Source organism: Streptomyces sp. NPDC007917, from assembly GCF_042959105.1.
Classification (GTDB): Bacteria; Actinomycetota; Actinomycetes; order Streptomycetales; family Streptomycetaceae; genus Streptomyces.
In genome coordinates this window covers 1-54,851 of the sequence record NZ_JBIBKK010000037.1, presented here as the reverse complement: position 1 = coordinate 54,851, position 54,851 = coordinate 1, and the positions used below count along the sequence as shown (strand labels likewise).

Annotated in this window: 55 protein-coding genes and 1 tRNA gene (1 of these 56 running past the window's edge); 20 read left to right on the top strand and 36 right to left on the bottom strand. The window is 71.3% G+C overall.

Going from position 1 to position 54,851, the window contains the following annotated elements; all coding sequences use genetic code 11:
• On the bottom strand, positions 1–2,434 hold the 5' portion of the coding sequence (locus ACFZDL_RS42675; RefSeq protein WP_353595804.1) for a SpoIIE family protein phosphatase. The gene continues 674 nt to the left of window position 1, outside the view; only the first 2,434 of its 3,108 coding nucleotides appear in the window; its start codon is at positions 2,432–2,434; the stop codon falls past the left edge of the window.
• A gap of 262 nt (positions 2,435–2,696) precedes the next feature.
• Between ACFZDL_RS42675 and ACFZDL_RS42670 the strand changes: the two genes are divergently transcribed.
• From ACFZDL_RS42670 to ACFZDL_RS42660, 3 genes are all read left to right on the top strand, one after another.
• A complete protein-coding gene (locus ACFZDL_RS42670) occupies positions 2,697–3,377 on the top strand; it encodes a FadR/GntR family transcriptional regulator (protein WP_353595803.1) in 681 nt (226 codons plus the stop codon).
• Positions 3,378–3,642: 265 nt separating this feature from the next.
• A complete protein-coding gene (locus ACFZDL_RS42665; protein ID WP_353595802.1) occupies positions 3,643–5,475 on the top strand; it encodes a cellulose synthase catalytic subunit in 1,833 nt (610 codons plus the stop codon).
• A 3-nt stretch (positions 5,476–5,478) separates the two neighbouring features.
• On the top strand, positions 5,479–7,440 hold the full coding sequence (locus tag ACFZDL_RS42660; RefSeq protein WP_353595801.1) for a kelch motif-containing protein: 1,962 nt from the start codon (positions 5,479–5,481) through the stop codon (positions 7,438–7,440).
• A 27-nt stretch (positions 7,441–7,467) separates the two neighbouring features.
• On the opposite strand, the gene ACFZDL_RS42655 is transcribed toward ACFZDL_RS42660, so the two are convergent.
• The 4 genes from ACFZDL_RS42655 to ACFZDL_RS42640 all read right to left on the bottom strand — a co-directional run bounded on the left by ACFZDL_RS42655 (position 7,468) and on the right by ACFZDL_RS42640 (position 10,531).
• Positions 7,468–8,514: a glycoside hydrolase family 6 protein gene (locus tag ACFZDL_RS42655; RefSeq protein WP_353595800.1), complete on the bottom strand. Its 1,047-nt coding sequence runs from the start codon at positions 8,512–8,514 to the stop codon at positions 7,468–7,470.
• A gap of 177 nt (positions 8,515–8,691) precedes the next feature.
• On the bottom strand, positions 8,692–9,351 hold the full coding sequence (locus tag ACFZDL_RS42650) for a sortase domain-bontaining protein (RefSeq protein WP_353595799.1): 660 nt from the start codon (positions 9,349–9,351) through the stop codon (positions 8,692–8,694).
• Between the two features lie 5 nt (positions 9,352–9,356).
• The gene (locus ACFZDL_RS42645) at positions 9,357–9,650 is read right to left on the bottom strand and encodes a hypothetical protein (protein ID WP_353595798.1); all 294 of its coding nucleotides are present in this window, start codon (positions 9,648–9,650) and stop codon (positions 9,357–9,359) included.
• 101 nt (positions 9,651–9,751) lie between these two features.
• The gene (locus ACFZDL_RS42640; RefSeq protein ID WP_353595797.1) at positions 9,752–10,531 is read right to left on the bottom strand and encodes an HAD-IIA family hydrolase; all 780 of its coding nucleotides are present in this window, start codon (positions 10,529–10,531) and stop codon (positions 9,752–9,754) included.
• A gap of 255 nt (positions 10,532–10,786) precedes the next feature.
• Between ACFZDL_RS42640 and ACFZDL_RS42635 the strand changes: the two genes are divergently transcribed.
• Positions 10,787–10,951, top strand: a complete 165-nt coding sequence (locus ACFZDL_RS42635; RefSeq protein ID WP_353595796.1) for an antitoxin — start codon at positions 10,787–10,789, stop codon at positions 10,949–10,951.
• A gap of 13 nt (positions 10,952–10,964) precedes the next feature.
• Here the strand turns inward: ACFZDL_RS42635 and ACFZDL_RS42630 are convergent, their stop codons facing one another.
• Positions 10,965–12,014 carry a hypothetical protein gene (locus tag ACFZDL_RS42630; RefSeq protein ID WP_353595795.1) on the bottom strand — a complete coding sequence of 350 codons (1,050 nt, stop codon included), beginning with the start codon at positions 12,012–12,014 and terminating at the stop codon, positions 10,965–10,967.
• A gap of 163 nt (positions 12,015–12,177) precedes the next feature.
• On the bottom strand, positions 12,178–13,320 hold the full coding sequence (locus tag ACFZDL_RS42625) for an ROK family transcriptional regulator (protein WP_353595851.1): 1,143 nt from the start codon (positions 13,318–13,320) through the stop codon (positions 12,178–12,180).
• Between the two features lie 67 nt (positions 13,321–13,387).
• Between ACFZDL_RS42625 and ACFZDL_RS42620 the strand changes: the two genes are divergently transcribed.
• Entirely contained in the window at positions 13,388–14,500 is a 1,113-nt protein-coding gene (locus ACFZDL_RS42620) for a Gfo/Idh/MocA family oxidoreductase (RefSeq protein WP_353595794.1), read from the top strand.
• Here ACFZDL_RS42620 and ACFZDL_RS42615 read toward each other — a convergent pair.
• The 5 genes from ACFZDL_RS42615 to ACFZDL_RS42595 form a co-directional block, all read right to left on the bottom strand.
• Positions 14,487–15,344 (bottom strand): fumarylacetoacetate hydrolase family protein, encoded by an 858-nt coding sequence (locus ACFZDL_RS42615; RefSeq protein WP_353595793.1) that lies wholly within the window; start codon positions 15,342–15,344, stop codon positions 14,487–14,489. The two genes, ACFZDL_RS42620 and ACFZDL_RS42615, sit on opposite strands and share 14 nt — an antisense overlap.
• Before the next feature lie 80 nt (positions 15,345–15,424).
• Positions 15,425–16,147, bottom strand: coding sequence for a YidC/Oxa1 family membrane protein insertase (locus ACFZDL_RS42610; protein ID WP_353595792.1), 723 nt, complete (start codon positions 16,145–16,147; stop codon positions 15,425–15,427).
• 119 nt (positions 16,148–16,266) lie between these two features.
• Positions 16,267–16,575 carry a DUF6412 domain-containing protein gene (locus ACFZDL_RS42605; protein WP_353595791.1) on the bottom strand — a complete coding sequence of 103 codons (309 nt, stop codon included), beginning with the start codon at positions 16,573–16,575 and terminating at the stop codon, positions 16,267–16,269.
• Positions 16,576–16,661: 86 nt separating this feature from the next.
• Positions 16,662–17,480, bottom strand: coding sequence for a class E sortase (locus ACFZDL_RS42600; protein WP_353595790.1), 819 nt, complete (start codon positions 17,478–17,480; stop codon positions 16,662–16,664).
• 75 nt (positions 17,481–17,555) lie between these two features.
• A complete protein-coding gene (locus ACFZDL_RS42595; protein ID WP_353595789.1) occupies positions 17,556–18,875 on the bottom strand; it encodes a DUF445 domain-containing protein in 1,320 nt (439 codons plus the stop codon).
• A 300-nt stretch (positions 18,876–19,175) separates the two neighbouring features.
• Between ACFZDL_RS42595 and ACFZDL_RS42590 the strand changes: the two genes are divergently transcribed.
• The gene (locus ACFZDL_RS42590; RefSeq protein WP_353595788.1) at positions 19,176–20,483 is read left to right on the top strand and encodes an SGNH/GDSL hydrolase family protein; all 1,308 of its coding nucleotides are present in this window, start codon (positions 19,176–19,178) and stop codon (positions 20,481–20,483) included.
• An 80-nt stretch (positions 20,484–20,563) separates the two neighbouring features.
• Here the strand turns inward: ACFZDL_RS42590 and ACFZDL_RS42585 are convergent, their stop codons facing one another.
• The 4 genes from ACFZDL_RS42585 to ACFZDL_RS42570 all read right to left on the bottom strand — a co-directional run bounded on the left by ACFZDL_RS42585 (position 20,564) and on the right by ACFZDL_RS42570 (position 24,115).
• On the bottom strand, positions 20,564–21,217 hold the full coding sequence (locus ACFZDL_RS42585; protein ID WP_353595850.1) for a DUF1707 domain-containing protein: 654 nt from the start codon (positions 21,215–21,217) through the stop codon (positions 20,564–20,566).
• A gap of 97 nt (positions 21,218–21,314) precedes the next feature.
• Positions 21,315–22,424: an ATP-binding cassette domain-containing protein gene (locus ACFZDL_RS42580; protein ID WP_391194050.1), complete on the bottom strand. Its 1,110-nt coding sequence runs from the start codon at positions 22,422–22,424 to the stop codon at positions 21,315–21,317.
• Between the two features lie 16 nt (positions 22,425–22,440).
• A complete protein-coding gene (locus ACFZDL_RS42575; protein WP_391194048.1) occupies positions 22,441–23,322 on the bottom strand; it encodes an ABC-2 family transporter protein in 882 nt (293 codons plus the stop codon).
• On the bottom strand, positions 23,315–24,115 hold the full coding sequence (locus ACFZDL_RS42570; protein WP_353595847.1) for an ABC-2 family transporter protein: 801 nt from the start codon (positions 24,113–24,115) through the stop codon (positions 23,315–23,317). Before ACFZDL_RS42570 ends, ACFZDL_RS42575 begins: the two co-directional genes overlap by 8 nt.
• Before the next feature lie 318 nt (positions 24,116–24,433).
• Between ACFZDL_RS42570 and ACFZDL_RS42565 the strand changes: the two genes are divergently transcribed.
• A complete protein-coding gene (locus ACFZDL_RS42565) occupies positions 24,434–26,743 on the top strand; it encodes a transglycosylase domain-containing protein (protein ID WP_353595787.1) in 2,310 nt (769 codons plus the stop codon).
• Positions 26,744–26,883: 140 nt separating this feature from the next.
• On the opposite strand, the gene ACFZDL_RS42560 is transcribed toward ACFZDL_RS42565, so the two are convergent.
• Both ACFZDL_RS42560 and ACFZDL_RS42555 read right to left on the bottom strand, forming a co-directional pair.
• Entirely contained in the window at positions 26,884–27,225 is a 342-nt protein-coding gene (locus ACFZDL_RS42560) for a co-chaperone GroES (RefSeq protein WP_065959991.1), read from the bottom strand.
• 86 nt (positions 27,226–27,311) lie between these two features.
• A complete protein-coding gene (locus ACFZDL_RS42555; protein WP_353595786.1) occupies positions 27,312–27,632 on the bottom strand; it encodes a DUF3618 domain-containing protein in 321 nt (106 codons plus the stop codon).
• 151 nt (positions 27,633–27,783) lie between these two features.
• Here ACFZDL_RS42555 and bcp point away from each other — a divergent pair, with 151 nt between their 5' ends.
• Together bcp and ACFZDL_RS42545 are read left to right on the top strand one after the other, a co-directional pair.
• Complete coding sequence (gene bcp, locus ACFZDL_RS42550; RefSeq protein WP_353595785.1) at positions 27,784–28,251, top strand: thioredoxin-dependent thiol peroxidase; 468 nt, start codon at positions 27,784–27,786, stop codon at positions 28,249–28,251.
• A 141-nt stretch (positions 28,252–28,392) separates the two neighbouring features.
• Positions 28,393–29,208, top strand: coding sequence for an alpha/beta hydrolase (locus ACFZDL_RS42545; protein ID WP_353595784.1), 816 nt, complete (start codon positions 28,393–28,395; stop codon positions 29,206–29,208).
• 25 nt (positions 29,209–29,233) lie between these two features.
• Here ACFZDL_RS42545 and ACFZDL_RS42540 read toward each other — a convergent pair whose 3' ends face one another.
• Entirely contained in the window at positions 29,234–29,902 is a 669-nt protein-coding gene (locus ACFZDL_RS42540) for a TetR/AcrR family transcriptional regulator (protein WP_353595783.1), read from the bottom strand.
• Between the two features lie 93 nt (positions 29,903–29,995).
• Between ACFZDL_RS42540 and ACFZDL_RS42535 the strand changes: the two genes are divergently transcribed.
• The 5 genes from ACFZDL_RS42535 to ACFZDL_RS42515 all read left to right on the top strand — a co-directional run bounded on the left by ACFZDL_RS42535 (position 29,996) and on the right by ACFZDL_RS42515 (position 33,334).
• Entirely contained in the window at positions 29,996–30,877 is an 882-nt protein-coding gene (locus tag ACFZDL_RS42535) for an ABC transporter ATP-binding protein (RefSeq protein WP_353595782.1), read from the top strand.
• Entirely contained in the window at positions 30,861–31,625 is a 765-nt protein-coding gene (locus ACFZDL_RS42530) for an ABC transporter permease (protein ID WP_353595781.1), read from the top strand. The genes ACFZDL_RS42535 and ACFZDL_RS42530 overlap by 17 nt, the downstream gene beginning before the upstream one ends.
• 126 nt (positions 31,626–31,751) lie before the next feature.
• Positions 31,752–32,378 (top strand): HNH endonuclease, encoded by a 627-nt coding sequence (locus ACFZDL_RS42525; RefSeq protein WP_353595780.1) that lies wholly within the window; start codon positions 31,752–31,754, stop codon positions 32,376–32,378.
• Between the two features lie 68 nt (positions 32,379–32,446).
• Positions 32,447–33,247, top strand: a complete 801-nt coding sequence (locus tag ACFZDL_RS42520; protein ID WP_353595779.1) for an HNH endonuclease signature motif containing protein — start codon at positions 32,447–32,449, stop codon at positions 33,245–33,247.
• A gap of 12 nt (positions 33,248–33,259) precedes the next feature.
• Positions 33,260–33,334, top strand: a tRNA-Leu gene (locus tag ACFZDL_RS42515).
• Between the two features lie 46 nt (positions 33,335–33,380).
• On the opposite strand, the gene rdgB is transcribed toward ACFZDL_RS42515, so the two are convergent.
• From rdgB to ACFZDL_RS42495, 4 genes are all read right to left on the bottom strand, one after another.
• Positions 33,381–33,983: an RdgB/HAM1 family non-canonical purine NTP pyrophosphatase gene (gene rdgB, locus ACFZDL_RS42510; protein ID WP_353595778.1), complete on the bottom strand. Its 603-nt coding sequence runs from the start codon at positions 33,981–33,983 to the stop codon at positions 33,381–33,383.
• Positions 33,984–34,007: 24 nt separating this feature from the next.
• Positions 34,008–34,436, bottom strand: a complete 429-nt coding sequence (locus ACFZDL_RS42505) for a hypothetical protein (RefSeq protein WP_353595777.1) — start codon at positions 34,434–34,436, stop codon at positions 34,008–34,010.
• A gap of 165 nt (positions 34,437–34,601) precedes the next feature.
• Positions 34,602–35,333 (bottom strand): ribonuclease PH, encoded by a 732-nt coding sequence (gene rph, locus ACFZDL_RS42500; protein ID WP_353595776.1) that lies wholly within the window; start codon positions 35,331–35,333, stop codon positions 34,602–34,604.
• Between the two features lie 95 nt (positions 35,334–35,428).
• Positions 35,429–35,668 carry a PTS glucose/sucrose transporter subunit IIB gene (locus ACFZDL_RS42495; protein WP_353595775.1) on the bottom strand — a complete coding sequence of 80 codons (240 nt, stop codon included), beginning with the start codon at positions 35,666–35,668 and terminating at the stop codon, positions 35,429–35,431.
• A 234-nt stretch (positions 35,669–35,902) separates the two neighbouring features.
• On the opposite strand from ACFZDL_RS42495, the gene ACFZDL_RS42490 reads away from it, so the two are divergent.
• Positions 35,903–37,153: a PTS transporter subunit EIIC gene (locus tag ACFZDL_RS42490; protein ID WP_353595774.1), complete on the top strand. Its 1,251-nt coding sequence runs from the start codon at positions 35,903–35,905 to the stop codon at positions 37,151–37,153.
• A gap of 82 nt (positions 37,154–37,235) precedes the next feature.
• On the opposite strand, the gene ACFZDL_RS42485 is transcribed toward ACFZDL_RS42490, so the two are convergent.
• From ACFZDL_RS42485 to clpS, 8 genes are all read right to left on the bottom strand, one after another.
• Positions 37,236–37,988, bottom strand: a complete 753-nt coding sequence (locus ACFZDL_RS42485) for an MBL fold metallo-hydrolase (protein ID WP_311727311.1) — start codon at positions 37,986–37,988, stop codon at positions 37,236–37,238.
• A 229-nt stretch (positions 37,989–38,217) separates the two neighbouring features.
• Positions 38,218–39,168 carry a cysteine synthase gene (locus ACFZDL_RS42480; RefSeq protein ID WP_353595773.1) on the bottom strand — a complete coding sequence of 317 codons (951 nt, stop codon included), beginning with the start codon at positions 39,166–39,168 and terminating at the stop codon, positions 38,218–38,220.
• On the bottom strand, positions 39,168–39,446 hold the full coding sequence (locus tag ACFZDL_RS42475) for a MoaD/ThiS family protein (RefSeq protein WP_353595772.1): 279 nt from the start codon (positions 39,444–39,446) through the stop codon (positions 39,168–39,170). The genes ACFZDL_RS42480 and ACFZDL_RS42475 overlap by 1 nt, the downstream gene beginning before the upstream one ends.
• A 107-nt stretch (positions 39,447–39,553) precedes the next feature.
• A complete protein-coding gene (locus ACFZDL_RS42470) occupies positions 39,554–39,667 on the bottom strand; it encodes a putative leader peptide (RefSeq protein ID WP_353595771.1) in 114 nt (37 codons plus the stop codon).
• A gap of 121 nt (positions 39,668–39,788) precedes the next feature.
• Positions 39,789–40,214: a M67 family metallopeptidase gene (locus ACFZDL_RS42465; protein WP_353595770.1), complete on the bottom strand. Its 426-nt coding sequence runs from the start codon at positions 40,212–40,214 to the stop codon at positions 39,789–39,791.
• Between the two features lie 80 nt (positions 40,215–40,294).
• Positions 40,295–41,752, bottom strand: coding sequence for an amino acid permease (locus tag ACFZDL_RS42460; RefSeq protein WP_353595769.1), 1,458 nt, complete (start codon positions 41,750–41,752; stop codon positions 40,295–40,297).
• Between the two features lie 197 nt (positions 41,753–41,949).
• The gene (locus ACFZDL_RS42455) at positions 41,950–42,597 is read right to left on the bottom strand and encodes a DUF2017 domain-containing protein (protein WP_353595768.1); all 648 of its coding nucleotides are present in this window, start codon (positions 42,595–42,597) and stop codon (positions 41,950–41,952) included.
• Entirely contained in the window at positions 42,597–42,899 is a 303-nt protein-coding gene (gene clpS / locus ACFZDL_RS42450; protein WP_353595767.1) for an ATP-dependent Clp protease adapter ClpS, read from the bottom strand. The genes ACFZDL_RS42455 and clpS overlap by 1 nt, the downstream gene beginning before the upstream one ends.
• Positions 42,900–42,990: 91 nt before the next feature.
• Here clpS and ACFZDL_RS42445 point away from each other — a divergent pair, with 91 nt between their 5' ends.
• Together ACFZDL_RS42445 and ACFZDL_RS42440 are read left to right on the top strand one after the other, a co-directional pair.
• A complete protein-coding gene (locus tag ACFZDL_RS42445) occupies positions 42,991–44,325 on the top strand; it encodes a nicotinate phosphoribosyltransferase (protein WP_353595766.1) in 1,335 nt (444 codons plus the stop codon).
• A 472-nt stretch (positions 44,326–44,797) separates the two neighbouring features.
• Positions 44,798–45,382, top strand: a complete 585-nt coding sequence (locus ACFZDL_RS42440; RefSeq protein WP_089512382.1) for a nicotinamidase — start codon at positions 44,798–44,800, stop codon at positions 45,380–45,382.
• 102 nt (positions 45,383–45,484) lie between these two features.
• On the opposite strand, the gene ACFZDL_RS42435 is transcribed toward ACFZDL_RS42440, so the two are convergent.
• Together ACFZDL_RS42435 and ACFZDL_RS42430 are read right to left on the bottom strand one after the other, a co-directional pair.
• A complete protein-coding gene (locus ACFZDL_RS42435; protein WP_089512381.1) occupies positions 45,485–45,796 on the bottom strand; it encodes a hypothetical protein in 312 nt (103 codons plus the stop codon).
• A 132-nt stretch (positions 45,797–45,928) separates the two neighbouring features.
• The gene (locus tag ACFZDL_RS42430; protein ID WP_353595765.1) at positions 45,929–48,322 is read right to left on the bottom strand and encodes an immune inhibitor A domain-containing protein; all 2,394 of its coding nucleotides are present in this window, start codon (positions 48,320–48,322) and stop codon (positions 45,929–45,931) included.
• A 329-nt stretch (positions 48,323–48,651) separates the two neighbouring features.
• Between ACFZDL_RS42430 and ACFZDL_RS42425 the strand changes: the two genes are divergently transcribed.
• Positions 48,652–48,975 carry a hypothetical protein gene (locus ACFZDL_RS42425; RefSeq protein WP_353595764.1) on the top strand — a complete coding sequence of 108 codons (324 nt, stop codon included), beginning with the start codon at positions 48,652–48,654 and terminating at the stop codon, positions 48,973–48,975.
• Positions 48,976–49,035: 60 nt separating this feature from the next.
• Here the strand turns inward: ACFZDL_RS42425 and ACFZDL_RS42420 are convergent, their stop codons facing one another.
• The 3 genes from ACFZDL_RS42420 to ACFZDL_RS42410 form a co-directional block, all read right to left on the bottom strand.
• The gene (locus tag ACFZDL_RS42420) at positions 49,036–49,536 is read right to left on the bottom strand and encodes an RDD family protein (RefSeq protein WP_353595763.1); all 501 of its coding nucleotides are present in this window, start codon (positions 49,534–49,536) and stop codon (positions 49,036–49,038) included.
• A 93-nt stretch (positions 49,537–49,629) separates the two neighbouring features.
• Positions 49,630–50,319: an RDD family protein gene (locus ACFZDL_RS42415; RefSeq protein WP_353595762.1), complete on the bottom strand. Its 690-nt coding sequence runs from the start codon at positions 50,317–50,319 to the stop codon at positions 49,630–49,632.
• A 133-nt stretch (positions 50,320–50,452) separates the two neighbouring features.
• Positions 50,453–52,441 carry an RDD family protein gene (locus ACFZDL_RS42410; protein WP_353595761.1) on the bottom strand — a complete coding sequence of 663 codons (1,989 nt, stop codon included), beginning with the start codon at positions 52,439–52,441 and terminating at the stop codon, positions 50,453–50,455.
• Positions 52,442–52,752: 311 nt separating this feature from the next.
• Here ACFZDL_RS42410 and ACFZDL_RS42405 point away from each other — a divergent pair, with 311 nt between their 5' ends.
• Together ACFZDL_RS42405 and ACFZDL_RS42400 are read left to right on the top strand one after the other, a co-directional pair.
• A complete protein-coding gene (locus tag ACFZDL_RS42405) occupies positions 52,753–53,685 on the top strand; it encodes a helix-turn-helix transcriptional regulator (RefSeq protein ID WP_353595760.1) in 933 nt (310 codons plus the stop codon).
• Between the two features lies 1 nt (position 53,686).
• Positions 53,687–54,736: an NAD(P)-dependent alcohol dehydrogenase gene (locus ACFZDL_RS42400; protein ID WP_353595759.1), complete on the top strand. Its 1,050-nt coding sequence runs from the start codon at positions 53,687–53,689 to the stop codon at positions 54,734–54,736.
• The last annotated feature ends 115 nt before the right edge of the window (positions 54,737–54,851 follow it).

Below are 54,851 nucleotides of genomic sequence, written 5' to 3'. Positions count from 1 at the left end.
TGGCGGACTCGACCAGCCCGTCGGTGTACAGCACCATCACGCTGTCGCCCGGCAGCCGCAGCTCGACGGTGGAGAACGGGGGCTCGGCGGCGCCCAGGGGCGGATCGGGCGGCAGGTCCAGGCTGTCCACGGTTCCGTCGGGACGCACGATGAAGGGCGGGGGGTGGCCGGCGCGCGCGAGCGAGCACCCGCCCGTGACCGGGTCGTACACGGCGTACAGGCAGGTGGCGTAGGAGTCGTCGCCCAGGTCGCTCACGACGTCGTTCAGATGGGCGAGGACCTCCTCGGGGGGCAGTTCGAGGTCGGCGAGCGTGTGCACGGCGGTGCGCAGCCGGCCCATGGTGGCGGCCTCGGTCAGCCCATGGCCCATCACATCGCCGATGACCAGGGCCACCCGCTCCGCGGACAGCGGGATCACGTCGTACCAGTCGCCGCCCACGTCGGTGCCGCTGCTGGCGGGCAGATAGCGGACGGCGGCGGTGAAGGCCGCGGACGGGGGCAGGGCCCGGGGCAGCAGTCCGCGCTGCAGCGCCTGGGCGCGGGCGTGTTCGGCGTCGTAGAGCCGTGCGCGGGCCAGGGCCTGGGCGACCATGCCGCTGAGCGCGGTGAGCAGGGTGCGCTCATCGCCGCTGAGGCGGCGGGGCCGGTCGAAGGAGACCGTGCAGCAGCCGATCGGGGTGCCCGAGACGATCAGCGGCAGCAGGGCCCATGCGTTCTTCTGCGCGATCGCGGGGTTTCCGGCCAGGTCGGGGAAGAGCTCGGCGTACTCCGCGGCCGAGGAGATGAAGCGCGGAAGGCGCGAGCTGATCAGGTCATTGACCGGTTGGTAGCCGTTCAGTACCGGAACCCCGTCGATGATGTGCAGGAATTTCTGCGGATATCCGACCGATCCGACCACATGGAGCCGGTCGCCCTCGATCGCCTGGATCAGCAGGCCCGAGGCGCCGAACGGCGGCAGGATGTGCGCGGCGACGACATCGACGACATCGCGCGTGGTCACCGCCTCGGCGAGGGCGCTCGTCAGCTCGCTGATCCGCGCCGCCTGCTCGGCGGCGGCGCGCTCCGCGGCCTCGCGCCGGGCGGCGCGGGTCCGCCGGTCGGTGACATCGGTGAAGTAGGCCGTCAGTCCGTCGGGGACCGGGACCAGCCGGATGTGGTACCAGCGCTCGTCGGTGGGCCACTGGATGTCGAAACCCTCCGGCCTGCCGTCGGCGGCGGCCTGCCGGCAGCGGCCCTCCAGGCCGGGGACCGTGCCCGCGGGACCGTCCCACAGCCGCCGGCCGAGTACCTCCCCGGCGGGGCCGACCAGGCGCTCGGCCTCGACGTTGAGGAAGGTGATCCGCCACTCCCGGTTCACCGCCAGGAACCCGTCGCTCATGTACCGCAGCGCCCGGCCGACCGACTCCCGCGCGATCCGGCTCTCCGTGGTGTCCCAGACCCGGCCGATCATGCGGATGGGTTCGCCGCTCTCGTCCAGCTCCAGGTGGGCGCGGCTGTGGACCCAGCCGGTGGTTCCGTCGGGGCGGCAGACCCGGTACTCGGCCTCGTAGATGCCGCGGGTCCGCAGCGACTCCTCGGTCGCGGCCATCACGCGCGGCACGTCCTCGGGGTGGACCAGGTTGATCCAGCTCTCGATCCGGTGCCGATAGTCCTCGGGTATCCCGAGGAGGGTGAGCCCCGCCTGGTCCCAGACCATGTCGCCGGTGCGGATCCCCCACTCCCAGGAGCCGATCCTGACCGCCTTCCGCGCCAGCCGGAAGTCGGATCCGCCCGGATACTCCTGCCACTGTTCCTGCCACCAGGGGTAGCGCTCGGTGTCCAGCGGAGCGGACCGGGCCAGGCGCTCCGCCACCCAGTCGGCCACCGCCGCCAGGAAGCTCCGCTGTCCGGCGGTCGGCTCGCCGGGGCCGGTGACGACGGACAGCGCCCCCAGCCGTGCCTCGGGGCCGGACAGCGGAACCGAGGCGATCATGGCGTCCCGGGGCAGCCGCCCGCGCGACACCCGGCCCGCGGCCCCGGGGGCGGGGACAGGGTCATCGGGGGCGGGGCTCTCGGGGGCGGGGGCGCCGGGGGCGGGGTCATCCGGGGCGGGGCGACCAGGGGCGGCCGCGGGCATCCAGACGTACCCGCCGTCCCGCACGGCGCGGACCGGGGCGAGCGAGGCATCGTCCTCCCGGATCTCCTCCCATTCCCGGAAGACGGGCCGGGGCAGTCCGGTGGCGAGCACCAGGCGCAGCGCGCAGCTCCCCGCGGGCCCGCAGGACCAGTGCACCACTCCCGCCAGGCCGCCGAGCTCCGCCACCGCCTGGTCCAGGGCGTGCTGCACCACCTCGCGGTCCGTGAACCCCGCATCCACCGCGGAGAGCAGCGCGAGCCGTTCCTCGCCCCGGCTCCGGGGTCGCTCCGTCGCCTTCGCCGCCTGCCACTCCTTCATCGAGACCTCACTCGGTGGCGAGGAGACCGGCTCCCGCGCCACGCGCGTCCCCAAGAGAACATAAATGTCCTACATCTGCCAATAGCGGACGTATGCCCCATTTGAACATGCTCGGGCGGCTTACGGAAGCGCCCCCCGGGTGAGGCATCGGCGGCGGGGCGGCCAGGACGGCTCCGCAAGGGCGCCCGCCGCCGCCCGCCCGGCCGCCCGCCCCGCTAAGCTGATCCGATCGGAGGTGGCTGTGACGGCGCACAATCGCGGCATGGCGAGCGACATTCAGGAGCGCATCAAGCGTCTGATCGTCGACCAGCGGCTGCCGTCCGGTGCCCCGCTGCCGACCGAGACCGAGCTGATGGAGCTGCTGGGCGTCAGCCGCAACTCCGTGCGCGAAGCCCTCAAGGGGCTGCAGGCCATGGGCATCGTGGAGATCCGCCACGGCTTCGGCACCTATGTCGGCCCCATGTCGATGGGCCCGATGATCGAGGGGCTGATCTTCCGCACCGTCGCCGGCCACTACCGCGGCGAGGACAGCCTGCTGCAGCTGCTGGAGCTGCGCGAAGCGGTGGAGACCGGGCTGATCGCACGGCTGGCCGGGCGCATACCCCAGGCGGATCTGGCCGAGCTGGACGCCCTGGTCGAGCGGATGGAGGCGGAGGCCGCCGAGGGCGCCGTGGGCGCCGACACCGACCGGGCCTTCCACGCCGCCCTCCACCGCGGCCTGGACAATCTGCTGCTCAGCGAGATGCTGGAGGCGTTCTGGGACGCCTTCCACCGGGTGCGCACCGATCTGGTGGATCTGCACACCGACCCCAAGATCACCTGCCGGCAGCACCGGGAGATCCTGGAGGCGGTCCGCACCGGCGATGTCGTACGGGCCGAGGCCGCCGTCCGCGATCACTTCGGCAACATCCGGGAGCGGCTGCGCTCCCCGCACCAGGAATGATCCGGCCCTCCGCGCCCCGGTCGACCTGATCCCCCTTCCTGCCCCGCTTCCCGCCCCTCTTCCCACTCCGCGGCCGATTCACCCCTCCCCGCCGGAAAGGTCCGGTTCTCGCTGTTGCGCATCGCGGGCCTGCCGTTCCATGTCCGCATGGTCGGTTGTCTCCACTAATGTGCCCGTACGGCCGAGAGGGGGCCGTTTCGGGGGAGAGCACACGACGAACGGGCTTCGGCACGCGGCCGGCTTGCGCGTGCGGGGGGAATGACTCATGACGTCGACGCCGAGAACGACAAGCGCGCGCCTCCCGTGGCAGCACTGGGGCGAACCGCCCCGGCACCGGAGCGAACCGCCCCGGCACCGGCCGCCGCTGCCGAAGTACGACTACGAGCACTACAGCCGGCTCGCCGGCCCGCTCAGCCGACCGGACGCCCAAGGGGCCGGACATTCGGCCAAACCGTACCGGGTGCGCTACCGCGGGCTGCTGGCCGAGGAGCCGCACCGGGTCCGCGCCGCGCTGCTGCTCGGCGCCGCTCCCCTGCTCTCGCTGGGGCTGCTGCTGTGGCTGATGCAGCCCGCCCACTGGACCAGGCGGGAGGGCGTCGGCCCCGCCATGGCCGCCATGGACACCGTGATGCTGGTCTCCATCGGGCTGATCGAGCTGTTCCGCACGCTCAACGTGCTGTCCAACGCGCACGCCACCCTCGTCGCCCGCGACCCGGTCCCGGTGGTGCCCGAGACCGGCACCAAGGTCGCCTTCCTCACCTCCTTCGTGCCCGGCAAGGAGCCGCTGGAGATGGTGACCAGAACCCTTGAGGCGGCGGTGCGCGTGCGCCACCGCGGAACGCTGCACGTCTGGCTCCTCGACGAGGGCGACGACCCGGCGGTCAAGGCGGTCTGCGCGCGCCTGGGCGTGCGCCACTTCACCCGCAAGGGCGTCGAGAAGTGGAACCGGCCCAAGGGCCCGCACCGCGCCAGAACCAAGCACGGCAACTACAACGCCTGGCTGGACGCCCACGGCGACCGTTACGACTACTTCGCCTCCGTCGACACCGACCACGTCCCGCTCCCCAACTACCTGGAGCGGATGCTCGGCTACTTCCGCGACCCCGACATCGCCTTCGTGGTCGGCCCGCAGGTCTACGGCAACTACGACGCGGCCGTCACCAAGGCCGCCGAGAGCCAGCAGTTCCTCTTCCACGCCCTCATCCAGCGCGCGGGGAACGCCTATGGCGGCCCCATGTTCGTCGGCACCAACAACGCCGTGCGGATCAGCGCCCTCAAGGGCATCGGCGGGCTGTACGACTCGATCACCGAGGACATGGCCACCGGCTTCGAGCTGCACCGCCACCGCAACCCCGCCACCGGCCGCACCTGGCGCTCCGTCTACACCCCCGACGTGCTCGCGGTCGGCGAGGGCCCGGGCGCCTGGACCGACTTCTTCACCCAGCAGCTGCGCTGGTCCCGGGGCACCTACGAGACGCTGCTCAAACAGTTCTGGAAGGCGCCGCTCACCCTGCCGCCGGGCAAGCTCCTCAACTACACGCTGATGGTGATCTTCTATCCGTCCTCGGCGCTCAACTGGATTCTCGCCGCCCTCAGCTGCACGCTCTTCCTCGGCTTCGGCGCCTCGGGACTCCAGATCGACCCCGCCATCTGGATGATGCTCTACGGCAACGCCTCGGCCCTGCAGATCGGTCTGTACGTCTGGAACCGCCGGCACAACGTCTCCCCGCACGAACCGGAGGGCTCCGGCGGCGTGGCCGGCATGGTGATGTCCGCCCTCGCCGCGCCGATCTACGCCCGTTCGCTGATGGACGCCGTACTGCGCCGCAAGAGCAGGTTCGTGGTGACGCCCAAGGGCGACTCGGCGAGCCCCGACACGCTCTTCGGCACCTTCCGGATTCACCTTTTCTTCCTGGCGGTCTTCGGCGGGTCGCTCGCCTCTTCCTTCTATTTCGACCACAGTCATCCAGCGATGACCGTTTGGGCATCACTTGCCCTGACTGTCACAGCCGCGCCGATCATCGCCTGGCGGTGGACCCTCCGCCAGGAGAAACGGACCGGGAAACAGACCGCCGGAGCATCCCTTGGGGGACGATAAGACGTGAAGTACCGACCGAGTCGCCGCACCCGCCGCTTCGGGATCGGTGCGGCGGCTGTGCTCGTGCTGGCCGGCATGAACGGACCGGCCCTCTACCGCTTCAGCTCGGACAAGTACCACCACTACAAGATCAACCAGCCGGAGTACAAGGCCAGGAACGGCCACTGGGACGTGGTGAACGTCCCCGAGGAGTACCGGATCAACACGATCCACGCCGCCCTGCTGCACACCGGCAAGGTGCTGCTGGTCGCCGGCTCCGGGAACAACGCGAAGAACTTCGCCGCCAAGTCCTTCCGGAGCGTCCTGTGGGACCCGGAGAGGAACACCTTCAAGAACGTCCCCACCCCCCAGGACCTGTTCTGCGCCGGACACAGCCAGCTGCCGGACGGAAAACTCCTGGTGGCGGGCGGCACCCAGCGGTACGAGAAGCTCAAGGGCGATATCGAGAAGGCCGGCGGGCTGATGTTCGTCCACAACGAGGACCCGGACAAGCCCAGGACGTTCCCCGCGGGCACCCGCTTCACCGGCAAGGAGAACGGCAAGGTCTTCGAGTCCAAGGACCCGGTCCTGGTCCCGCGCGCCAAGAAGACCAAGAACCGCAAGACCGGCAAGGTCACCGTGACCGCCAGCACCGCGCGGGTCTATGTGGAGGCGCTGCGCAAGGGGAAGCGGTACCAGACCGGGACCCAGGACAACTACCGGATCGAGGGGCTCGAGGGCAAGGACCGGCGGAACTTCTACGGCATCGCGCAGAAGCTGTCCTTCGACAAGAAGGACTTCCAGGGCATCAAGGCCGCCTACGAGTTCGACCCGGTCGCCGAGCGCTATGTCCCCGTCGACCCGATGCACGAGGCCCGCTGGTACCCGACCCTGACCACCCTCCAGGACGGCCGGGTGCTGTCGGTCTCAGGCCTGGACGAGATCGGCCAGGTCGTGCCGGGGAAGAACGAGACCTACGACCCCCGGACCAAGAAGTGGAAGTACCTGCCCAAGAGGCGGTTCTTCCCCACGTACCCGGCGCTCTTCCTCACCGACGGCGGCAGGATCTTCTTCACCGGCTCCAACGCCGGATACGGCCCCGACGACGTGGGCCGCACCCCCGGCATCTGGGATCTGAAGACCAATGTGTTCAAGACCGTGCCCGGGATGAGCGACCCGGACATCCTGGAGACGTCGATGTCCGTGCTGCTGCCCCCGGCCCAGGAGCAGCGGTACATGGTGCTCGGCGGCGGCGGGGTCGGCGAGGACCCCAGGTCCACCGCGAAGACCCGGATCGTCGATCTGCACGCGGCACAGCCGCGCTTCCGCGACGGGCCGAAGCTGTACTCCAGGGTCCGCTACCCCAGCAGCGTCATCCTCCCGGACGACACCCTGCTGACCACCAACGGCTCGGGCGACTACCGGGGCCGCGACGGCAGCAATGTGCTGCGGGCCGAGCTCTACGACCCCAGGACCAACACCACGCGCGGTGTGGCCGACCCGCTGGTGGGCCGCAACTACCACTCCGGGGCGCTGCTGCTGCCCGACGGCCGGGTGATGACCTTCGGCTCCGACTCGCTGTTCGGCGACTCCGCCAACACCAAACCGGGGAAGTTCCAGCAGCAGATCGACCTGTACACCCCGCCCTATCTGTTCCGCGACGCGCGGCCCACGGTGCTCGACACCGCGCCGCGGACCGTCAAGCACGGGGCGAAGGCCACCTTCAGGACCCCGCACGCGCCGACGATCAAGCGGGTGAGGCTGATCCGCCCGGGCTCCTTCACGCATGTGACCAATGTCGAACAGCGGTCGATCGCGCTGGACTTCGTCGCCGGCCGCAACAGCGTCACCGCCCGGATCCCGAGGGACCCGTCGCTGGTCCCGCCGGGGTGGTACATGCTCACGGTGGTGGACGAGGAGGGGACCCCGTCGAAGGCGGTGTGGGTGGAGGTGCCGCCCGCGAAGGCGCGCTCCTCCAAGCGCTGACGGGTCCTCCCCGCCCCGGCCACCCGGCTATTCGGCGTTACGGGCGAGGTCGAGCGCGTACCGCGGCCACCACTGGCCGGCCTTGGGGCCGCCCTTGCAGGTGCCGTCCGACTCGCCCGGACGTTTGATCCACAGATAGGCGGCGACCGCCCTGTCGCCCGTGCGCACCGTCGGCGTCTCGCCCAGCGCCCGCCCCTTGGGGTTGCACCAGGCCTCGGAGTCCTCCTTGCCCGGCACCGGACCGTTCCCGTTACGGCTGGTGTCGATCACGAAGGGCTTGCCGCCGACCAGGGCGGAGAGCTTCTTGCCGTATGCCTTGTTGTCCTCGGTGGTCTGGTAATTGGCGATGTTGAGCGCGAAGCCGTCGGCCTTCCTCAGCCCCGCGCGCCGCAGCGGCTCGGCCATCCGGCGCGGGTCCTTGATCCAGTGCGGATTCCCGGCGTCCAGATAGACCTTGGTGCGGGGCAGCCCCTTGAGCTTGTCCACCGCCCCGGTCAGCAGGTCGTAACGCTCCTCCAGGAACCGCTTGGGCGTGCAGCCGTCCACCGCGTGGGGCAGCGCGTCCGGCTCCAGGATGACCGTGGCGGCCCGGTCGCCGATGCCCCTGACCGCCTTGTCCAGCCAGGCGCGGTACGTGTCGCCGTCGGCGGCGCCGCCCTTGGAATACTGCCCGCAGTCGCGGTGCGGGATGTTGTAGAAGACCAGCAGGGCGTCGCGCTCCTCCTCGGCGGCCGCCTCGGTGAACCCTCGGGCCTGGCCCTCCGGATCGTCCACCCCCAGCCACTCCGCGACCGGCTGCGCGGCGATCCGCTCTATCAGCTTCGCCTCCTCGCCCTCCCCCTTCCTGCGGTACGCGGCGACCTGCCGCGCCGCGCTGCCGTCCGGATTCACCCAGTACGGCACGACATTCCTGGGCCGCTGGGCGGGCTTGGCGGCCGCGATCGACTCCTCCTCGCTGTCGGAGGCCGACGAGCCGAAGCAGCCGCAGAGCGTCACGAGCGACAGCAGCGCCGCCCACATCGCCACCCCTACGCGGACAGCCCCGCGCCGACGGCCGGTGTGACTCCCGTACATCCACTCCCCCTTGGCTGCACGCTCCGGAGGGCGCTCCTCGGGCCCCCGGGTAGGACAAGACCGGTCGAATTCATGCTTACACACCACACCGACCCCCAAATGGTTTTCCACAGCCCTTTGTGTGACTTCGCCCGTCCGGTGTGGTGCGGGCCCCGAACCGCGCCGGGGCGCGCACGCCTACCGCACCCCCGTCAGATACGCGGACACCACCACGCGCGCGCCGTGCGCCGCGTGCGCCGCGTGCGCCCCGCTCGCCCCGTTCGGTCCGTTCTCTGGGTCTCTCGCGACCAGCCGCAGCTCCGCCCGGCCCCGGGCCCGCGCCCCGTACACCCACCGCGCGTCGAACCGCCCGGCCGTGACCAGCTCCACGCCCTCGACCGTGAACTCGGCCACCGTCCCGTCCGCCCGGATCACCCGCACCGCGTCGCCGCGTCTGACCCCGCCGAGGCGGTGGACGACGCCGGCGTCGGCGGGCCCGATCAGCACCGCCGTACCCGAGGCCCCCGGCCGCGCCCCCACGCCGTACCAGCCCCCGCCCCGGCCCACGCCTCGGCCCCAGCCCCGGTCCCGGCCCCGGTCCCCGCCGGTGATCCGCGCCGCGATCCCCGCCGACTCCACGACGACGCGCCGCGCCCGCACGGGCGGCAGCGGTTCCCTGGAGGGCGGCAGCGGATGCGCGGGCGGCCGCCCCACGGCCGCCACGTCGCCCGTCACCGGCACCGCGCCGCCGGGGCCCTCCGCGGTGTCATGGCCCCACAGCCACAGCCCGAGCAGCAGCGCCGCCCAGGCCACCCCCGCGACCGGCCGGCCGACCCGGCCGAAGCCCTTCCCGTACACCGCCGTCAGCCCGACGCCGTTCCGACCGGGCGCCGGCGGCGGTGCACCGCGAGCCCGGCGACGGCCAGCGCCGTGCCCCCGGAGAGCCCCAAGCCGTACGCCTCGGCCCCGCCGATGGCGTGGCGCGCCGCGCCGTCGGCGGGCACGGTGCGCGGGTGGGCGTGGTGGACGTGGTGGACGTGGCGGGGCGGGCGCGCGGGGACGTTGTCCTCCTGGTCCGCGACGGCGGGCCCGGCGATGGCCATGACCACCGCCGCCACACCGACGGCCATACGGAACGTGAGGGCGAGCGAACGCATGGTGAACCTCCTGACACCACCGAGGCTCACGCGCGCCGCCGGGAGCCGCATCCGCTGCGGCCCCCGGCTGCTCCGTACGGGTCAGACGGATGCCGCCGGCGTCAGACCCGCTCGACCAGGTCCGCGATGGAGTTCACGACCGTGGACGGCCGGAAGGGGTGCCGGTCGATCTCCTCGACCTGGGTGACCCCGGTGAGCACCAGGAAGGTCTCCATGCCCGCCTCGAGACCGGCCAGCACATCGGTGTCCATCCGGTCGCCGATCATCGCGCTGGTCTCGGAGTGCGCCCCGATGGCGTTCAGCCCGGCGCGCATCATCAGCGGGTTCGGCTTGCCGACGAAGTACGGCTCGGCCCCCGTCGCCTTGGTGATCAGCGCGGCCACGGAGCCGGTCGCGGGCAGCGCGCCCTCCGCGGAGGGCCCGGTCTCGTCGGGGTTGGTGGCGATGAAGCGGGCGCCGTTGTCGATCAGGCGGATGGCCTTGGTGAGCGCCTCGAAGCTGTAGGTACGGGTCTCGCCGAGCACCACGTAGTCCGGCTCGACGTCGGTGAGGACATAGCCGATGTCGTGCAGGGCCGTGGTCAGCCCCGCCTCGCCGATGACGTACGCCGTGCCGCCGGGCCGCTGGTCGTCCAGGAACTGGGCGGTGGCCAGCGCCGAGGTCCAGATGTTGGCGACCGGCACGTCGAGGCCTATCCGGGACAGCCGGGCGTGCAGATCGCGCGGGGTGTAGATGGAGTTGTTGGTGAGGACGAGGAAGGGCTTGCCGGACTCGCGCAGCCGCTTGATGAAGGCGTCGGCCCCGGGCACCGGGATGCCCTCGTGCATCAGCACCCCGTCCATGTCGGTGAGCCAGGACTCGATCGGCTTGCGCTCTGCCATTGCGGACTCTCCTGCCGTGCACCAATAGCGCCTGAGTGGGGACACCGGCCGCGCCCCCGCGGGTGGGCCGGATGCTCAAGCGTAGTCAGCCGGGCCGCGAACTGGACCGCCCAGGTCCCCTCTGACCTCGGCAGACGGGCCTTGGGCTGCCCCGCGGCGGGCGCTTTGGCGCGACAGAGCCGGGCGGTCGGCCGATCCTGGTGAGGGAGGCCGCGTCTACAAGGCCGCTTCCGCTCCCCCGCGAAGGAGATTCAGATGGGCATCAAGGACAAGCTCAAGGACGCGATCAACAAGGGTCAGGACCGGGCGCGGCAGGCCGCGCGCAAGGGCGGCAAGGGCACCGCCGACCAGCCCCGGAGCAGCGCGGAGAAGCTGGACGAAGAGCTCCGCCGCCGTGGCGAGCCGCCCAGAGGCCAGTAGCGGCAGACGGTTCTCATCCCCTCGGACGACGGGACCTGGCCACCAGCGCGCCGCCGACGACGATGAGCGCGCCACTGGTCACGGCGAGTCCGAGGAGTACGGCGCCCCGGCCCGTCGCGGCGAGTTCCGGCGGCAGATGGTCGCGACTGCTGCCCTCGCCGCGGGGGCCGGGGGTGGAGTCGGTGCGCGCGGGCGTCTCCTTCCCGGGGCCGCCGGTGCGCCCGCCCGCGCCGGTCCCCTGGTCGGCGCGGTGCCCTGGCTCGGGTTCGGCGGAGGGCCCGTCGGTGCGGGGCCCGTCGGTGCCGGGCCCACCCGTGGGGGACGCCTCGGTGGCGGACCTGCCGGCGCCGGGCCGCTCACCCGCGCGTGGCCCGCTGGTGCCGGTCCCGCTGGTGCCGGCCCCGCTCTTGTGGGGCTCCCCCGTCTCCCTCGTACCGGCCCCGCTCTCCTGCGCACCCGCCTTCGCCGCGCCCTCGACGCGGAAGTCGTAGTCGCCGGACTGGCCGACCCAGTCCCCGTCGTCCGCGCGGCGCTCCATGGTGATGACGTTCGCGGTGACGGGGCCGGTCGGCGCGGAGCCGGTGAAGCGGGACCGCACCTGTGCCGTCACGCTCCCGCGCGCGGGCACCGTGAAGCCCTGGAACGGGTCGTCGAAGACCCCGATGTTCTCGTCCTCGTCGGTGGTCTCGAAGGAGACGGGCCGCCATCTGCCGGCGTAAGGGTCAAGGAACTCCATCCGGATGTGGTCGGGCCGCAGGGCGTGCGCGCGGTCGACGAGGATCGCGATGGGGTGGATGGCGCGGCACTCGACGCGTGTGGTGTTGCGCAGCTCCAGGTGCCAGGTGCGCCAGCCGCCGCCCCGCGCGTACCGGGCCGGGCCGCCGTACAGCCGGGCGTCGATCGGGAAGCGGGGGCTCTCCCGCCGTCCGCAGGAGGGCGCGGACGCCGAGGGCGACGCCGCCGCGGACTGCGCGGCTGCGCACCACACCGCCGGCACCAGCAGCGCGAGCACGGCGGCGGACTGGGCGGCTGCGCGGACGGCGAGGATGGCGGGCAAGCGCATGGGCGACCTCTGCTGCGGTGGTTTCCCGGGTGCCCTGCTGTCTTCCACCCCCGGCGCCCGACACGCGGCCGACCGGGCCGATTGCCTCCGACTGGCGGTCAACAACCCCTCGTTCGGCCCATCAGCCCATCAGCCGCATTCAGCCCATCAGCCCACCGCTCCCTCACCCCACCGCGAACAGCGGCGCCAGCACCAGCTGCGCCGCGCCCTCCACGACCGCGTGCTCGCCCCGGCCGACCACGTCCACCGGGACCGTACGCCCGCCCGCCCGCGCCGCGTCCGCGGCCAGCGTCTCGGCCACGCCCCGCGCGTACGGCCCGGGTGCGGCCAGGACGACCCGGCCGCCGAGCAGCACCCGGTCGATGTCGAGCAGCCGTACGAGGTTGGCGGCGCCGACGCCGAGCAGCCGCGCCGCCCGGGCCGGGTCGCCGCCCGCGACCGCGGCCAGGCACAGCGCCTCCAGGCAGCCGCGGTTGCCGCAGCCGCAGGGCGGCCCGTCCAGCTGGATGACCTGGTGCCCGAACTCCCCCGCGCCGGTGCGGGCCCCCCGGTGGACGGCCCCGCCGAGGACGAGACCGGCGCCGAGGCCGGTGCCGAGGTGCAGATACGCGAACGACTCGGCGGGGAAGGACCCGGCGGCGCGCTGCCGGGCGCGGCCGACGGCGAGCCCGAGCGCGGCGGCGTTGGTGTCCTTGTCCAGGACGACGGGCAGGCCGAGGCGCTGCGCGAGCGCGTCGCGCAGCGGGAAGCCGTCCCAGCGGGGGAAGCCGGTGACGCGGCGCAGCACCCCCGAGCCGTGGTCGAGCGGCCCTGGCGCGGCGACCCCGGCCCCGAGCAGCCCGGCGCGGCCGCCGTCGGCCTCGGCGAGCAGCGCCTCGACCTCGCCGCCGACCACGGCGACCGCCTCCTTCGCCCCCGCGCCGAAGTCGAAGGGGGCCGTGCGCCGGCCGAGCGGTGTGCCCGCGAGGTCGACCAGCACGGCGGTCAGCTCATCGCGGTCCAGGTGCAGCCCGATCGCCCGCCGCGCGCCCGGGACCAGCCGCAGGACCGTACGCGGCTTGCCGCCGGTGGACGCCCGGTGGCCCGCCTCGGCGGCCAGCCCGTCCGCCCGCAGCCGTGCCGTGATCTTGCTGACGGCCTGCGGGGTCAGCCCGGTCTGCGCGGCCAGCTCCAGCCGGCTGACCCCGCCCTCGCCCGCGTCCCGCAGCAGGCCGAGGACGAGGGCCGCGTTGTGGCCGCGCAGGACGGCCAGATTGGCGCCGGGCCCGGGGTGGGCACCCGGGCCGGGTTCGGCCGCCTGGGACATCGTGCTGTTCACGCCCCCATTGTGGCCCCCGCTTGCGCTTCCGCAACACTGTTGTCAAAGTAGCCCCATGGCTGACACCGGCACCGGCACCCCTGGCTCCGCCCCCGTACGCGTCGCCCTCATCGGCTTCGGCCTGGCGGGCTCCGTCTTCCACGCCCCCCTGATCGCCGCCACGGACGGCCTCGTCCTCGACACGGTGGTCACCTCAAGCCCGGAGCGGCAGCGGCAGGCGTCCGACGAGTACCCGGCGGTGCGCCTCGCCGCCTCCGCCGACGAGCTGTGGGCGCGCGCCGGCGAGCTGGGCCTGGTCGTCATCGCCTCCCCCAACCGCACCCATGTCCCCCTCGCACGCGCCGCCCTGGAGGCCGGGCTGCCCGTCGTCGTCGACAAGCCGCTCGCCGCGACCGCCGCCGAGGCCGAGGAGCTGGCCGCGCTCGCCGACCGCCGCGGCCTGCTGCTGAGCGTCTTCCAGAACCGCCGCTGGGACAACGACTTCCGGACGCTGCGCAAGCTGCTCGCCGAGGGCGCGCTCGGCGAGGTGCAGCGCTTCGAGTCCCGTTTCGAGCGCTGGCGCCCCCAGCTCAAGGGCGGCTGGCGGGAGTCCGGCGACCCGGCCGAGGTCGGCGGGCTGCTGTACGACCTGGGCAGCCACCTCGTCGACCAGGCCCTCACCCTCTTCGGGCCGGCCACCTCCGTCTACGCCGAGGTCGATGTGCGCCGCCCCGGCGCCCGCACCGACGACGACACCTTCATCGCCCTCACCCACGCCGGCGGCGTCCGCTCCCATCTGTGGATGAGCGCGATCACCGCGCAGCTGGGTCCGCGCTTCCGGGTGCTGGGCAGCCGGGCCGGCTATGTGAAGTACGGCCTCGACCCGCAGGAGGCCGCCCTGCGCGAGGGCCTGCGCCCCGGCACGGACGGCGGCTCACCCTGGGGCGCCGAGCCCGAAGCCGCCTGGGGCCGGCTGGGCGCGGGCGAGTCACCCCTGACCGGGGGCGGCCTGCCCGTGCCCACCCTCCCGGGCGACTACCCCGCCTACTACGGCGCCATCGCCACCGCGCTCCGCGACGGCGGCGCCCCGCCGGTCACCGCGGCCGAGGCCGCGGCCGCCCTCCGCGTCCTGGAGGCGGCCCGCACCTCGGCAGCGGAGGGCCGTACGGTCTCGATCACGCGTCCTTGAACTCCTGGCGCTGCCGCCCCAGCCCGTCGATCTCCAGCTCGACGACGTCCCCGGCCCGCAGATACGGCTTGGGCTCGGGCCGCCCCAGGGCCACGCCCGCCGGGGTGCCGGTGTTGATGACGTCCCCGGGGTAGAGGGTCATGAACTGGCTCAGGTAGCGGACCACCTGGGCCACCGGGAAGATCTGGTCCGCCGTCGTGCCGTCCTGCTTGAGCTCGCCGTTGACCCACAGCCGCAAGGCCAGCGCCTGGGGGTCGGGGACCTCGTCGGCGGTGACCAGCCAGGGGCCGAGGGGGTTGAAGGTCTCGCAGTTCTTGCCCTTGTCCCACTGGCCGCCGCGCTCGATCTGGAACGCCCGCTCCGAGACGTCGTGGGCGATAGCGTAGCCCGCGACCGAGGCAAGGGCCTCCTCGTCGGATGCGAGGTAGCGGGCCGTGCGCCCGATGACGACGGCCAGCTCCACCTCCCAGTCGGTCTTCTCGCTGCCGCGCGGCACCAGCACCGTGTCATGGGGACCGACGACGGTGTCCGGGGCCTTCATGAACAGGATCGGCTCCTCGGGGATCGCGGCGCCGGTCTCCGTGGCGTGGTCGTGGTAGTTCAGCCCGATGCACACGATCTTGCCGATACGGCCCAGCGGCGGACCGATCCGGGGATCGGCGGCGTCCAGCGCGGGCAGCTCGCCCGACGCGAGGGCCTCGCGGATGCGGGCGAGCGCCGCCTCGTCGGCGAGCAGGGCCCCGTCGATGTCCTTGACCAGGTCCGACAGATCGCGCGGGGTGCCCGAGTCATCGAGCACCGCCGGGCGCTCCGCCCCCGCAGGTCCGACACGCAGCAGCTTCATTGTGATGACTCCCGTAAGTCGAGGGGCGGCCCTGGCTGATCGATCCTCACAAGAGCGGCGTCCAGTCCGCAAGACTCAGTTCATCCACTGGACCGCACACGTCCTTTGGCCCCCTCCTCCCGGCCCGTGCGCTGCAGCAGGGCCCGCTCGACCGCCGTCCAGGTCGTGCTGGTCGCCAGGTAGAGCCCGGCCGCCAGCGGCACCACGGCGGCGGTGACGAGCGTGCCGAACGACAGCAGGGGCAGCAGCTTGGCCGCCCCCGCCGGGACCCCGGCGGGGGCCGGCTGAGCGGCGGCCGCCTTGCGGGCGCGTACGTACGTCCAGCCCGCCACCGCGGCGATCAGGGCGAACAGCGCGAGGTAGACCGGCCCGTGCGGCCCGGCCAGGTCCCCGCCCCACCGGCCGCCCAGCGGGGCGCCCGCCAGGGTGTGGTCCAGGAGGTCCCCGGCGCCGCTGCCGGTGGAGAACAGGTGGTACATGACGAAGAAGACGGGGAGCTGGACGAGCGTCGGCAGACAGCCCGCGACCGGGGAGACCGACTCCTTCTCGTACAGCTCGGCCATCGCGCGCCGCAGCCGCTCCGGGTCGCGCTTGTGACGGCGGTTCAGCTCGGCCATCTTCGGCGCGAGCGCGGCGCGCGCCTTCTCGCCGCGCACGGCCGCGCGGGCGAGCGGATGGAGCGCGGCGCGCACGCACAGCGTGAACAAGACGATCGCGGCGGCCGTCGCGGACGCCCCGAACAGCGGTGCGAGACAGTCGGCCAGCGAGCTGAGCAGCGTGCCCAGCGCGGCGAAAACAGACATGGGGAAGCCCTCCACGGGGTCTCGTCGTGATGCCGGAATCGGTGAGTCGGCGTGACGAGCCGCGCGGGCTCCAGCAGTGAAGCTTGGGCTCCAGCAATGAAGCCAAGGGCGAGGAGCGCCTACGCGGCCGTCGGCAGGCGACGGCCCGGCGCTCGCGGCCGCGGCCGGCCCGCGGCATCGGGATCCCGCTGGGCCAGGAACGCCGTGCGGCGCTCCCTGTCCCGTATCGCGGTGCGTATTCGCCCCGGAGGAAGCGGGGCGAGACAGCGCGCGGCCAGCAGCGCGCAGGTCAGCAGCGCGGTCGCGATCGCGGCGGTCGCGGCGAGCGCGACGGCGCTGATCAGGCCGGTGTGGGTGAGGAGCGCTCCGGTCAGCAGGAACAGGAGCACGCCGAGGTGCGCCCGCAGCACTTCGATGCGGTGGACCATCAGGCTCCCCTCCCCATGACGCGCAACGCCCCTGCCCCGCTGCTCCGTTCGCATACGGCATCCGTATGCGAGGTTCGTACGTGAGTCTAGTCGCCGCCACCGACAGCGCGGGGCTCGGCCGCCTTCAGCCTGCCCCACACCACCAGCCGGTACCGCGAGGTGTACTCCGGGGTGCAGGTCGTCAGCGTGATGTAGGAGCCCCGCTCGGTGTAGCGGTACCGCGGATGCGTCGAGCTGTACGGCACCGGCGCGACGACCGTCCCGTCGGAGGGCGAGGTGCGCGGCAGGGTCCGCTCGACGACATAGGTGTAGCGGCCGTCGGCGGTGTCGACGCGGACCGTGTCGCCGGGGCGCACCTCGTCCAGGTGGCGGAACGGCTCGCCGTGCGTGTTGCGGTGGCCCGCGAACGCGACGTTGCCCACCTGGCCGGGCTGCGCGGTCTTCGGATAGTGGCCCACGTACCCGTTGTTGAGCACCCCGGCCCTGCTGATGCCCTCGGCCACCGGAGCGGTCAGTCCGATACGGGGGATGCGCAGCACGGCGTACGTCTGGTCCCGGCGCGGGGCCCGGCTCCCGGCGGCCGCCGGGGAGTTACGGGCCGCCTCGCGGCCGAAGTCATGGGCGCCGCCCCCGGACGAGCCGCCCCCGGACGCGTCCCCGGCCGGCCCGTGCCCGGACTCATCCCCGGCCGCGCCGTCGCGCCACTCCCGCTCCAGCGCCGCCACTTCCCGCTGGGCGCCCTCCCGCGCCTGCCGGTTGGTCCACCACAGCTGATGGACGACGAAGAGCAGCATGACAAGGCCGAGGGTGACGGTGATCTCCGCGCCGGTCCACAGGACCCGCGCCAGGACCGCCCGCCGCGGGCGCCGCCCCCGTACGACCACCGGTAACCGCTGCCTTCGCACGCCGACCTCCCTCCGGTCGGGGCACCATAGGCCCTGCGGCCCGCACTCTCCAGAGCCGCTGAGCGCCCAGAACCGCTACGCGCCCAGCAGCCGCGAGACCGTATAGATCACCAGCCCCGCCAGCGCGCCCACGACCGTGCCGTTGATCCGGATGAACTGCAGGTCCCGCCCGATGTGCGCCTCGATCTTCCGCGAGGTGTGCTCCGCGTCCCAGCCCGCCACGGTCTCGGTGATCAGCGAGGTGATCTCGTCCCGGTAGGTGGTGACCACATACACCGCCGCGTCCTCCAGCCACCCGTCGACCTTCGCCCGCAGCCGCCCCTCCCCGGCCAGCCGCGTGCCGAGCGAGAGGATCGCCGCGCGCGCCCGCAGCCGCAGCTCGCTGCGCTCGTCCTCGGCCGCCGCGACGATCATCGCCCGTACGGAGGCCCACGCCGAGGCGATCAGGTCCTGCACCTCGCCCCGCCCCAGCACCTCCCCCTTCAGGCGCTCCACCCGCGCCCGGGTGTCCGTGTCGGACTGCAGATCGCCCGCGAAGTCGGCCAGGAAGCGGTCCAGCGCCCCGCGCGCCGGATGGTCCGGCATATCGCGCATCTCGCTGACGAACCGCAGCAGTTCCCGGTAGACCCGCTCGCCGACCTTCCGGTCGACGAACCGCGGGGTCCAGCCGGGCGCGCCGCCCGCCACCGCCTCCATCACCGACTCGTTGTGCTCGACGAGCCAGTCGTGGGCGCGCAGGCATACCAGGTCCACGGCCCGGTGGTGCCCTCCGTCCGCGACGATCCGCTCCAGCATCTTGCCGAGGCCCGGCGCGATCTCCTGCGCGTCGGCGCGCCGGGTGATCGCCTCGCCCACCACGGCCTGGACGTCGGAGTCGCGCAGCACCGTGAGCGCGCCGCGCAGGGCCGTCGCCAGTTCGGCCGTCACCCGGTCGGCGTGGGCGGGCTCGGCCAGCCAGCTGCCCAGCCTGCTGCTGATGCCGACGGTCCGCAGCCGCAGCCGCACCACGTCGCCGGACAGGAAGTTCTCGCCGACGAACTCGCCGAGGCTCACCCCCAGCTGGTCCTTCTTGGTCGGGATGATCGCGGTGTGCGGGATCGGCAGCCCCATGGGCCGCCGGAACAGCGCGGTCACCGCGAACCAGTCGGCCAGCGCGCCGACCATCCCGGCCTCGGCGGCCGCGGCCGTGTAACCGGCCCAGCCGCCCGCGCCGGCCGACCGTGCCCAGGTGGCCAGCGCGTACACGACGGCGACGGCCAGCAGCATCGCCGTCGCGATCGTCTTCATCCGGCGCACGCCGCGGCGCTTCTCCACGTCCAAAGCGGTCTCCGAGGAGAAGGCGGCCCGCGCCGCCGCACGCGGCGGCCCCGCCTCATCCGTCGATGTCGGTTCCATCGGGTCCATCGGGTTCATCCGGTCCATTCGCTCCACCCGGTCGAGCCGTCCCCTCGGTCATTGTCTCGTTCCTGTTGCGGTCGCCCATGGAGTGGAACGTACGGGCGGTTCCCATCGTCTGAGTGGGCGAGCGACCCTGTGTGCCAGAGGCAGGCCGACGGGCGGACGCGTACCGCGCCATGGGATCATGGTGAGCCGACCGGACCGCAGCGACGTCGCTGTTCTCTCGCAGTTCCCATCCACTTCCGGAGCCCAGAGTTCCGCTGCCCGAGGAGACACCCGTCCATGAGCGTGCCCCCCATGCCCAGACGCACGGCCTACGCCGTGCTCGCTGCGCTGGCGGCTGTGGTGGTCCTCGTCTCGACCGCGATATTCATCGGGGTCGGCAACAGCGACGGCCACATCGACGCCGCCGCCCGCGAGCCGCGCAGCTCCGCCGCCCCGGCCTCGGCCGGCGCCTGGGTGGGCACCTGGTCCACGTCCGCCGCGGCAGCGGAGCCGAACACGCTGCGGGGCTATGCCGGCATGTCGATACGGAACGTCGTCCACACCAGTGTCGGCGGCAGCCAGGCGCGCATCCAGCTGTCCAACTTCTACAGCGCCCGCCCGCTGACGATCACGCACGCCTCGCTGGCCCTGGCGGCCGCCCCCAGTAACCCCACCGCCGCCGCGGGCACGATGCGCCGCCTCTCCTTCGCCGAGCGCCCGTGGGTGACCATCCCGCCGGGCCAGGCCGTCACCAGCGACCCGGTGCGGCTGGACATCCCGGCCGCCGCCGACCTGCTGGTGACCACCTACACCCCGCGCGCCTCCGGCTCGGTGACCTACCACCCGCACGCCCGCCAGACCTCCTACCTGGCGCGCGGCGACCGTACGGAGGACACCGCCGGCGCGGCCTACACCGAACAGAGCCCCTACTGGCGCTACCTGACGGCCGTGGACGTGTGGAGCAAGGAGGCGCAGGGCGCCGTCGTCGTCATCGGGGACTCCATCACCGACGGCATCACCTCCACCGCCGGGGCCAACCACCGCTGGACCGACTTCCTCGCCGAGCGGCTGCGCACCGAGTCCGGGGCGCCCCGCCTCGGCGTGCTCAACTCGGGCATCAGCGGCAACCGCGTCCTGAGCGACGGCACCCAGGTCCCGCCGAACAACCCCAGCGCCCTGTCCCGCTTCGGGCGCGACGTGCTCTCCCGTACGGGCGTCAAGGCCGTCGTCGTCGAGCTGGGCGTCAACGACATACTGCGCACCCCGCACCAGACCGACCCGTCCACCATCGTCGCCGGGCTGCGGCGGCTGACCGAGCAGGCGCACGCGCGCGGGCTGCGCGTCATCGGGGCCACCCTGGCGCCCTTCTACGGCCACCGCGGCTACACCCCCCAGCTGGACGCCGTGCGCCAGCAGGTCAACACGCAGATCCGGACGGGCCGGGTCTTCGACGGCGTCGTCGACTTCGACCAGGCGCTGCGCGACCCGATGTTCCCGGTCCGGCTGCGCCCGTCGTACGACTCGGGCGACCACCTCCACCCGAGCGACGAGGGCTACCGGGCGATGGCGCGCGCCCTGGACCTGCAGGACCTCAAGGGCGGCGCGGCGGCCGCGCTCTGAGGTCGCTCGCCGCCCCGGCGGGGCCGGCCCCGCCCGGCCCGCCGGCTCAGTCCGGCCGCCGGCTCAGTCCGGCCGCCGGCTCAGTCCCCGCCCTCGAGCGGGAACCGCTTGCGCTCCTGCCTGAGCCGCTTGCGCTCCTCCTTCAGGCGCCGGCGCTCCTCCCTGCGCAGCTTGCGCTCGACGGCCACACCGCCGAACAGCGCAAGGCCGGTGACGGTCACGCGCGGCGAGTCCGGCGAGCCCTCGCCGGCCCCGCTGTGGTCGAACGCGCCCAGGATGCCGACGCCGCCGACGTGCACATCCAGGTCCGGCGGGGCCGTGACCTGAATCCCGCCCATGATCGCGAAGCAGCGGATCACCGTGTCGCGGTCCTCGAAGCGGGCCTCGCGCAGATCGATCTCCCCGCCGCCCCAGAAGACGAACGAGGTGAAGCGGCGCGCCACGGTCCAGGTGCCCTTGCGCTGGAAGCCGCCCATGATCGCGATCCCGGTCCGGGAGGTCGGCGTGGCCCCGATCCGCTCCGCCCAGCCGCCGTCGGCCGCGGGCGCGAGATCGGCGGCGGGGCGGCCGGGCACCGGGAGGTCCCGTACGAGCGGTTCGAGCTCCCCGTGGGTCCGGGCCCGGTACGCCGCGTCCAGCCGCTCCTCGAACTCCTCCATGGTCAGGCGCCCTTCGGCGACGGCGTCCCGAAGCGCCTCGGCGATCCGCTCGCGCTCGGCGTCCGAGGCCCGCATCTCAAGACCGGCCTGGGGTTGGGGTGTCATGTCCCCTGAGGATGCACCGCTCGTCATACGGACAGATTAACGGGGCGGGCTCAAGGGCCCATGCCCATCAGACCGGGTCGGCCGACCGTTCCGCGGCCCCTGCCTCCGCCTCCCCCTCCGCGGTTCCTCCCGCGGTTCCTCCCGCGGTTCCTTCCGCATCCGGCTCGCTCCCCCGCTCCGGCTCGTCCCTCGCCGGATACAGCATCCTGGCGATGACGTCCTCGATGTCCGGCTCCCGCACCGACAGGTCGACCAGCGGATACCCGTCCGCCACCGCCGCCACGATCGGCGCCGCGCTGCTCCCGGCCGGGAACGCGAGCCACTGCCGCGGCCCCTCCACCCGCACCGTCCGCGAGCCGGGGACCTCGATCGGCGGCAGCTCCCGCTCCAGGTCGACGACGAGCGTCCGCTCGCTCTCGCCCACCGCGTGCAGCCCCTCGAGCCCGCCGTCGTACACCAGCCGCCCGTGGTCGATGACCATCACCCGCTTGCACAGCTGCTCGATATCGGTCAGGTCATGGGTCGTCAGCAGCACGGTCATGCCCTGCTCGGCGTTCACCTCGCGCAGGAACTCCCGCACCTTCGCCTTGCTGACCACGTCAAGACCGATCGTCGGCTCGTCGAGGTAGAGCACCTCGGGGTCGTGCAGCAGGGCGGCCGCGATATCGCCGCGCATCCGCTGGCCGAGGGAGAGCTGACGGACCGGCACGTCCAGGAGCGCGCCGAGTTCGAGGAGTTCGACGCACCGGTCGAGGTTCTCGCGGTACCGGGCGTCGGGAATCCGGTACATCCGGCGCACCAGCGCGTACGAGTCGCGCAGCGGCAGGTCCCACCACAGGGTCGTACGCTGCCCGAACACCACCCCGATCCGGCGCGCCAGCCGCGTCCGCTCGCGCGACGGGTCGATCCCGGCCACCCGCAGCCGGCCGCCGCTGGGCACCAGGATCCCGGTCAGCATCTTGATCGTGGTGGACTTCCCGGCGCCGTTGGGCCCGATGTAACCGACCATCTGCCCGCGCGGCACCCGGAAGCTGATGCCGTCCACGGCGCGCACCTCGCGCCGCTCGCGGCGCAGCAGCCCGGCCCGGCGCCGCACCTGGAAGACCTTCTCGACCTCGTCGAGCACGATGAAGTCGTCCTCGAAGCCGTCCATGAAGTCATCGTCGAACTCACCCATACAGGCTCAGCCCCTCTCAGCTGCCCGTGCTCCGATACGACCGCAGCCCCGTCCGCCAGGCCAGCCCGGCCAGCGCGCAGCAGCCCAGCGCGACCAGCGGGGCGGCGAAGCCGATCCAGCCCGGCAGGCCCAGCGGGTTCTCCCGGCCCAGGATGTGCAGCGCGGGCAGCCAGTTGACGAAGGCCAGCGGGATGACGAAGGTGACGCCGCGCAGCAGGTCCTCCGCGAAGACCGTCGGCGGGTACTGCAGCAGGGTGTTGCCGCCGTAGGTGAAGGAGTTCTGCACCTCTGAGGCGTCGTTCGCCCAGAACTGGAACGCCCCGCCGGCCACGAACATCGCCCCGAAGATCGCTCCCCCGCTCAGCAGCATCACCGGCACCAGCAGCACCCGGTCCACCGTCCAGTCGATGTCCAGTCGGATCAGCGACCAGACGAGCAGCAGCAGCCCCTGGCTGATCCGGCCCAGCCTGCGCAGCGCGAAACGGTCGGCGGCCACCTGCGCGAGGATCGGCACGGGCCGCACCAGCAGGGTGTCCATCGTCCCGTCGCGGACCCGGCGGCCGACGCGGTTCATACTGCCCAAGGTCATGTCCATCAGGCCGAAGGCGGTGCTGGTGGTGCCGTAGAGAAAGGCGACCTCGGACAGGCTGAACCCGCCCAACGTGCCGACGTGCGAGAACATCAGCGCGATCACGACGAAGTCGAGCCCGGTGGCCAGGAAGTTCCCGATCGTCATGATCAGGAACGAGGTGCGGTACGCCATCGTCGAGCGCACCCACATCGCGATGATCAGCAGATAGGCGCGCAGCCCGTGGTACGCGCGGGAACGAAGCGGCTCGGCGTACGCCCGGGAGCGAAGCGGCTTGGCGTACGCGCGGGAACCAAGCGGCTCAGCCACCCTGCACCACCACCTTCCGCGTCGCGACGGACTGCAGCGCCCGCCCCGCCGCGAACAGCACGACCGCCCACCCCGCCTGGAAGGCCAGCGCCCGCAGAATCCCGAGCCCGCGGTGGACCCCGAGGAAGACATCCGCGGGCACCTGCAGCATCGCCGCCCACGGCAGCAGCCGCGCCACCTCGCCCAGCGCCCCCGGGAAGACGTTCAGCGGAAGGATCATCCCGGAGAAGAACAGGGCCAGCAGACTGCTCATCATGGAGATCCCCGAGCTGTCGAGCAGCCAGAACGCCGTGAGCCCGACCAGATAGTGCACCGCGAAGCCGACACACGCCCCGAGGACGAGCGACAGCAGGAACCAGATCCAGGTCAGCGCGGAGCCCGGCAGGACCAGTTCGAAGGCCAGCGAGCCGAAGACCATGGGCACGATCCCACGCCCCAGCAGCTGGAAGGCGGCCCGGCCGAGGTCCCCGGCCAGCCACCACAGCTGCAGATCCACCGGGCGGTAGAGATCGATGGCGATATCGCCGGAGCGGATCCGCTCCTGCAGCTCCTCCTGGAAGCCCCCGCCCATCAGCGCCATGGTCGCGAGCAGCGCCTGACCGAGCCAGACGAAGGTCAGCGCCTGGGAGAGGTCGTAGCCGCCCAGGTGGGGCCGCTGGTCCCACAGGGCGATATAGGTGTAGGCGACGATGAAGCCGAAGACCGTGTTGGTGAACACCCCGGCCGCGGTGGCGACCCGATATGTCGCATAGCGCCTGAAGCCGCTCGTCGCGACGGCCCCGTACAGCCTCAGGTGACCGCGCCGCAGCTGACCGCGCCGCATGTGACCGCCCCTCTCCTTCCGCCCGGCACCAAAACTCAGGAGCCTAGCGGCGCGGGAGGACGGAGGGCGAGGCGTTATTCGCCCGAACGGAGCGCGGAACACCACCCGATCGGAAGGCGGAAATCGTCCATTCCGCCGGTCACAGAGGTGTCACAGGTGTGGGCCGAGGCTCCGGTCCGGAACGGATGATGCGACAGTGTTTTCTGGGGCGTACCAGGCCAATCGCCCGACCGTGCACGATTCCGCCGCGGCGCAACCCTCGACGGCGGCCGAGGAGTCTCAAAGGACATGAGCGACGAGCCCCAACTGATCGACGGCGGCATGGGCGGCCCGGACGTCACCAGCACCAACAGCACCACCAACGACGGCAGGGCCGCCCGCCCCAAGGGCAGAAAGGGCCGTCCCAAGCGCACCGGCTGGCGCCGTCTGCTCCCCACCTGGCGAATGGTGCTCAGCGGCTTCCTGGTGATCGTGCTGCTCGTCGCGGGCGGCCTGGTCACCGGCTATCTGCTCGTCGACATCCCCGCCGCCAAGGACATTGCCGTCGCCCAGAGCAATGTCTTCCTCTACTCCGACGGCACCCCGCTCGCCCGCGAGGGCAAGGTCAACCGGGAGAACGTACCGCTCAGCCAGGTGCCCAAGGACACCCAGCACGCGGTGCTCGCGGCCGAGGACCGGGACTTCTACTCCGAGTCGGCGATCAACCCCGAGGCGATGATCCGCGCCGCGTGGAACACCGCCACCGGCAAGGGCAAGCAGTCCGGCTCCACGATCACCCAGCAGTACGTGAAGAACTACTACCTGGACCAGGAGCAGACCGTCTCCCGGAAGGTGAAGGAGTTCTTCATCTCGATCAAGCTGGACCGGGAGGTGAGCAAGGACGACATCCTCGAGGGCTATCTGAACACCAGCTACTTCGGGCGCAACGCCTACGGCATCCAGGCCGCCGCCCAGGCCTACTACGGCAAGGACGTCAAGGCCCTCGGAGTCGGCGAGGGCGCCTATCTGGCGACCCTGCTCAACGCCCCGAACGCCTACGACGTCGTCAGCCATCCGCAGAACAAGGACCGGGCGCTGGCCCGCTGGAACTACGTCCTGGACGGCATGGTCAAGAAGGGCTGGCTGACCAAGACCGCCCGCGACAGGATGACCTTCCCGGCCCCCGTCAAGGGCGCCGCGCAGTCGGGCATGTCCGGGCAGCGCGGATATCTGGTCGAGGCCGTCGAGGCGTACCTCACCAGGAACGGCATCATCGACGAGCAGACCCTGGCCCGCGGCGGCTACCGGATCACCACCACCATCGACCGCAAGAAGCAGGACGCCTTCGTCGCCGCGGTCCGCGACAAGCTGATGAGCAAGCTCAGCAAATCCCGCAAGGTCGACAAGTACGTCCGGGCGGGCGGCGCCTCGATCGACCCCAGGAGCGGGAGGGTGGTCGCCCTCTACGGCGGCATCGACTACACCAAGCAGTTCGTCAACAACGCGACCCGCACCGACTACCAGGTCGGGTCCACCTTCAAGCCGCTCGTGCTCACCTCGGCGCTGCAGAACGGCTCCACCACCCAGGGCGGGCTGCCGATCACCCCGGACACGATCTACGACGGCACCAACAAGCGCGAGGTCGTGGGGGCCGACGGGCCCACCGGATACGCCCCGGCCAACGAGGACGACGTCGACTACGGCGCCATCGACGTCACCACGGCCACCGACAATTCGGTGAACTCGGTCTACGCCCAGATGGCGCAGGACGTCGGCCCCGAGAAGGTCAAGCAGACCGCGATCGCCCTCGGCATCCCCAAGGACACCCCCGACCTGACCGCCTCCCCCTCCATCGCCCTCGGCCCCGCCACCGCCAGCGTGCTGGACATGACCGAGGCGTACGCGACCCTCGCCAACCACGGCGTCCGCACCCCGTACTCCCTGGTCACGAAGATCACCAAGGGCGGCGCGAAGATCAGCCTCCCGTCACCCAAGACCGACCAGGCCGTCCCGCGCGCCGCCGCCGACACCACCACCACGGTCCTGCAGAGCGTGGTGGACGGCGGCACCGCCACCGCGGCCCAGGCCGCCGGGCACCCCGCGGCGGGCAAGACCGGCACCGCGGAGGACGACAAGGCGGCCTGGTTCGCCGGATACACCCCGGACCTGGCCACGGTCGTGGCCGTGATGGGCCAGGACTCCACCACCGGGGCGCAGAAGTCGCTGTACGGGGCGACCGGGCTGCCCCGCGTCAACGGCGGCGGCTATCCCACGGAGATCTGGGCCGCGTACACCGCCGCCGCGCTCCAGGGACGCACCCCGGCCCAGTTCGACCTGAACCCGGAGGACGGCAGCGTCACCCCGACGCTCCCGACCGACCCGGCCACCACCACCCCGCCGCAGGTCACCACCCCGCCGACCACACTTCCGACCGATCCGACCAGCCCGGCCCCCGACCCCACCCCGCCCACCCTCACCCCGCCGACGGCTCCGACGACCCAGCCGACGTACACCCCGCCGACGGGCGTCCCGACGGCGAATCCGACGACGGCCGACCCCGGCGGCCCCGGTGACCAGGGCGGCCCCGGAGACCCTGGAGGCCCCGGGGCGGGCGGCTGAAACACGCAGGGTGGTGACCAAGGTCACCACCCTCGCGTATACGGCCCTGAAGATCCGCCCGGAGCTGAGACCCCGACCAGAAGCTGCGACCAGAAACGCCGACCAGAAACTCCGGCAGGAACTCCGACCGGGGATTCCGCCTACAGATACAGCCCCGTGGAGTCCTCGGACCCCTCCAGCCGCTCGGCCGCGACCGCGTGCAGATCGCGCTCCCGCATCAGTACGTACGCGACGCCCCGGACCTCGACCTCGGCCCGGTCCTCCGGGTCGTAGAGCACCCGGTCCCCCGGCTCCACGGTCCGCACGTTCTGCCCGACCGCCACCACCTCGGCCCAGGCCAGCCGCCTGCCGACCGCCGCGGTCGCCGGGATCACGATGCCGCCGGTCGAGCGCCGCTCGCCCTCCGGGATGTCGGTTCGGACCAGCACCCGGTCGTGCAGCATCCGGATGGGCAGCTTGTCATGGGAGGTGTTCGTACTCACGCCCTTGACCGTACCTGGCCCGGCGGCGCGCCGGAGGCACAGGCCGGACACAGCCCGCCCGAACGCCCCCGGGCCGCCCCCGCCCGCTACGGGCGGCGACGCCGCGACGACATCGCGTACAGCCCGGCGAGGCCCACCACCACGAGCGCCACCGGAATGATCCGTTCCAGCCGCGGCGCCCCCTCCTCGGACACGAACTGCGCCCGTACGCCGGTGACCGCGCGGTTCACGGAGACATAGGCCCGCCCCGCCGTCCGGTCCACCGCCGACACCGCCTTCGCCTTCGCGTCCCCGACGATCGTCCTGGGATGCATCCGCACCCCGATCTCGTCGAGCGTCACGGCGAGCTGCTGCCGCCTGCGGGCGATGTCCGCCTCGATCTGCGCAGGGGTCCTGGCCTCCGACACCGCGCTGCCTCCGTCAATCTCGATGATCCGGTGATGGACAGTGTGTCAGTTCCCCCTGGCCGACGCCCCACAGCACCCCCGATCGGGAACCTGGCTAATGTCGGGTACGTACACACCCGCGCCACGCACCCGTGCCCCGAGGAGACCCACCATGAGCGAGCGCCTGCAGCCCGGTGACACCGCCCCCGCCTTCACCCTCCCCGACGCGGACGGCACGTCTGTCTCGCTCGCCGACTACGCCGGCCGCAAGGTGATCGTCTACTTCTACCCGGCAGCCCTCACCCCCGGCTGCACCAAGCAGGCCTGCGACTTCACCGACAACCTCGACCTCCTCGCCCAGCACGGGTACGACGTGGTCGGCATCTCCCCGGACAAGCCCGAGAAGCTGGCGAAGTTCCGCGACAAGGAGAGCCTGAAGGTCACCCTCCTCGGCGACCCCGAGAAGGAGACCCTGCAGGCGTACGGCGCCTTCGGCGAGAAGAAGATGTACGGCAAGACGGTCACCGGCGTGATCCGCTCCACGGTCGTCGTCGACGAACAGGGCAAGGTCGAGCGCGCCCTGTACAACGTCCGCGCCACGGGCCACGTCGCCAAGATCATCAAGGATCTGGGCCTCTGACGTACCGGCGCTGCGGGGCCGGGCCCCGCAGCGCCGTCCCGCACCACTGCATTACCCGGCACGTAATCGACCCTCCTCGGCGGCTCGGACATCCTGAACACGTCGAAACGACGATCAAGATGATCAAGCCGAGGAGCCGAGATGTTCTTTGCGACCGCCGACGGGACCCGCCTGGCCTACGAGGACTACGGACAGGGCCGCCCGATCGTCTTCGTCACCAGCTCCATGCTCAACACCGAGATGTGGGAGTACCAGATCCCGTTCTTCGTCGAGCAGGGCTTCCGCTGCCTCTCGTTCGACCGGCGCGGCCACGGCCGCTCCGACCGCCCCTCGGCCGGCTACGACATCGACACCCTGGCCGACGACCTCGCCGCGTTCCTCGACCATCTCGACCTGCGCGACGTGACCTTCGTCGCCCACTCGCTCGGCGGCGCCGAGGTGGCCCGCTACCTCGGCCGCCACGGCGAGGACCGCGTCGAGCGCGCCGTGTTCGTCGGCGCCATGCTGCCGTTCCTCAAGCAGACCGACGACAACCCCGAGGGCATCCCCGAGGCCGCCCTTGACGGGCTGCTCACCGCCCTCCGCACCGACCGCCCCAAGTGGCTCGCCACCCAGTCACAGGCCTACTTCGCCACCCAGTTGGGCACCGAAGCCTCCCCCGCCATGATCGACTGGAAGCTCCGGATGTGCCTGTCCGCCTCCCCCTGGGCCACGCTGCAGGTCCAGCAGACGGTCTTCCACGCCGACAACCGCGAGCAGCTGCGCGGGCTCACCATCCCGACCCTGGTGGTGCACGGCGACGCGGACTTCTCCGCGCCGGCCGAGGTGACCGGCCGCCGCACCGCGGCGCTGATCCCCGGCGCCGTCTACAAGGAGTACCCGGCCGCCGGGCACGGCCTCTACATCACCCACAAGGATCAGCTCAACGCCGACATCCTCGACTTCATCAAGTCCTGACGCCGCCCCCGCTGACACCGCCCCCTCACTCCGCTCGCCGCGCGACCACCTCGACGAGCCTCCGGATGTCCTCCAAGTCGGCCTCGAACTCGGCGTCCAGGTCGACGGGCAGGTCCAACCACGGCGCGAGCCTGCCGTGGCCGGGCAGTTCGCCCTCCGGGAGCCGACCACGGCGGCCGCGCGGATCCAGAGTGCCGGGGGCGAAGCGGCCCGAGGCCTCGGAGGCCGCGAACCCGATCACAAAGGTGCTGATCAGGCGCTCCAGCCGGGGCACTTCGCGATCCGGGACCCCGGCGTCGACGAGCGCGGTGTAGATGACGTCCACCGCGCGCACGGCGTCCGGTGTGACGGCGGGCCGCGAGAAGAGCAGATGCGCCACCCAGGGGTGACGCCGGGCCACCTCCCGGCAGGCGTACGCGAGACCCCTGAGCCGTTCGTCCCAGGCCCGCGGTTCAGCGGCCCGCCCTTCGCCTTCGCCGGCCCGAACTTCCCTTTCGTCCGGCGGCAGGAGCGAGGCGAGCAGACGTCCGGCGATGCCGTCCAACAGCGCCGCCTTGTCGCTGACATGCCGGTACAGCGCCATCGGTGTCACTCCGACGCGATCGGCCACCGCGCGCATCGAGACCGCTTCGAGGCCCTGCTCGTCGGCGATCGCCAGTGCCGCGTCCAGAATCTCTTCCCGCCTGCCACCCATAGGTGTACAGCGTAGACGTATACGCCGTAGACACGAGCGGGCGCCGACGTATACGGTGTAGACGTATACGCCGTAGACGCCACAGGGGGAAGGATGCTCATCGCGGAAGGCATAGTGAAGCGATACGGCCCGCGCCGGGCCCTCGACGGCTTCGACCTCGAGGTCGCGCCCGGCGAAATCGTGGGCCTGATCGGTCACAACGGCGCGGGCAAGACCACTTTCGTCGAAATCATCACCGGCCTGGTGCGCCCCGACGCGGGCCGGCTGCACATCGGCGGACATGACGCGCTGCGGGCCGGCCGGGCCGCGCGCCGGCTGCTCGGCGTGGCCCCCCAGGAGTTGGCGCTGTACCACCGCGTCACCATCCGGGAGAACTTGCGGCTGTTCGCCGGTCTGGCCGGGCTGCGCGGGCGGCGCCGGGACACCGAGATCGCCCGCGTCTTGGACGAGCTGCGGCTGACCGCGCTCGCGGACCGGCTCGTCGGCACCCTCTCCGGCGGACAGCGTCGGCGCGCACAGGTGGCCACCGCCATGGTCGCCTCACCGCCGTTGCTGCTGCTGGACGAGGTGACCGCCGGTGCCGACCCGGAATCCCGTTCCGCCCTGCTGACCGCCGTCAAAACCCGCGCCGAAGCCGGCGCCGCCATCCTCTACACCACCCATTACCTGCCGGAACTCGTCGATCTCGACGCCACTCTGGCACTCGCCCGCGCCGGGCGCGTCATCGCGCGCGGGACCCAGAGCGAGCTCACCCGCCAACTGCCCGGCGAGCTCAGGGTGGCCTTCGCCGACCCGGCCGAACCCGAACTGCGGCTGCCGACGACGGATCCCGGCGCCGACCTCGCGGCCCTGCTCGCCTCCGGCCGCACGCCCGTCTCCGTCGAGGTGCACCACCCCAGCCTGGACGACCTCTACCGCTCCCTCGAAGCCGCGGCCCCACGGGAGGACGGGGCAAGCCATGACGACACCGCGTGAATCCGCCCTCCGTACGGGCGTCCTGATCCGCCACAACCTGCTGCTGATGCTGCGTGAACCGGGCCCACTGCTGAGCCGGATGATTCTGCCGCTCGTCTTCGTCACTCTACTGCGCCCTCTCTACCTGGGCACACAGGGCCAAACGGCGGGCACCGAACAGGCGGTCGTGGGCACACTGGTCACATTCTCGCTGCTCGCGCTCAGCATCTCCGGGAGCGCGATTCTCACCGAACGGCTCGGCCGCACCTGGGACCGGCTGCGCGGCACGCCCCTCCATCCCGCGGAGCTGCTGGTCGGCAAGGCCGTGCCCGTCTTCGCGGCCCTGCTCGCCCAGCAGCTGCTGATCGTCGGCTTCGGCGCGTACGCCCTCGGGATGAGCGTTCCCCATCCGCTCCCGCTGCTGGGCGTACTGCTCAGCTGGACCTGCGCCCTGCTGGCCCTGGGTGCGCTGCTCGGCGTACTGGTCCGGAGCATGGGTGAACTCTCGGCCGCGTACGACATCGGCGGCATGCTGCTGAGCAGCATCGGCGGCGCGCTCGTCCCACTCAGCGCCCTGCCGCACTGGGTCGCACAGGCAGCCCCGCTCTCCCCCGGCTACTGGGCCGCCCGCGGCCTGCGTGCCGCCCTCGCCAACGACGCGCGCACCGTGACGACGGCCTGCTGCGTACTGCTGGCCGTAGCACTGACGTGCGCCACCTTGGCCGCGCTCCGCCTGCAAGGCCGCGGTGGACGGCTGGTGCCCCTCTGAGCGCCCGCCGTCGGCCGGTCGTCGGTTGGCCATGTCGGGGTGGGAGGAGGCGGGCAGTAACCCTGTGGCGACGAAATCGTTACTCAGTGCGATGGTGCGACATGTGGTCGCACGGGGAGGGGGGCCATGCCCAGCAGATATACGCCTGCGCTGCTTTCGGAAGCCGCGCGCACCTCGAAGACCATCGATGAGGCCATACGGCTGTGCGGCGGCGAGCCAACTGTCGGCAGCAGAAGCTACCTCCGCCGCAAATTCGCCGAGGCGGGCATCGACGCCTCGCATCTCCGCACGCCGCGGGAGCGCCACAGCGAATCACGGCTCCGCGAAGTCGTCGCATGTTCGACCAGCGTGGCCGAAGTCGTTCGCCGTCTGGGCATCAGCCCTGTGGGCGGCAATCAAGCCCACATCGGTCGCCGCATCGCCGCCCTTGGTCTCGACACGTCGCACTTTTCGGCACGCTCCCCTCGACGTCCCAGGAAACCGGTGAGAGAGCGTCTGGTCCTGGGATCGCCATCAGATGGAAGGGTCTCCGGCAAACGACTGCGCGAGGAACTCATCCTGCGTGGTGTTCCGGAGATGTGTGCGATGTGCGGCACAGGCCCGGAGTGGAACGGCAAGCCGCTGCGTCACGAGGTCGACCACATCAGCGGCGACTGGTGGGACAATCGCCCGAATAATCTGAGGCTTCTGTGCCCCAACTGCCACGCGGTGACGGATACATACCGCGGTCGCAAGCAGCGAAGCGCCACATGAATCGGCGCGTCAAGTACACCCGGGAAGTGTTGGCCCGGAGCGCTGCCGAATCACGCAGTCTTGTGGACATGATGCGCAGGCTTGGCGCGCCCCTGGGCAGCGGAACTCGCCGGTATCTGCGCAACCGCCTCGACCATTACGGCATCGATACCACGCATTTCCGCGAGGAACCGTTACCGGAGCGCCCTCGAATGGTCTACTCGAAAGACCGCCTCGAAGAAGCCGCTGCGCACAGCACCAGCATCCGGGAAATGCTCGCGCACATGGGGATCCCGCCCTACGACAGCGCGTACAGCCATATCCAGAAGAAGCTGGATCAGTTCGGAATCAGCATTGCTCACTTCGTTGGCAGGCGAGGGAATGGGACGAAGCAACTGCTTCCCCAGGACGCGCTGCGGAGGGCCGTCGCCGAATCGCACAGCTTGGCCGGGGTGATGCGCATTCTGGAACTCTCCAACGGTGGCGCGGGCCGCGCTCTGGTGCAGCGGAGCATCGCAGCGTACGGGATCTCCACCGCTCACTTCGTCGGCCAGGGCCACCAACGCGGGCGCCCTTCCCTCAACCGCAAGCCCGCCGCCGCGATCCTTCAGAAGCTCGATCCTGGAGCCGCACGCACGAAGACCTCACTGCTGAGGCGCGCGCTCGACGAGAGTGCCGTGCCTCGACTCTGCGACGAGTGCGGGACGGGAGACACATGGCAGGGCCGACGCCTCGTCCTGGAGATAGACCACATCAACGGGGATCGATGGGACAACCGCCTCGCGAACCTGCGGTATCTCTGTCCGTCCTGCCACAGCCAAACCGGGACGTTCTCGGGCCGCGGGCGACAGCGCACCGCCACTTGGCGTCAGCGATTCGACACGCAGTAGACTCCCGCCGACGGGCCCGTACCCCAGCTGGCCAGAGGGCGCCGGTTTAGGTCCGGTGTGTCGTGGGTTCGAGTCCCACCGGGCCCACCGTGAAAGGCGCGGCACCAGACGGGTGCCGCGCCTTCGGCGTCGCTCACCCCAGCAGATCCCGCACCAACGGCGCCAGCGCCCGGAACGCCTTCCCCCGGTGGCTGATCGCGTTCTTCTCCTCCGGCGTCAGCTCCGCACACGTACGGGTTTCGCCGTCCGGCTGGAGGATGGGGTCGTAGCCGAAGCCGCCGCCGCCCGTGGGTTCGCGGCGGAGGGTGCCGGGCAGGCGGCCGGTGACGACGCGTTCGGTGCCGTCGGGGAGGGCGAGGGCGGCGGCGCAGGCGAAGTGGGCGGCGCGGTGTTCGTCGGGGACGTCGGCGAGTTGGGCGAGCAGCAGCTCGAGGTTGGCCCGGTCGTCGCCGTGGCGGCCCGACCAGCGGGCCGAGAAGATGCCGGGCGCGCCGCCGAGGACGTCGACGCACAGCCCGGAGTCGTCGGCGACGGCGGGGTGGCCGGTGGCCCGGGCCAGGGCATGGGCCTTGAGGAGGGCGTTCTCGGCGAAGGTCACCCCTGTCTCCTTGACGTCGGGGACCTCCGGATAGGCGTCGGCACCCACGAGTTCGACGTCGAGGCCGGCGTCGTTCAGGATCGACCGCAGCTCGACGATCTTGTAGGTGTTGCGGGTGGCGAGGATCAGGCGCTTCATGGGTCCTGATTATCGACGGTGGCCTCAGGGGCTGCAGACCTTGGTCAGCTCGCCGGCCGCGTCCTTGACGGGGGTCAGGTCGGGGTCCTGGCCCTTGTCGATGGCGGTCTGGACGTTGTCCACGGCCTTTTGGAGGTGGTCGACGGCCTTGCCGACATCCGCGTTGTCGGTCCTGTCCTTGACCTTGTCGATGTTCTTGTCGAGGGCGTCGAGGACGTTGTCGGCGTCCTGCGGGTTGTCCACGGCGCCGCCCACCGCGTCCTGGAGGTTGTCCACGTCGGTCGTGATGTCCACGGCGAGCTGTGCGCAGTCGATCGCCTTCTCGACCGCGCTGCAGCCCGCGGTGAGCGGCATGGCGACGGCGGCGACGGCGACGAGAGCGGCGAACGCGGTCGTACGGCGGTAACGGCCGGAGCGGTCGAAGCGGTCGAAGCTGCTTTGGCGCGGCGTCATGGACGGGTCCCCTCCCCTGGTGGCGGCGGGCGCACGGCTTCGCGCGCGCCCGGCACCGAATCTCAAGTCCCGATCTCACTACCCGAGTCTCGGTACCTGACTACACGCCACCAGCCGCCGACAGGTTGCTTTTGGATGTTCCCCCGGCGCGCTCCCGCGCGCCCGTCACAGCTCGCCGGCGAGCGCCGCGCGCTGGATCTCGGCCAGTTCGCCGCAGCCCGCGACGGCCAGGTCGAGCAGCCCGTTCAACTCCTCGCGCGCGAAGGGCTCGCCCTCGGCCGTGCCCTGGACCTCGACGAAGCGGCCGTCGCCCGTGCAGACGACGTTCATGTCGGTCTCGGCGCGCACGTCCTCCTCGTAGCACAGGTCGAGCATCGGGATGCCGCCGACGATGCCGACGCTGACGGCCGAGACGGTCCCGGTCAGCGGCTGACGGCCGGCCTTGATGAGCTTCTTGCCCTGGCCCCAGGTCAGGGCGTCGGCGAGGGCCACATACGCGCCGGTGATGGCGGCGGTGCGGGTGCCGCCGTCGGCCTGGAGGACGTCGCAGTCCAGGACGACGGTGTTCTCGCCGAGCGCCTTGTAGTCGATGACGGCGCGCAGCGAGCGGCCGATCAGGCGGGAGATCTCGTGCGTACGGCCGCCGATCTTGCCGCGGACGGACTCGCGGTCGCCGCGGGTGTTGGTGGCACGCGGCAGCATGGCGTACTCGGCGGTGACCCAGCCCTCGCCGCTGCCCTTGCGCCAGCGCGGCACGCCCTCAGTGAAGCTGGCCGTGCACAGCACGCGGGTGCCGCCGAAGGAGACGAGGACGGAGCCCTCGGCGTGCTTGCTCCATCCGCGTTCGATGGTCACGGGGCGGAGCTGGTCGGGCGTACGGCCGTCGATACGAGACATGGGTCGAGCCTATCGGCAATGCCAGGGGCGGTTCAGTCGCTCTTATCAGGTCGGCTGCTCATACATCAGCTCGACCGCTCACACAGCCCGGCCGCTCACATCAGGTCTTCGATCTCGGCGGCCACGGGGTCCGCGTCGGTGCCGATGACGACCTGGATGGCGGTGCCCATCTTCACCACGCCATGCGCGCCGGCGGCCTTGAGCAGGGCCTCGTCGACGAGGGCCGCGTCCTTGACCTCGGTGCGGAGCCGGGTGATGCAGCCCTCGACCTCGATGATGTTGTCGATACCGCCGAGCCCGGCGACGATCTTCTCAGCCTTGCTGGCCATGTCCACTCCTGTTGTCTCGTGCGGGTTGTCATACGTTAACCACGTTTAGTCCGGGTTCGCTCGACCATGTCCGCCACCACAGCCGTACCACGCCACCCTCCAGTGGTTCAGACCATAGCGGAACGATAGATTCCGTTATCCCGCCCTTACGTGTTAAAAACAGGTCTACACCACTGTGGTGTAGACCATGCGCGGGCCGTCCCCTCTCCCCCGAGCGCCCGCCTCACCAGGAGGAATCCGATGAGTACGGCCACCGCTACGGCCGCGCCCGCCAGGAAGCGGCGCGCCGGTTTGTTCCAGGGGCTCCAGAAGGTCGGCCGCAGCCTGCAGCTGCCCATCGCGGTCCTGCCCGCCGCCGGCATCATGGTGCGGCTCGGCGAGCCCGACGTCTTCGGCGCCGACGGCCTCGGCTGGGACAAGGTCGCCGCCGTGTTCAGCAACGCCGGCGGCGCGCTCACCGGCGCCCTGCCGCTGCTGTTCTGCGTGGGCGTGGCCATCGGGTTCGCCAAGAAGTCGGACGGCTCCACCGCGCTGGCCGCCGTGGTCGGGTTCCTGGTCTACAGCAAGGTGCTGGAGGCGTTCCCGGTCGCCGACGCGGTCATCCAGAAGGGCCAGGACATCCCGGCCAAGTACAACGACCCCGGGGTGCTCGGCGGCATCGTCATGGGGCTGCTGACCGCGGTGCTGTGGCAGCGCTTCCACCGCACCCGGCTGGTGGACTGGCTCGGCTTCTTCAACGGCCGCCGGCTGGTGCCGATCATGATGGCCTTCGTCGGGATCGCGGTGGGCGTCTTCTTCGGCCTGGTCTGGGAGCCCATAGGCGAGGGCATCGGCAGTTTCGGTGAGTGGATGACGGGCCTGGGCTCCGCGGGCTCGGCGCTCTTCGGCGCCGTCAACCGCGCGCTGATCCCCATCGGCATGCACCAGTTCGTGAACACCGTGGCCTGGTTCCAGCTCGGCGACTTCACCAACGCGGCCGGCCAGGTCGTCCACGGCGACTACAACCGCTTCCTGGCGGGCGACCCGACCGCCGGGATGTTCATGTCCGGCTTCTTCCCGATCATGATGTTCGGCCTTCCGGCCGCCGCCCTGGCCATGGCCCATACCGCCCGCCCCGAGCGCCGCAAGGCCGTGCTGGGCATGATGGTCTCGCTGGCGCTGACCTCGTTCGTCACCGGGGTGACCGAGCCGATCGAGTTCTCGTTCATGTTCATCGCGCCGCTGCTGTACGTGATCCACGCGCTGCTGACCGCCGCGTCCATGGCGATCACCTGGGCCCTGGGCGTGCACGCGGGCTTCAACTTCTCCGCGGGCTTCATCGACTACGCGCTCAACTGGGGCAAGGCCACCAAGCCATGGCTGATCATCCCGGTCGGACTGGCCTTCGCGGCGGTCTACTACGTGATCTTCCGCTTCGCGATCGTCAAGTTCGACCTTCCCACCCCGGGCCGAGAGCCCGAGGAGGAGGTCGAAGACCTCACCAAGGCGTAGAAGCTCTGCCCAAGCGGCGCCGAGGCCCCCGGAACCGGTCCTTCGGTTCCGGGGGCCTCGTCACGTACGACGGCCACCGCTCTCAAAGCTCGTAGACCGCTCCCGCCTTCGCCAGCTCCACCGGCCCGCCGAAAACGGCCTGGGCGTCCCGCTGGTTGATCTGCGGGTCCGTCCACGGCGGGATATGCGTCAGCACCAGGGTGCCGACCCCGGCGCGGCGCGCGTGCTCCCCCGCCTGCCGCCCGTTCAGGTGCAGCTCGGGGATGTCTTCCTTGCCGTGGGTGAACGCCGCCTCGCACAGGAACAGATCGGCGCCCCGGGCGAGCTCCACCAGCGCCTCGCACGGGCCGGTGTCGCCGGAGTAGACCAGTGAGCGCCCCCCGTGCTCGATGCGGAAGCCGAAGGCCTCCACGGGGTGGCAGACCCGGGCGGTGCGGATCGTGAAGGGGCCGAGGGTGAAGGTGCCCGGGGTCAGCGTGCGGAAGTCGAAGACCTCCTGCATGGACTTCTCGTCGGGCACGTCCTCGTACGCCCGGACCAGCCGGCGCTCGGTGCCCTCGGGGCCGTAGACGGGGATCGCCTCGGCGCGGCCGCCGTCGTGCCGGTAGTAGCGGGCGACGAAGTACGCGCACATGTCGATGCAGTGATCGGGGTGCAGATGGGAGAGGAACACGGAGTCGAGGTCGTAGAGACCGCAGTGGCGCTGCAGCTCGCCGAGGGCGCCATTGCCCATGTCGAGCAGCAGCCTGTAGCCGTCGGCCTCTACGAGGTAGCTCGAGCAGGCCGATTCCGCGGACGGGAACGACCCTGAGCATCCGACGACGGTGAGCTTCATGAAGCAGGAACCTCCTCAAGGGGTCCCCATGCCGAAGGCCATGGGCGGGTGCGTGGGGTCATGCGGTGCCCACGAGCGTAAAGCGCTAAAGCCCTGGTCGCTCCTCTACAGGCCCACGTTGTGGGCGGAATCACCAGGACGGCCGGGAACTCGGCCCCCGGCGGCCCCAGTCCGCCCCGCACGTCCCCACAGCCCCGAACCCCGGCCGTGTGACACTCCCGGCGCCGGGCTACGCCCAGAGCTGGCCGTGCAGCGTGGCGATGGCCTCCTCCGTGGTGGCGGCGGTGTAGACGCCCGTCGACAGGTACTTCCAGCCGCCGTCGGCGACGACGAAGACCACATCGGCGCTCTCCCCGGCCTGCACCGCCTTGCGGGCGACACCGAGCGCGGCGTGCAGCGCGGCCCCCGTCGAGACGCCGGCGAAGATGCCCTCCTCGGCGAGGAGTTGCCGGGTGCGGGCCACCGCGTCCTCGGAGCCGACCGAGAAGCGGGTGGTCAGCACGGTCTCGTCGTAGAGCTCGGGGACGAAGCCCTCGTCGAGGTTGCGCAGTCCGTAGACCACGTCGTCGTAGCGCGGCTCGGCGGCGACGATCTGGACCCCGGGGACGTGCTCGCGCAGATAGCGGCCGACGCCCATCAGGGTGCCGGTCGTGCCGAGCCCGGCGACGAAGTGGGTGATCGACGGCAGGTCGGCCAGGATCTCCGGGCCGGTGGTGGCGTAGTGGGCGCCCGCGTTGTCCGCGTTGCCGTACTGGTAGAGCATCACCCAGTCGGGGTGCTCGGACTTAAGTTCCTTGGCGACCCGTACGGCGGTGTTGGAGCCCCCGGCGGCGGGCGAGGAGATGATCTCCGCGCCCCACATGGCGAGCAGCTGGCGCCGCTCCTCGCTGGTGTTCTCCGGCATGACGCAGACGATGCGGTAGCCCTTGAGCTTGGCCGCCATGGCGAGCGAGATGCCGGTGTTGCCGGAGGTCGGCTCCAGGATGGTGCTGCCCGGGGTCAGCCGGCCGTCCTTCTCGGCCTGTTCGATCATGTGGAGCGCGGGGCGGTCCTTGATCGAGCCGGTCGGGTTGCGGTCCTCAAGCTTCGCCCAGATCCGCACGTCGGCGGAGGGCGAGAGCCGCGGCAGCCTGACGAGCGGCGTGTTGCCGACCGCTGCCAGAGGGCTGTCGTACCGCATCAGACCCCGCCGCCCGCGACGGCCGGGAGGATCGTCACGCTGTCGCCGTCGGAGAGCTTGGTGGCCACGCCGTCGAGGAAGCGGACGTCCTCGTCGTTCAGGTACACGTTGACGAAGCGGCGCAGCTCGCCGTCGTTGACCAGGCGCTCCTGGATCCCGGTGTGCCGGGTCTCAAGGTCGGCGAAGAGCTCGGCGATCGTGTTCCCGCTGCCCTCGACCGCCTTCTGGCCGTCGGTGTAGGTGCGGAGGATGGTCGGGATGCGGACCTCGATGGCCATGTGTGGGCTCCTGTCGGAGGGCGGGGATTCAGGGCCCTCCCGGACGGCGTCCGGGGGGAGGGTCGGTGCGCACGGGCCCGCGGGCGTGGGGCGTGACTCCGCGGCGCTCAGGCGGCGGCCGGACGCGGACAGATCGCGCTGGCGAGCCGGCACAGGTCGACGTGGAGGCGCGCCACGAGCAGCATGCCCGGCGTCTTCTCGCTCACATCATCGACAACCATGGAGTCATCGTATCGATTCCCCGTCCCGCCCCCGGAGAGCCGTCCCACGATCCGGGCGGGCGACGGCCAGTATGCGAGACGCCGACGTCGTCCCGGGGTTTTCGCGCCCTTCGGCACGCCTTCAGTACGCCTCGACGATCTTGACGTCTTCCTCGGTGACCTCGCCGTCCACGATCCGGAACGACCGGAACTGGAACGGGCCCTCGTCGTTGCCGCACTCGGCGGTGGAGACCAGGACGTAGTGCGCGCCGGGCTCGTTGGCGTACGAGATGTCGGTGCGGGACGGGTAGGCCTCGGTGGCGGTGTGCGAGTGGTAGATGACCACGGGTTCCTCGTCCCGGTCGTCCATCTCGCGGTAGAGCTTGAGCAGGTCGGTCGAGTCGAACTCGTAGAACGTGGGCGAGCGGGCCGCGTTGAGCATCGGTATGAACCGCTCGGGGCGGCCGCTTCCGGCCGGACCGGCGATCACGCCGCACGCCTCGTCGGGGTGGTCGGCGCGGGCGTGCGCGACGATCTGGTCATGGAGGGCCTGCGTGATGGTCAGCATGGCCAAAGAATAAGACGCGCGCAAAGAGGCGGGCTCCGGACCCTGAGATCCGGAGCCCGCCCAGCGAGACGGCGCGGCCGTTACTTCGCGATGTACTCCCGCTCCGGGGCCGCGTCGGCCGCCTGCGGGCCGCGGCTCTTGAGGACCGCCCAGCCGATGGCCAGGCACACGGCCCAGCCGGCGCCGACGTACAGCGAGATCCGGGCGTCCTTGTCGTACGCGATCAGGCCGGTGACGAAGATCAGGAAGATCAGCGCGACCCAGCTGAAAACCGCGCCGCCGGGGGCCGGGAAGGACGAGGCCCGGAGCCGGCCGGCGCGCACCGCGCCGCGGTAGCGGATGTGGCTGACCAGGATCATCGCCCAGGCCCAGATGCCCGCGGCGGTGGCGACCGAGGTGACGTACTCGAAGGCCTTCTCCGGAACCAGGTAGTTCAGGATCACGCCGATGCCCATGAGGGCGACGGACAGGGTGATGCCGACGGCCGGGGTCTTACGGGCGCTGAGCTTGCCCAGCGCGGTCGGGGCCTCGCCGTTGGCGGCCAGGTCGCGCAGCATCCGGCCGGTGGAGTACATACCGGAGTTGCAGGACGACAGGGCGGCGGTGAGCACCACGAAGTTGACGATGCCCGCGGCGAAGGGGATGCCGATCACCGAGAAGGCGTGGACGAAGGGGCTCTCGCCCGCCGAGAACTCGGTCCACTTGACGACGGAGAGCAGGACCAGCAGGGCGCCCACATAGAAGATGAGGATGCGCCAGGGCAGGGTGTTGATCGCCTTGGGGAGGGTCTTCTCCGGGTCCTCGGACTCGCCCGCGGTGACGCCGACCAGTTCGACGGCCAGGTAGGCGAACATCACGCCCTGGAGGGTCATCAGGCTGTCGCCGATACCGTTCGGGAAGACGCCGTGGTGCGACCAGAGGTTGGAGACGGAGGCGGTGTCACCGGCGTCGGAGAAGCCGAGGGTGAGCACGCCGAGACCGATCACGATCATGCCGATGATCGCGGTGACCTTGACCATCGAGAACCAGAACTCGACCTCGCCGAAGATCTTCACCGAGATCAGGTTGACCCCGAACAGCACCACCAGGAAGACCAGGGCGCTGACCCACTGCGGGATCGACGGGAACCAGAAGTGGATGTAGATGGCGGCCGCGGTGAGTTCGGCCATGCCGGTGACCACCCACATCAGCCAGTACGTCCAGCCGGTGACGAAGCCGAAGAACGGGCCGAGGAACTCCCGGGCGTACTCCGAGAAGGAGCCGGTGACCGGCCGGTAGAGCAGCAGCTCGCCGAGCGCGCGCATGATGAAGAAGATGACCACGCCGGCGAGGGCGTACATCAGGATGATGCTGGGCCCGGCCTTGGCGATGTTCGCCCCGGCCTTCATGAAGAGCCCGACGCCGATGGCGCCGCCGATGGCGATCATCTGGACCTGGCGACTGCCCAGGCCCCGTTCGTAGCCCTCTTCGGAAGTGGTGCCCACGGCCGCATTGCCGGCAGCGTCGTCTCCAGGTCGATCGACCCGCGCTGAGGTCATGGTTCCTTCGCCTTTCTTCCAGTGGGGGGCTGGCGATCTTGAAGATTTACCACGCCTGCAACGCTGATCAACACGGGTAGATGTGCGGCACACCACAGGAAGAAGCGGACAAAAGTCGCTTTAGCTAACAGAAACCCCGGCGACGGTGACGCGATCGTTATCCGGACTTGAGCATCCTCTAAACGAACACTCAGTGATCAGGGCATCAGGGTTTCGACGAGGGTTTCCTGGAGCCCGCCGAGCCAGAAGTACGCCATCACCATGGGCTTTCGCGGATCGGAATCCGGCAGCCGCAGCAGCTCGCCGCCGTCGTCCTCGTCGGTGACCTCCAGCCGGGTGCCGATGGCCAGCCGCAGATCGTTCAGCGCGCCGAGCCACTGCCGGGACTGCTCGGGCGACAGCTCCAGCACCCCCACCTCCGCCCCGGCACCCTGGGCCTCGGCTCCCGCACGCCCTTCCGTACCCGTACCCGTATCCGTGAGGGCGTCCAGGCCGCGCACCATCGCGAGCGCGTCCTCCCGCTTGCGGGCCCGCAGATCGTTCTCGGTGTAGCGGCGGAACTCGGCCGAAGCGGCCTCCACCGCGGCCTCCTCGTCGGCCCCCAGCTTCTGCCCCGGGCCGCCGTACGCGTCCGGGAAGAGCCGGGCCAGCGCCGGGTCCGCGGGCGGCTTGGTGGGCCCCTCGGCGAAAATCGCGTCCAGCGGGTCGTGCCCCTCCACCGGCTCCGCACCGGGCCCGATCAGCTCCAGCAGCTGGACCGCCAGGCTGCGCAGGATGGAGATCTCCACATCGTCCAGGGCCACCATGGCCCCGCCGCCGGGCAGCGGCTCGAAGTGCCCCGCCATCAGCGGTCCTGCTGGAGGGTCGCCCACAGTCCGTACCCGTGCATCGCCTGCACGTCGCGCTCCATCTCCTCGCGGGTGCCGCTCGACACGACCGCGCGACCCTTGTGGTGGACGTCCAGCATCAGTCGGTGCGCCTTGTCCTTTGAATAGCCGAAGTACGTCTGGAAGACGTATGTGACGTAGCTCATGAGATTGACCGGGTCGTTGTGCACGACGGTGACCCAGGGAACGTCGGGCTCGGGTACCGCCGAAGGCGCCTCGCTGGACTGGGGACGTTCGATCTCCACCGGTGTCGCACTCACACCCCCATGCTGCCACCCGGCATGGCGCGTCGCATAAACCGGCACCCAGAAATCGTCACTTTGACGAGTATCGGGGGTAGCATCATCGTCTATGAACACCGCTCACCTCGGACTGCCGGTGGACGTGCCTTCGACAGCGCTGTTCACCGACCGGTACGAACTGACCATGCTGCAGGCCGCCCTGCGCGCCGGCACCGCCGACCGACGCTCGGTCTTCGAGGTCTTCACCCGCCGCCTCCCCGAGGGGCGGCGGTACGGCGTCGTCGCGGGCACCGGCCGGGTGCTGGACGCCGTGGAGAACTTCCGCTTCGACAGCGGCGTCCTGGACTTCCTCGCCGACCAGCGGATCGTGGACGAGCCCACGCTCAACTGGCTCGCCGACTACCGCTTCCGCGGCGACGTCTGGGGCTACCCGGAGGGCGAGGTCTACTTCCCCGGCTCGCCGATCATGCGCGTCGAGGGCAGTTTCGGCGAGGCCGTCCTCCTGGAGACGGTGATCCTCTCCATCCTCAACCACGACTCCGCCGTCGCTGCCGCGGCCTCCCGGATGTCCGTGGCCGCCGCCGGCCGGCCGCTGATCGAGATGGGCGCCCGCCGCACCCACGAACTGTCCGCCGTCGCCTCCGCCCGCGCCGCCTACGTCGGGGGCTTCTCCTCCACCTCCGACCTCGCCGCCGGGTTCCGCTACAGCATCCCCACCGTCGGCACCAGCGCACACGCCTTCACCCTGCTGCACGACACCGAACGGGACGCCTTCACCGCGCAGGTCGACTCCCTCGGCAGCGACACCACCCTCCTCGTCGACACCTTCGACGTCGCCACCGCGGTGCGCACCGCCGTCGAGGTCGCGGGCACCGAGCTGGGCGCGGTACGGATCGACTCCGGGGACCTGCTGCTGCTCGCCCACCGGGTGCGCCACCAGCTCGACGAGCTCGGCGCGAAGAACACCAAGATCGTGGTCACCAGCGACCTCGACGAGTGGGCCATCGCCTCGCTCGCGGCCGCGCCCGTGGACGCGTACGGGGTCGGCACCCAGCTGGTCACCGGCAGCGGCCACCCGACCTGCGCGATGGTCTACAAGCTGGTCGCCCGGGCCGACTCCGACGCGCCGGATGCGCCGCTGCGCCCCGTGGCGAAGAAGTCCATGGGCGCCAAGACCTCGGTCGGCGGCCGCAAGTGGGCCGCCCGGCGGCTGGACGAGGACGGCGTGGCCGAGGCCGAGGTGATCGGCGGCGGCGCGGTCCCGCCGGGGCTCGAGGACCGGCAGCTGCTGGTCGAGCTGGTGCGCGGCGGCGAGGTCGTGGGCCGCGAGCCGCTGGACACGGCGCGGGAGCGGCATGTGGAGGCGCGGGCCGGGCTGCCGTTGTCGGCGACGCAGCTGTCGCGCGGCGAGCCGGTCATCCCGACGGAGTACGCGATGCGGTGAGTCCCCGAAGACCGGGGCCCCGGGGCCGGGGCGGCCGTGCGGAGACGATCGTGCGGGAGACGGTCTTGCGTGGGACGGCCGCGCGCGGGGCAGCCACGCGTGGAACAACCGCACACGCCGAGCACCCGTACGCGGGCGCGCGGCGCGGTGCCGCGCGACGCATGGGAACGGCGCACGGATGGGGCGCACAGCAGGGCGCAACGCGGCGCGCCGAGACGGCGTGCGCACCGGCCGGTGCGGCGCGTGCGCCTGGCCCCGCGCCCGGCCGCCGTATCGTGCCGGAGCGCGATTCCGCCGGTCCGGCGTCCGGCCCCGGCCCACTCCCGCAAACCTGGCCGAGTGTCTACCCTCGGTGACATCCGCCAAAGTCAGCAGCTCACCAGCACAGCAGACCTCTTCAGCACACCACACCAGCTTCGGGCCGAGTCGCTTCCCGGTCCTCGTCTCTGATCCCAGCCGGAAGGCGCACGCCATGCACCGGGCACTGATCGTCGTCGACGTCCAGAACGACTTCTGCGAGGGCGGCAGCCTCGCGGTCCAGGGCGGCGCGGATGTCGCCGCCGCCATCACCGATCTCATCGGGGAGGCGACGCCCGGTTACCGCCATGTCGTCGCCACCCGCGACCACCACATCGACCCCGGGGACCACTTCTCCGACCACCCGGATTATGAGCGCACCTGGCCGCCGCACTGCGTGGCGGGCACCGAGGGCAGCGGCTTCCACCCGAACTTCGCCCCCGCCGTCGCCTCCGGCGCCATCGACGCGGTCTTCGACAAGGGCGCGTACGAGGCCGCGTACAGCGGCTTCGAGGGGGCCAATGAGAACGGCCTGCCGCTGGCGCGCTGGCTGCGCGAGCGCGGCGTGACCGAGGTGGACGTGGTCGGCATCGCCACCGACCACTGTGTCCGGGCCACGGCCCTGGACGCGCGCCGCGAGGGGTTCGCGACGCACGTCCTGCTGGATCTGACCGCCGGGGTCGCCGAGGCGACCACGGAGCGGGCCCTGGAGGAGCTTCGTGCGGCGGGCGTGGAGCTCTCGGGCAAGCCGGTCGTTTGACCGGGGCTCCCTTGCCCGCTCGTTTGTAGTGAGTATGAGACAGCGACACGCCGACGTCACGGCGTGTCGCTGTCTCATACTCACTACAAACCCGCCTTGGGCCTACGCCGTGGCGGGCGGCCGCAGCAGGGCCGCGATGGGGTGCCACAGCTCCCCGACCCCGTAGGGCGCCGTACGCCACACCAGCCCGTCCGGATGGTGCAGCACCGCCGTCACCTCGTCCGGTGTCGGCGGCGCGCTGTTCCCCCGCAGGTACACCGCCCGCAGCCCCAGATTGCGCAGCCTGGTCAGGGCGCGCTGGCGGTTCGCGGCGTGCACGAGCACCCGTACGCCGCCCTCGCCCAGCGGTCGCGGCAGGGTCAGTGCCACGACCACGCTGCCTCCCGGCAGCTTGGTGAATCCTCCATCGGCCATGTGTCCATGTCCCCCGTGAGACGTCGTGTCAGCAAGAAAGGTCGTAGGGGCATCTAAACGCGAACGGCCGCCGCCCGCCAGGGGGCGACGGCCGATGCCGCTCTGACCTGCGACGATGGCAGATCTGTTGATCTAGGAACCGGACGGGGAGACCTGGACGGTCAGCGTGGAGGCGCCCGGAAGCTCCTTCAGGATGCTGATCTTGGTGTTGGTGTCAGTAACCTTCACCCCACCCGTCGGATTCGATCCGTACCAGTACGTCCCCTTACGGTCATCGAAGACCGGTGCGCCCCGCTTTGCCGGGACCTTCGCCGCGGCGCCGTTCTTGTGGAGCGTGAAGCCGTCCGTCGGGTACCAGCTGAAGGGCGAGTCGTACGTCTGGACGCGGTTGCGCATCAGCGTGCCGTCCGCCCAGGTGTGCGGGGTGGCGTGCGCGTCGATCGGCAGGATCTGGCCGGAGCCGGGGTGGACGCCGACGTTGTTGTCCGGCTGCGAGGTGTCCCACAGCCAGATCAGCAGACCGTTCTGGTACGGGAAGTGCTCGACCCAGTCGGGCCGGCTGTTCAGCCAGCCGAAGTTGTACGGGCCGGTCTTGAGGGTCTTGTCGTACGACACGTACTGGCGGTTCTCCGCGATGTAGTACTGCGGGTAGTTCTTGGTGAAGGACGCCCCGATGCGCGAGAAGCCGTTCGCGGTCCAGCCGTTGTCGTCGCCCTCGGCGCCGTCGGTCACCACGGGCGCGCCGTCCGCCGTCAGCGTGATCGCGTCCGCCGCGAATCCCTTCTGGGCGACGCCGCCGTCCGTCTGGTAGCGGAAGCGCAGATCGATCTTCTTGCCCGCGTAGGCGTCGAGCGGGAAGGAGAGCTTCTTGTACGCGCCGGAGGTCCCGGTCAGCGCGGGCTTGTCCCCGGCGTCGCGCGGGATGGACTTGCCGTCCGCCGTGCCGTCCACCGGCGTCCAGTTGGCGCCGCCGTCCGTGGACACCTCGGTGTAGAGGTAGTCGTAGTTCTCCTCGATGTCCCACCAACCCTGGAGGTCCAGGCTCGCCTTGGACTTGCCGGTCAGGTCCACGGACCGGGTCAGGGTGTTCTTGAGGTCGTCGCCCATGCCGCTCCACCACTGCTTGGAGCCTTCGGCGGGCTGTGTGATCTCGGTGGTCTTGGCCTTGTCGGGCAGTTGGACCACCAGCGCCTGCGGGTTCTTGGTGTTGTACTCGGCCGGCCCGAGGGTGTGCCGGGACTTCGTGGCGGCCTTCGCCGTGTCGTAGTCCAGCCAGCCGAGCTGCAGCTTGTCCCAGGCGCTCATGTCGCCGGGCAGGTCGCCGATCGCGTCCTTGCCGGTGCCCAGCCAGGAGCCGGAGGACATCAGCGACCAGAAGGCCACGGACGACTCGCCCTTGCCGGTGGTGTCGTACTCGTCCGGCAGGCCCAGGTCATGGCCGTACTCATGGGCGAAGACGCCGAGCCCGCCGTTCTCCGGCTGCATGGTGTAGTCGCCGACCCAGATGCCGGTGTCGCCGATCTGCGCGCCGCCGGCCTTGTTGTTCCCGGGGCCGGTGTTGCCCGCGTCGGTGCCGTACGCGTACCAGCGGTGGGCCCAGATCGCGTCCGTGCCCTGCGCGCCGCCGCCCGCCGACTCGTCCTCACCGGCGTGGACGATCTGGAAGTGGTCGATGTAGCCGTCGGGCTCGTTGAAGTTGCCGTCGCCGTCGTAGTCGTAGCGGTCCCACTGGTCGTACTTGGCCAGGTCCGCCTTGATCTCGGCGTCGGTGCGGCCGGCCGCCTTCTGGTCCTTGGCCCACTGGTTGACGCCGTCGCGGATCAGGTCCCAGGCGTTGGCGCAGTTGGTGTCGCCGCAGTAGTTGGAGCCGTAGCGGGCCTCGTTCCAGTCGACCTTGACCCAGTCGGAGACCTCACCGTCCACCGAGTAGCGGCCCGAGGACTGCTTCTCGTAGTACTTCTTCAGCGACTCCTTCCCCTTTTCGTCGGAGAAGTACAGGTCCTGGAAGTGCTGGCGGTTGTAGTCCTTCTGCCAGGCCGTGCTGTTGTCGTTGGCGCGGTCCGGTTCGGCGATCGTGTTGTGCGCCGGGCCCGGGGTGCCGCCGTACTTCTTCACCGGCGGCTCGGGGCCGTCGGCGCCGTCCGGGTCGTACATGGTGGTGTCGTCGACCTTGTCGCCGAACTCGACCAGGATGGTGAAGATCTTGTCGGTCTTCTCCCGGGCCAGCTCCACGTACTTGCCCTTGCCGAGCTTCACCACCTGCGACGCGCCGCGCCGGTCCGCCTTCGCGTCCCCGGATATGACCTGCTGCAGCGCTTCTTGCCGCTGTGCCTCCTGCTGCTTGCTGAAAGGCCCGGCCAGGTCGTGCTCGACGTCGGTCTTCGCGGGCGCCGGATCGTGTCGCTCCACGCGCGTAGACGATCCGTTGTCCGCCTGGGCTATGCCCGTCGACAGCCCCGCCGTACCGAGCGCGGCGACCACGGTGGCGATGGCGGCCGCTCTTACGGCCCTCCGTTGACTGCTCACTCTTCTCCAGTCCTCCCCAGTGACACCAGTGCGGGACATTTGACCGGAGTGGCAGGAGAAAAGACAGACCTTGACTTGGACAGAGGGGACAAGTACGTTTCACGGCCCACCTATACCGGATTCCGGACACCAACGGGCGTGCGGATCTCATCAGTTGGGACGGCGCGGGACCATGTGCGCCCCTGCGCCCCCTATGCAACGGCCCCGTGGGTCAGGTCACGCTTACTTGCGTTTCCGCTCGGGCATTCAGCACCGTAGAGTCATTTTGCCGGTGCACACCCATGTGACTCATGCCCCCTGCATAGTCGATGTTGAGGACGGATCCAGCCATGCCGCGTCCGACTCCTGCCCAGTTCGCCTACGGTTCGGCCACCGTCGTCTTCTCGACCTTCGCCATGCTGCTGCTGACCCAGACGCAATCGGGCCTGGGGGTCGCGGTGATCACCGTGGCCGGGCTGGCGCTCGGGCTCCTCGTCGCCGTCTCGGTGCCGATGCCCGGCACCCCGCGCGCCGGCCGTGCGGCGGCGGCGCGGACCGGTCGGCGAGCGGTGCCGGTCCCCGCGCATCGGACCCCCGCCCCCACCCCGGCCCACGCTCACGCCCACGCGGAGACGGTGGAGCCGAGGGTCAGCGAGCACTCGCTCCACGGCTGACACCGCCCGGTACCCGCTGGTACCGCTGAGTCCGCTGGTGCCTCTGAGCCGCGGGTATCGCTAAGCCGCCACCACGACGGTCTTGGCCGCCTTGTCGTGCAGACACTGGCGCAGCGGCTGGTCCCAGGTGCACCACAGAACGTTGACCAGCCAGAACACGGTGCCCACCAGCAGCGGGATCAGCATCCCGGGCAGCACGTACACCACGGCCCGCACCCAGCCCTGACGGCCCGGCACATCGCCGTCGGACAGCATCGCCACACGAATGCGCAGGGCCTTCTTGCCGAGCGTCTGGCCGCTGCGGGCCAGCATCACGCCCTCGTAGACGAAGTAGACCGCCATGGTGATCACCAGCGCGAGGGTCACCTTGCCCATGTCCTGCTTGCCGGGGTTGTCATAGGCGTACTTGAGCGCGCCGGTCGCGGCGAGCGCCACGGTCCAGATGACGCCGAGAATCAGGGTGTCGACGAGCCGGGCGACGAAGCGCTGACCGGGGGTGGCGGGAGGCGGCATCCCCACAGGGGGGTGGTACTGCGGATACGACAGCTGGTCCGGGCTCATGCCCCGATTACACCAGCAGCGGGCGGGCGGCAGGTAGGTCGGGGGCACCGCTTTCGGGGCAGCGGTGCGGGGGCGCCGGTTTCGCGGCGCCGATCATGAAGGCACAGCGACCACGACCGTCTTGGCCACCTTGTCGTGCAGACACTGGTGGTACGGCTTGTCCCAGGTGCACCACAACACATTGATCAGCCAGAAGACGAAGCCGCAGCACGGCACGATCTCGGGCAGGGCGTATGTACCGGCGCGCAGCCAGCCCGGCTGACCGGCGGGGATCTCCCCGTTCGCCAGCAGGGCGACGCGGATCTTCATCACCTTCTTGCCCACCGTCTGGCCGTACTTGGTCAGCATCAGCCCTTCGTAGAGGAAGTACACCAGGGCGTAGACGACCGTCATGGCGGTCGCCTCGTCGTTGTTGTTCACCGGGTCGTAGTCGCCGATGAGCACCGCCATCACCAGACCCACCGGGATGCCCACGATCAGCGCGTCGATGATCCGGGCGACGAGGCGGCGGCCGCGGTTCGCGAGCGGGGGCATGCCCGCGAGCGGGTCCGGGGTGCCGTACTCACCGCCGTGCTCGCCGCCGTACGGCGAACCGTATGAGGGAGGCGGCTGCTGCTTGGAGAACGCGTCGCCCTCCGGCTGATCCCCGGACCGCGGCTCGCTCGGCCCGGGTCCGCTCGGCCCGGGTCCGCTCGGCCGGGGCTCCTCGGGCCGGGGCCCTTCGCGCCGGGGTTCCTCGGGCCGGGGTTCGTCAGGCCCCGGGGTCGGCTGGTCGGTGCTCATGGCCCGAGTCGACCCCGGAGCCGGAGCCACCGCATCCGGCGCGCTCCGTTCGGGCGACCGGGATGGACCGTACGAGTCAGCGCCCCGTACGGCCCCTACGCCTCACCGCCCGGCACCGGCACCGGAGTGCGGCTCAGCCGCGCCCCGCGACGAAGGTGCGCGCCGCCTTGTCGTGCCAGCACTGCCGCCAGGGCCGGTCGAACAGGCACCACAGCACATTGAGGACGCCGATCACCAGCAGCCCGAGCACCGAGTACACCAACCAGCGGCGCAGCGCGGCGCCGAACGACGGGGTGTCGTGCCCCTCGATGTCCAGGACCCGCACCCCGCACAGCTTCTTGCCCAGCGTGGCGCCCCACTTCGCGGTCGGGAACGCCTCGTAGACCAGCCCGACGACGAGCAGCAGGCCGAGCACCACGCCGAGGTAGACGCCCGTCGTACCGTCGAGCCAGTAGACGGTGACGGTCTCGCCGGTCAGCTTGGCGCGCTCCACCTTCTCGTCGAAGTGGTCGCTCGCCTTGGTCCACAGGGGATACGCGGCCGCGCCGACGGCCCCGAGGAGAACGGCGGAGTCGACGATCCGGGCCAGGAGGCGGCGGCCGAGGGAGGCGGGCCGGCCCTGGGCCTGGGCGGCCTGCTGGAAGGGGTTGTCGACGGGGGGCTTCCACGGAATGACGCCTTCAGGCGCGCCACCCGGGGCGCCCCCAGGGGCGCCGACGCCCGGGGCGGCGCCGGGCGCGGGCTGCTGGACGAGCTGCCGCACCTGCTGCTGCCAGCCGGGCTGGGCTTGCGGTTGAGGCTGGGGCCGAGGCTGGGGCTGGGGTTGAGGCTGGGGCTGGGATTGGGGCCGGGGTTGCGGCTGGGCTCCGGGCGCGGCAGGACCACCGTCGGGCAACCCGACCGGGCCCTGTGCGGGCCCGGGGCGCCCGGACGCGGCCGGACCGCCGCCGGGAAGCACGACACCGCCCTGCGGGGGCAGCGCACCCGCGCCCTGCCCGGGAGCAGTCCCGCCGGGCTGCTGTCCGGCCTGTCCGGCCTGCCCGGACCAGCCGGCCTGGCCCTGCTGGCCCTGCTGTCCCGGATGCCCCTGCTGTCCCTGCGGTCCCTGTTGGCCCGGCGCCGCCGTACCGCCGCTGTGCCTGGGTCCGCCGCGCCCGAGGGCGCGGATCGTCATCGTGCCGTCGTCCCGCGTGGGCGCGCCGCCGACCGCCGGACCCGCCGCCTGGCCGCCGCCCGCCCCTGGTCCGCCCTGACCAGGCCGGACCGCGCGGATGGAGATCGTGCCGTCCCCGCCTGTCGTACGCCCGCCGCCTGGCGCGTCCGTATCACCGCCCGCGCCCGGCGCACCCGCCCCGGGGCCCGGCTGCGCCGGGGGCAGCTCCGGGGCACGCCGCGCGGGCGGCAGGGCCTGCGCGGACGCGGGCGCGTCAGCGCCCCCGGGCCCGCCGGGACCGCCGTGTCCGCCGGAGCCGCCGGGACCACCTGAGCCGCCCGGACCGCCGGAACTGCCCGGTCCGCTGACGGCCCGGCGCGGGTCCGGCACCCCCGGCCTGACGGGCCCACCGGAAGCCGCGCCTCCGGGCCCGCCGCCGGGCCCCGCCTCCCCCGGGTTCGAGCCCCAGGAGACGCGGCGGTCCTGCTGCCCGCCGAAACCGGACTGCCGGCCCGCGTCCGCCTGCCAGGCCGACGCGGGCTCCGGCCGGGTGCCGTGCAGTCGCTGCGGATCGTTCCAGTCCATGCCGACCGGAGCCGCGCCGCCCGCGTCCCGGGCCGACGGCACCGAATCCGGCCCCGGCCCGCTCCGTACGTCCATCTCACCGCGCGGACGCAGCTCCGGCAGCGCCCGTCCGCCGCTGTCCGCGGCAGAACCGGCAGGGCCCGCGGCAGGGGCCTCGTCGAGATACATGGGCCCGGTCTCGTCCGGCACCGGGGCGGTGACCTGCGTGTGGGTCACCCCGGGCGGCGGCGCGGGCATGGCCTCGCCGTCGATCGGCGCGGGCCGACTGGTGCCGGGCACCCAGGCGGCACCGTTCCAGTAACGGATGTAGCCAGGGATGGATGGATCGGGATAAAAGCCAGGAATCGAGGTGCCGTCCGCGGATCCTGAGGTAGGGGCGCTCATGATCTCCGATGTCCCGTATCTGCTCGGCCGTGCTGTGCTGCTGCGCCGCGCCTGTGCGGTGCGTCGCGGTGGGGGGCGACAAGCAGTCTGCCGTACAAGAGCCGCAGTGCAACACGGAGCGCGTTGTCAAGGTCTATCAGACCGGCCCGAGCCCCGTACCCGTCCCCGGGTGGCACCACTCTCCCGTGCGGGCGCGACGCCGCCGTACGAGCGGGTACATCCGTCAGCCCCGGCTGGGCCTGGCCCGCCTAGGTCCAGCAGACCTACGTTGACGCGGCCGCGAGCCTTTTCGGCCGCCAATACTGGAAGCCATGGACCGCAACACCGAGCTCAGCGAGTTCCTGCGGACCCGCAGGGCGAGGCTGCGCCCTGAGGACGCGGGCGTGAACGCGACCACCCCCGGCCCCCGCCGGGTGCCGGGGCTGCGCCGCGAGGAGCTGGCGCACCTGGCCGGGGTCAGCACCGACTACTACACCCGGCTGGAACAGGGCCGCCATCTGAATGTCTCGGAGGCGGTGCTGGACGCCGTCGCGCGCGCCCTGCAGCTGAACGACACCGAGCGTGCGTACCTCTTCGAGCTGGCCAAGCCGAAGCCCCGCCGCGCCCAGCGCCGCCGGCCGCTCCGCCCCCAGCGGGTGCGGCCCGGGGTGTACCGCATGCTGCAGATGCTGGAGGGGGTCTCGCCCGCGTTCGTGCTCGGGCGCGGAGGCGATGTGCTGGCCTCCAACCGGCTGGCCCGCGCGCTGATCATGGACTTCGACGCGCTGCCGTACCGCGAGCGGAACATGACCCGCTTCATGTTCCTCGACCCGGCGGCCCGCGAGCTGTACCGCGAGTGGGACAAGTACGCGTCGGAGACGGTGGCCAGTCTGCGGCTCCAGACGAGCCGCTACGCCGACGACCCCGGCCTCACCGAGCTGGTCGGCGAGCTGACGATCAAGAGCCCGGAGTTCCGTACCTGGTGGGCCGACCACAACGTGCGGGAGAAGACGCACGGCGTCAAGCTCTACCACCATCCGGTGGTCGGGGACATGACGCTCGCCTACGAGAACGTGACCTTCCCCGGCGATGACGATCAGGCGATGTGCGTTTACACGGTCGAGCCCGGATCACCCTCCGAGGCGGCGCTGCAGCTACTCGCGAACTGGACCGCGACCGCGCCCCCCGACCGCGCCTCGTCCTCTTCTTCCCCCTCTTCCCCTTCCTCCTCCATATCCCGAAACCCCGTTCACGGAGATCACTGATATGACCACCAGCGTCACCGCCTACGCCGCCCCTGCCCCCAAGGCCCCGCTGGAGCGCATCACCATCGAGCGCCGCCCGGTCGGCGAGCACGACATCCTGATCGAGATCGCGTACGCCGGCATCTGCCACTCCGACATCCACCAGGCCCGCGAGGAGTGGGGCAGCGCCCAGTTCCCGATGGTCCCCGGCCATGAGATCGCGGGCATCGTCACCGAGGTCGGCTCCGGCGTCACCAAGTACGCCGTCGGCGACCGGGTCGGCGTCGGCTGCTTCGTCGACTCCTGCCGCGAGTGCGAGAACTGCCTGGCGGGCGACGAGCAGTACTGCCTCAAGGGCGAGGTGCCGACGTACAACGGCAAGCAGTACGACGGCTCCCCCACCTACGGCGGCTACAGCACGCACATCGTCGTCGACGAGAACTACGCGGTGCGCATCCCCGACGGCCTCTCCCTCGACGTCGCCGCCCCGCTGCTGTGCGCCGGCATCACCCTCTACTCCCCCCTGGACCACTGGAACGCGGGCCCCGGCAAGAAGGTCGCCATCGTCGGCCTCGGCGGCCTCGGCCACATGGGCGTCAAGATCGCCCACGCCATGGGCGCGGAGGTCACCGTCCTGTCCCAGTCCCTCCGCAAGAAGGACGACGGCCTGCGGCTGGGCGCCGACCACTTCTACGCGACCAGCGACGAGTCGACGTTCGCCGAGCTGGCGGGCACCTTCGACCTCATCATCAACACCGTCTCGGCGAACATCCCGCTGGACGCGTACCTCTCGCTGCTCAAGCGCGAGGGCACGATGGTGCACGTGGGCGGCCCGGAGTTCCCGAGCTCGTTCAACCAGTTCTCGCTGATCATGGGCCGCAAGTCGATGGCGGGCTCGAAGATCGGCGGCATCCGGCAGACGCAGGAGATGCTGGACTTCTGCGCGGGGCACGGCTTCGGCGCGGAGATCGAGGTGATCCCGGCCGACCAGATCAATGAGGCTTACGACCGGGTCGTGAGCAGCGATGTGCGGTACCGGTTCGTGATCGACATCGCGTCGCTCAAGGGCTAGCGGGTGGTGTGGTCGGGGGGGGGTTGCGTTTTGGTGACCGGACCCCCCCCAGCGGTTGGGGGGGGAATTTTGGGGGGGGGCGGGGGGGGGGCGGGGGGCCCAAAAGGGGGCCGAC

Excerpts from the sequence above, each read along its gene's own strand:
- ACFZDL_RS42670 (WP_353595803.1), top strand. The coding sequence starts at position 2,697 with ATGGCGAGCGACATTCAGGAGCGCATCAAGCGTCTGATCGTCGACCAG.
- ACFZDL_RS42665 (WP_353595802.1), top strand. The coding sequence starts at position 3,643 with ATGACGTCGACGCCGAGAACGACAAGCGCGCGCCTCCCGTGGCAGCAC.
- ACFZDL_RS42655 (WP_353595800.1), bottom strand. The coding sequence starts at position 8,514 with ATGTACGGGAGTCACACCGGCCGTCGGCGCGGGGCTGTCCGCGTAGGG.
- ACFZDL_RS42645 (WP_353595798.1), bottom strand. The coding sequence starts at position 9,650 with ATGCGTTCGCTCGCCCTCACGTTCCGTATGGCCGTCGGTGTGGCGGCG.
- ACFZDL_RS42640 (WP_353595797.1), bottom strand. The coding sequence starts at position 10,531 with ATGGCAGAGCGCAAGCCGATCGAGTCCTGGCTCACCGACATGGACGGG.
- ACFZDL_RS42635 (WP_353595796.1), top strand. The coding sequence starts at position 10,787 with ATGGGCATCAAGGACAAGCTCAAGGACGCGATCAACAAGGGTCAGGAC.
- ACFZDL_RS42630 (WP_353595795.1), bottom strand. The coding sequence starts at position 12,014 with ATGCGCTTGCCCGCCATCCTCGCCGTCCGCGCAGCCGCCCAGTCCGCC.
- ACFZDL_RS42625 (WP_353595851.1), bottom strand. The coding sequence starts at position 13,320 with ATGTCCCAGGCGGCCGAACCCGGCCCGGGTGCCCACCCCGGGCCCGGC.
- ACFZDL_RS42620 (WP_353595794.1), top strand. The coding sequence starts at position 13,388 with ATGGCTGACACCGGCACCGGCACCCCTGGCTCCGCCCCCGTACGCGTC.
- ACFZDL_RS42615 (WP_353595793.1), bottom strand. The coding sequence starts at position 15,344 with ATGAAGCTGCTGCGTGTCGGACCTGCGGGGGCGGAGCGCCCGGCGGTG.
- ACFZDL_RS42610 (WP_353595792.1), bottom strand. The coding sequence starts at position 16,147 with ATGTCTGTTTTCGCCGCGCTGGGCACGCTGCTCAGCTCGCTGGCCGAC.
- ACFZDL_RS42605 (WP_353595791.1), bottom strand. The coding sequence starts at position 16,575 with ATGGTCCACCGCATCGAAGTGCTGCGGGCGCACCTCGGCGTGCTCCTG.
- ACFZDL_RS42595 (WP_353595789.1), bottom strand. The coding sequence starts at position 18,875 with ATGGAACCGACATCGACGGATGAGGCGGGGCCGCCGCGTGCGGCGGCG.
- ACFZDL_RS42590 (WP_353595788.1), top strand. The coding sequence starts at position 19,176 with ATGCCCAGACGCACGGCCTACGCCGTGCTCGCTGCGCTGGCGGCTGTG.
- ACFZDL_RS42585 (WP_353595850.1), bottom strand. The coding sequence starts at position 21,217 with ATGCGGGCCTCGGACGCCGAGCGCGAGCGGATCGCCGAGGCGCTTCGG.
- ACFZDL_RS42580 (WP_391194050.1), bottom strand. The coding sequence starts at position 22,424 with ATGGGTGAGTTCGACGATGACTTCATGGACGGCTTCGAGGACGACTTC.
- ACFZDL_RS42565 (WP_353595787.1), top strand. The coding sequence starts at position 24,434 with ATGAGCGACGAGCCCCAACTGATCGACGGCGGCATGGGCGGCCCGGAC.
- bcp (WP_353595785.1), top strand. The coding sequence starts at position 27,784 with ATGAGCGAGCGCCTGCAGCCCGGTGACACCGCCCCCGCCTTCACCCTC.
- ACFZDL_RS42545 (WP_353595784.1), top strand. The coding sequence starts at position 28,393 with ATGTTCTTTGCGACCGCCGACGGGACCCGCCTGGCCTACGAGGACTAC.
- ACFZDL_RS42540 (WP_353595783.1), bottom strand. The coding sequence starts at position 29,902 with ATGGGTGGCAGGCGGGAAGAGATTCTGGACGCGGCACTGGCGATCGCC.
- ACFZDL_RS42535 (WP_353595782.1), top strand. The coding sequence starts at position 29,996 with ATGCTCATCGCGGAAGGCATAGTGAAGCGATACGGCCCGCGCCGGGCC.
- ACFZDL_RS42530 (WP_353595781.1), top strand. The coding sequence starts at position 30,861 with ATGACGACACCGCGTGAATCCGCCCTCCGTACGGGCGTCCTGATCCGC.
- ACFZDL_RS42525 (WP_353595780.1), top strand. The coding sequence starts at position 31,752 with ATGCCCAGCAGATATACGCCTGCGCTGCTTTCGGAAGCCGCGCGCACC.
- ACFZDL_RS42520 (WP_353595779.1), top strand. The coding sequence starts at position 32,447 with ATGATGCGCAGGCTTGGCGCGCCCCTGGGCAGCGGAACTCGCCGGTAT.
- rdgB (WP_353595778.1), bottom strand. The coding sequence starts at position 33,983 with ATGAAGCGCCTGATCCTCGCCACCCGCAACACCTACAAGATCGTCGAG.
- ACFZDL_RS42505 (WP_353595777.1), bottom strand. The coding sequence starts at position 34,436 with ATGACGCCGCGCCAAAGCAGCTTCGACCGCTTCGACCGCTCCGGCCGT.
- rph (WP_353595776.1), bottom strand. The coding sequence starts at position 35,333 with ATGTCTCGTATCGACGGCCGTACGCCCGACCAGCTCCGCCCCGTGACC.
- ACFZDL_RS42490 (WP_353595774.1), top strand. The coding sequence starts at position 35,903 with ATGAGTACGGCCACCGCTACGGCCGCGCCCGCCAGGAAGCGGCGCGCC.
- ACFZDL_RS42485 (WP_311727311.1), bottom strand. The coding sequence starts at position 37,988 with ATGAAGCTCACCGTCGTCGGATGCTCAGGGTCGTTCCCGTCCGCGGAA.
- ACFZDL_RS42480 (WP_353595773.1), bottom strand. The coding sequence starts at position 39,168 with ATGCGGTACGACAGCCCTCTGGCAGCGGTCGGCAACACGCCGCTCGTC.
- ACFZDL_RS42475 (WP_353595772.1), bottom strand. The coding sequence starts at position 39,446 with ATGGCCATCGAGGTCCGCATCCCGACCATCCTCCGCACCTACACCGAC.
- ACFZDL_RS42470 (WP_353595771.1), bottom strand. The coding sequence starts at position 39,667 with ATGGTTGTCGATGATGTGAGCGAGAAGACGCCGGGCATGCTGCTCGTG.
- ACFZDL_RS42465 (WP_353595770.1), bottom strand. The coding sequence starts at position 40,214 with ATGCTGACCATCACGCAGGCCCTCCATGACCAGATCGTCGCGCACGCC.
- ACFZDL_RS42460 (WP_353595769.1), bottom strand. The coding sequence starts at position 41,752 with ATGACCTCAGCGCGGGTCGATCGACCTGGAGACGACGCTGCCGGCAAT.
- ACFZDL_RS42455 (WP_353595768.1), bottom strand. The coding sequence starts at position 42,597 with ATGGCGGGGCACTTCGAGCCGCTGCCCGGCGGCGGGGCCATGGTGGCC.
- ACFZDL_RS42445 (WP_353595766.1), top strand. The coding sequence starts at position 42,991 with ATGAACACCGCTCACCTCGGACTGCCGGTGGACGTGCCTTCGACAGCG.
- ACFZDL_RS42440 (WP_089512382.1), top strand. The coding sequence starts at position 44,798 with ATGCACCGGGCACTGATCGTCGTCGACGTCCAGAACGACTTCTGCGAG.
- ACFZDL_RS42435 (WP_089512381.1), bottom strand. The coding sequence starts at position 45,796 with ATGGCCGATGGAGGATTCACCAAGCTGCCGGGAGGCAGCGTGGTCGTG.
- ACFZDL_RS42425 (WP_353595764.1), top strand. The coding sequence starts at position 48,652 with ATGCCGCGTCCGACTCCTGCCCAGTTCGCCTACGGTTCGGCCACCGTC.
- ACFZDL_RS42420 (WP_353595763.1), bottom strand. The coding sequence starts at position 49,536 with ATGAGCCCGGACCAGCTGTCGTATCCGCAGTACCACCCCCCTGTGGGG.
- ACFZDL_RS42415 (WP_353595762.1), bottom strand. The coding sequence starts at position 50,319 with ATGAGCACCGACCAGCCGACCCCGGGGCCTGACGAACCCCGGCCCGAG.
- ACFZDL_RS42410 (WP_353595761.1), bottom strand. The coding sequence starts at position 52,441 with ATGAGCGCCCCTACCTCAGGATCCGCGGACGGCACCTCGATTCCTGGC.
- ACFZDL_RS42405 (WP_353595760.1), top strand. The coding sequence starts at position 52,753 with ATGGACCGCAACACCGAGCTCAGCGAGTTCCTGCGGACCCGCAGGGCG.
- ACFZDL_RS42400 (WP_353595759.1), top strand. The coding sequence starts at position 53,687 with ATGACCACCAGCGTCACCGCCTACGCCGCCCCTGCCCCCAAGGCCCCG.